Raw genomic sequence first — 57671 nt, 5'->3', positions numbered from 1 at the left:
TGGGGTATTCCTGACGACGATACACAAGTTTACCGAAGACACGGAACTCCTCAGCGGCCGCAGCAATATCATCTGCATTTCTGACGAAGCCCACCGCAGCCAGGTGAACCTTGACCAAAAACTCAAGGTAAATGAGGATGGCGTCAAGAAGACTTTTGGATTCGCCAAATACCTGCACGATTCCTTCCCCAATGCCACGTATGTAGGTTTCACCGGCACCCCCATTGACGCCACACTGGATGTCTTTGGAAAAGTCGTGGATGCCTATACAATGACCGAATCGGTGCGCGACGAAATCACCGTCAGGATTGTGTATGAGGGTCGTGCCGCCAAAGTTGCCCTGAAAAACGGGGAATTGGAAAAGATCGAGCGCTATTACAAAGAGGCCGCCGAAATGGGCAGCAACGAATACCAAATCGATAAAAGCAAAGAGCAAACGGCCAAAATGTACGTCATCCTGGGCGATCCCGAAAGGTTGAAGGCAGTGGCCGAGGACTTTATCCTGCACTACGAGCGGCGCGTTTCCGAGGGGGCTACCGTCAAGGGGAAAGCGATGTTTGTCAGCAGTTCGAGGGAGATCGCCTATGCCCTGTACAAGAACATCATTGCGCTGAGGCCGGAATGGAATGAGATCAGGGAAGCAGCAGAAGGAGCTGACCTGACCGAGAAGGACCGACGGGAACTAAAACCCATCGAGCGCATCAAGTTGGTCATGACCCGCAGCCAAGACGACCCGGAGGAGCTTTGGAAACTGTTGGGTACCAAGGATGACAGGAAGGAACTTGACCGGCAGTTTAAAAACCCCAAGTCAAATTTCAAGATCGCCATCGTGGTGGATATGTGGCTTACCGGCTTTGATGTGCCTTTCTTGGACAGCATTTACATCGACAAGCCTATCCAGCAGCACAATTTGATCCAGACCATTTCACGGGTAAACAGGAAGTTTGAAGGCAAGCACAAGGGTTTGGTGATCGACTATATCGGCATCAAAAAGCAAATGAACCTTGCCCTAGCCCAATACAACAAGGGTGACAGGGATAATTTTGAAGATATCGACAAATCCTTGGTTGTGGTAAAGGACCATTTGGATCTGTTGGGAAGGCTGATGCACAAGTTTGACACGACGAAGTACTTCAAAGGCAATACCCTGGAGCAACTTCATTGCCTCAATCTAGCGGCTGAGTTTGTACAGCAGACCAAGGAATTGGAAACAAGGTTTATGGGTTTGGTCAAGCGCTTGAAGGCAGCCTATGACATCTGCGCAGGCAGCGAAAAACTGACCCAAACAGAGCGGGATTACACCCATTTCTACTTGGCTGTCCGATCCATTGTATTCAAACTTACCAAAGGCAATGCCCCCGACACAGCACAAATGAACGAGAAGGTCAGAGAAATGATCAAGGATGCCTTGGAGAGCGACGGCGTAGAGGAAATCTTCAAGTTGGGAGAGGAAGGCACGAGTGAGCAGGATATTTTTGACGAAGATTACTTGGCGAAAATTGACAAAATCAAGCTGCCCAATACCAAGATCAAATTGTTGCAGCAGCTTTTGGCGAAGGCAATCCAAGAGATCAAGAAGGTGAACAGGATCAAAGGAATCGACTTCAGCAAAAAAATGCAATCGATCGTGGAGCGATACAATGACCGAAGCGTCAACGACATCATGCGGAGCGAAGTCTACGAGGAAATGGCCGAGGCTCTGACCAATATGATTTGGGAGGTACACCGGGAATTCAAGGCAGGCGATGCCCTCGGAATTGATTTTGAGGAGAAGGCATTTTATGACATTTTGAAGGAACTTTGTAAGAAGTACGACTTCAGCTATCCGGAGGAAAAGTTGATAGAACTGGCAAAGGCCGTAAAGGACTTGGTAGACGGCCAGTCAAAATTCCCCGATTGGAACAAGCGGGATGATATCAAGGCGGCCTTGAAAGTAGGTTTGATCCTGTTATTGGATGAATTTGGCTATCCGCCAGTAGAGCGAGACGAGGTCTATGTAGAGATTTTTGAGCAGGCTGAGAATTTTAAGAAGTACCAATCAAAATAAGCTGGAATAGGTTTACCCTCCCCCTGTTCGGTATTTGCAATTCCGAACCGAGATTCAAAAAATCCCCACAAAAAAAGAGCGACCTGAACCGCTCCTTCATTTTAGTTGGCTTATAGTTTCCCTTCTGTGCTTCAGTTTGTATAATTCATTTGATTATATACCCTCACTTGACATGGCTTCTAGACCCAAAACTCCAAGGTCAGGGCGTTTTTGCAGCCAGATAAAGGTAAGATGATTACAGGAATTTTTTGCACATTTCCACGTGAATTTTCTTTTGGCAAATGGTGGTTTTCAGGGCTTGAAATCCCGAATTCCCGGTATATAATCACGCATTTACTCATTGAAAAGACGAGAACGTACCTTATCTCCGCACCCGGAGAAATCGCCAAAACTCACTGATCCAATGCTGTATACCGCCTCGCAAAGTCAAATCTAGAAATCAAAGGATAGTTGGGTAAGTGAACAGGTTCTCGGCAGGTATCGGGTGGCGGTTTTTCGCCAAATATCCTTTTAGGGATGAAAATTGGCTTTCCTGCTTTAGAAAAGAGAGATCGAATCAATTGAAATGCTTATTTTTGATTTACCCGCTTGCCGATTTATATATTTAGGAAGTTTCGTTCACCACCACTATGTCCCTATCAAAAATCCCATTTGTAAACATACTTCCTTTTTTGCTTTTACTGTTTTTCGCATGTGCAAAGGATGATTCAGAAGCCCCAAACCTGGAGAAACCAAAGCCTCTTGGATCCAAAGAGATAAAGGTTGTAATTGACAAGTCTTTGGATTTCGGCGATTACCGCGCAAATACGATCATGGATTCGATGGCAGTCGGAAATCCTGGCGAAAAATTGTATGCCCCGGAGGGAATTCAATCCGTTGTGTTTTTTACGGACCAAGAATCCGGAGAGATCACAGCCTTGACTCCATATGACGGCACCAAATCCGAGGTGACAGTCAATGTCGAGACGGTGACGGAGGGCGTTTTGACGCTTGCCCCGATGTATAGCTCTTTGACTGCGCCGCAGAAGAAAGAATTGCTTCTGAAAATCAAAGAAGACCAATCCTACATGTCAATGAGACTGACTGTCGGGGAAATCCTCAGCAAAAGGGAACCGATTTTTTCCGAACGGCCTGAATTCATATCGAAACTTTTGGAATTCAATTCATTTATCCTGTCGGAATTTTACCCAGATTTCAGACCGGAGGGGGGAAGGTTAAATCTCGGGCAGGAAGATTTTGCAAGCTTTGTCAAAGGCGAAAACGGTTTGACGGTGTTCAACCAAGTGAGCAGCTATGTCCATCTAGAATTTAGACCGCGAGCAGGCGGGAATTCGCAAAGTCAGCTGCTTGATCCAAAACCAATTTACCAGTTGGCCGATTCAAAAATCTCGCCGGTGCTGATGGATGATTGCTACGACGTCGAAATCAACCAATCCGATCCATTGGTCTTCCAAAAAAATAGGGATGCACTGGCGGAAAAACTTGCCCAAGCATTTATTGGAATCATTTTGAGCGACTTTTCGGGCACAGGCATCAGCGGGTGTATCAATGAGCTATCAGGGGTACTTTCGCTTGAGTTGGGCATGGCGTTATCGAATCTGGGATCAATGACACCATTGGAAATTCTTTCCAGCACCACCAAAACGGCTGCTGATTTATTGATTTTGGCAGTAAAGGAGGAAAAATGTGCCACCTTGTTTTTCAACAAGACTGCGATTGCCAAAATGCTTGCATCTACTTCCAATCTATATGTTAATCTGTACAAAGCGGCAAAGTTCACATATGAAGTAAGCGAAGCATCAGCGTTTGCTTTTGCGATCGTACCATCCACAAGGATAGATTTGAAAGAGTCACTACAGCTTTATAAAGGCAAACTTGTCGAAGCTTGCGTAAGGGTTGTGAAAGATGTTGAATTAAACGCTGAATATGCTGCGGGTGAGAATCTGCTCGTTAAGGTCAAGCTTGATGCACTTTCCCAATATGGAGATTGGAAAAAATCCGGTTTTGAGATTTCATGGTCGCTGCCCCCGTCAAATGGTGAACTGGGTGAATTGTTCACTTCCACAAACAGTGATGGCTTGGCAAGTGTAAATTGGACCTTGCCCAATGAGAGCAATGCATTGGTGACCCTGTCAGCGGAACTTAAGGATAAAGAGGGAAATCATATCAGTGGAAGTCCATTGACTTTTCAGGTGAAAGTAAAGAGCGAACCTGAATTCGGTGTCTTTACCGACCCAAGGGACGGAAATGTCTACAAGACCGTCAAAATAGGTTCACAGACATGGTTCATGGAAAACCTGCGCTACGAGGGAGGCATCCCTGAGGTGATTTCACAGCAGGCATGGAATGCTATTTGGAATAGCGGCAATCCAACAGGTCAGCCTGCTTGGTCCTATTATTACAATGATTCCAACAATGACAAAGTGTATGGGAAGCTATACAATTGGTATGCGGTGGACACTGGGGGCTTGTGTCCTACTGGCTGGCATATTCCCACGGAATCAGACTGGAAGGTTCTGCAAGATTTCTTAGGTGGAGTAATGGTAGCGGGAGGCAAGATGAAATCCGTATCCGGGTGGGATGCTCCAAATGTCAATGCAACCAACGAGTCAGGTTTTACGGGTCTTCCGGGTGGGCGTCGGTCTATTGGTGGTGATGGATTTGCCTATTTCGGAACTATTGGGTCTTGGTGGACTTCTACTTCCCATCCAGGCTATAATGATTGGGAGGCTTGGAGTATATCCCTGAGGACTGCCAACGCTACTGCGGGGACCTCTAGAACCCCAAAAGTGGTGGGCAACTCCTGCCGCTGCTTGAAAGATTAGAAGCCAACCTTTTCTTTTTCCATCACCGTGGTCTGCGTCTCACAGACCACTTGACCAAATGTACCCTATATTCGGAATTTGCGATCCCAAACCGAGATGAAAAGGATTTTCAACCGTTCAGCCGTATTCAAGGGTTTTGTAACTCCTCGAAAACCAAATGCTTGACAACTCAACCTGGAATTTTTCCCATATCCATATAGAAAATTTCCCAGGTGTGACCGTCGCTATCTTCGATGGTTCTTTGCTGCATGAATCCGTAATCCTTTCGTTCACTCGGTTCTATGCCGCCCGCGGCCAGTCCCCTTTCCATTAACAAATCGATATCTTCAGGCTTCTCCATGGCAAGCGACAACAAGGCGGCGACGAACTTCTTGGTGTCCGCTATAGGTTTGGTAGCGAAGCAGGAAAACTTTTCGTGGCTGAGTAGCATGAGATAGATATGCTCACTCCAAACCATGCATTTTCCCGAGTCATCCGAAAACTGCGGATTGTTGACAAAACCAAGTGCGGTGTAGAATTCCAGTGATTTTTGAGGGTCATGGACCGCCAAGTTGATGAATATTTGTTTGGGCATGATGTATAGATGTTTAAGGTTCAATAATCTATCAGATGATTCACGGCACGATCCGCTCAATTACATGAAGAATAAGAAATCGAGAAATGCCGATTAAGTATCTGAATTCCAATGTAATGAATACTTTTCGACTATCAGCCCAAAATCCCAAGAAACTGTGTTTTCAAAGATCAGAACGGAAACCCGGTCTTTGTCCTGTTGAGACATCAAAATCGACTTTGGCTTAGCAATCGCACACCGGTTGCGTCGGGAACAAAAACTGAATCTGTTTTCTTGGCGGAGCCACTTCGCTGCACCCAGCAAGTATACAAGGATAGGGCTTGGAATTCCATTTTCTAAGCTAAATCAAACACTACCTGAGGTCGTTTTGGTACATATTCAGCTTGCTTGCTTTGGAATATCCCTAAAATGTGGGCAAACGAAACTAGATTTGAACAAATGTTTAGCCGTTCGGGAAAAATGAAAGTTTTTGAATTCAATATTGGAAAGGGTATCTACAGTTTCGAACTTGAAGGCATCGAGACGGAGTTCCATAGCCATCCGGCAATCGAAGTAATTTTGGCCGAAAATGGGGAATTTTCTATAGCAACCGAGAAAGGAGTTCACCCCAACCTGAATTTTGCTATTATAGGTGCCAACCTGAAACATAAACTGTCCGCTTTGAACTGCGCCATAAAAATCATAATGGTAGAGCACCACAACAGCTTCGTAGTTTCCTGTTTGTCCCAGGCTAGCATTGATCTTCACAAAGGATATTTCTTTGACCCGACCGATTACAAAAGGAGTAGCAATGTCATCAACAGCTTGGTTCATTCAATTCAAAATGGGCATGCGGCACCTGAATATGATGAACGTGTTCGGAATACGATCGATTTCCTAAACACCCATGACCTGGAATATGGCCAGATGTTGCAAACCTTGTGCGCTATCAGCAACCTATCCGAGAGTAGGCTTTCCCACCTGTTCAAGTCAAACACTGGAATATCCTTGAAAAGATACCTTATCTGGGCAAAATTAAAGGCAACGATAAGGCGGTTTCTAAATGACCATGATGACCTTTTCACAGCGTTGTTGACCAGTGGTTTTTATGACCAGCCGCATTTCAGTAGAAGCTTCAGAAGCATGTTGGGTGTCAAACCGTCTAAGGCTTACAACAGCAGATTCGTACAAGTATCCGGCACCCGCAATCAATAGTTTTGGGGGGATTTTCGCAAACAGATAGAAAAAATGTCGGACTTCATTCGAACAATAAATAAAGCAGATCTTCCAGACTTGAAGATAGTAATAGATACAACTGGGCTTTTTCCCGCGGACCTCCTTGATGGCATGGTAGAAGATTACTTTTCAAATCCGGATACCCAGGATATTTGGCTTACCAAACTTGAACACGGTACCCCGATTGCCGTTGCCTATTGCGCTCCCGAGCGCCTGACTGAAGGCACATACAACCTTTATCTCATTGCAGTGCATAAAGATTTCCAAGGCAAAGGCCTCGGAAAAAAGATGATGGGGCATATTGAAAATTTACTTAGATCCCAAGGGAATCGCATTCTGCTTGTCGAGACTTCCGGTTTACCGGAGTTCGAAATGACCAGAGAGTTTTACGATCAATATGGTTATACCCGTGAAGCAGTGATACGTGACTTTTACCGCGAAGGTGACGACAAGATCGTGTTTTGGAAAAGACTTCAATGAAGGGTGCCCCGATGTTCCTGATGTGCCATTCCAAACGGAGTTAAAGCGGGGTATTCAATCAACCCGCCACATTCGGATCAATCATTCATTAATTCGCAATCCTTTTTCGGAAATGAAAACGCGTGGTTTCCGACCTCTCGAAACCAGTCACCAAAACTCAGCGATCCAATTCGGTATACCCTCTCGCAAACTCGACCATTTTTTCGATCAAGGGGAGTGCCGTGAGGCCTTTTTCAGTCAGCAGGTAGCTAGACTGTGCATGATTCTCGACGCCCTGTTGCCTTGCGATCAGCCCATCCACCGCCAATTCACGGAGTACCTGGGCGAGCATTTTTTCGGAAATCTCCGGCACCGCCTGCCGCAACTCGGAATAACGGAGCGGACGGCCCGCCAGCTTGGAGATGACCAAAAGCTTCCATTTGCCCCCAAGGAGTTCCATTGTGGTGCGGATAGGGCATTTCGGGAAAAGGTTTTGGGCTTGGCTCGACATACTTACCAAAAGGTAGGTATTCATTCGGAGATTCTTTTCCCCGGATCCCCGTAAACTTGAAAAAAAAACAGATATCCATGAAAATTGCACTTTTCGGCGCTACCGGCAGGACGGGAAGCGAGTTTCTAAAAATGGCACTGCAAAACGGCCACGAAGTCAGGGCACTCGTGAGGAGCCCTGAAAAAAACACCATCCAACACCCCATGTTGACCTTGGTCAAGGGGGACGTCCTCGACCCAAAGGCTGTAGAAAAGGCCATTACGGGGACAGAAATCGTCGTGAGTCTTTTTGGTCGCGTGAAGGATTCCCCGCCCTTGCTACAGACCAATGGTACCAAAAACATCGTCTCGGCCATGCAAAGGCAGGACGTTCCACGTATCATTTCACTATCGGGAGGCGGGCTTCCCTATCCCGAACAGGACAAGCCTGGCCTGATGGACCGATTTATCCGTTTGGCGATGCGTACCTTTGCGCCAGGGCTGTTGGAGGATGCCATTGCCCATGCCGATGTCCTTCGCCAAAGCGGGCTTTCTTGGGTGATTGTCCGGGGGCCAAGACTGACTTCCGAACCTGCGCGGAACCGCTACCGTATCGGTTGGGTCGGCGTCAATGGTGGCATGAACCTCGGGCGGGCAGATCTTGCGGATTTCATCCTCAAACTCTGCAAGGACAAGTCCTATGATGGACAAATGCCCTTCATAAGCTATTAACACAATGGTATTGGAATGAATATATTGATCACAGGTGCCTCGGGCAATGTAGGCAGGGAAACGGTCAAGGCTTTGGTCGGGAAAAACGATCCCGATCTACAGGTCTTTGTGGGACTTCGTCACCCACAGGCGGATGCAGGTCTTTTTTCGGGTATGCCGGTCAAAAAGGTAGCCTTTGACTTTCTGGAACCGGACACCTTCGAGCCCGCACTCGCGGGAATCGAAGTCGTTTTTCTGCTGCGCCCACCCCGGTTATCCGACGCCAAGGGTATTTTCGGACCCTTTATCGAACAGGCACGGCACCTTGGGGTCAGACATATCGCTTTCCTGTCTGTGCAGGGTGCGGATACCAGTACGATGATCCCCCACCACAAGATCGAAAAGCTACTCGAAGCCTCGGGAATCGCCTACACCTTCCTTCGTCCGGCATACTTCATGCAAAACTTCACCACCACGCTGCTCGCGGATATCAGAACCCGACGCCGGATTTACCTTCCCGCCGGTGATGCGAAGTTTTCACTGATAGACCTTTGCGATGTCGGTAGGGTAGCTGCAGAGGTTTTGGCAAAGCCCAAAAACCATATCAACAAATCCTATGACCTCACAAACGGGGAACTCATGACCTTCGGGGAAATGGCAGGACAGCTATCGGAAACCATAGGCAAGACGATCAAATTCGAATCTCCCAACCCTGTTCGGTTTCTTTGGCATAAAATCCGAGAGGGGACACCCACAATGCTGGCATTGGTTATGATCATGCTGCATTACCTGCCGAGATTTTCCAAGCCACCAATGTTGTCGGATTGGGTAGCCCAAATCACCGGCCAGGTGCCCATCACTTTTTCCGAGTTCGCGGAGCGAGAGAAAGAAACGTTCATGTAATGTAGGCAAGGCAAAGTGCTGCACTCGATTTGCGCAATCAAGAATGCAAATGATCTTAGCGCCGCCAAAACCCAAATCCCCGTGGATTGAGGAGTGTATCCCAATCTACGGGGACTTTTATGTGCTACAGGATCCTCCCAAGAAGACAAACCCCACCTACCTCTTTGTATGGAATTGTGATCTCAGCAGCAGAATAAAGGAAGCGTAGGCTTACAGCTGCGATCCGGACAGTGTTCTCGGGTACAGCACTGCCGAAATCCAGGGTTTGGATGCCAAATACGGCCGGGGCAGTACCAAGGTCCATAGTGGGCAGTGCAAGGCTTTCCGTCCTTGAACCACCATTACCGTTGTCCAGAATCTCTATGCCATGCACCTGTACCCCGTACAAGTTTGCACCAATGGGCCTAGGGATTCGCAGTTCCCTGTGCAGGTGCCCAAACTCAAAATGGACGAACCTGCCTTCCCCTTCGGAGGAAAACAGCGGCAGGCCGCCCATTTGGTGCATCAGTGCTTGTTTCCCGAGTTCACGACCTCGATAAAGGCCATGATCCCCTTTGGAAAAATCCCGCTGACCATGTTCATTCACTCCATCGGATAAAATGACCTCCCGAAACAGCGCCGTAAGCTTGGAATGCCCAAAACCCTCTACGCCGTCCAGTACAGGCTGCAGGGCCTTTCTGACAATCCCGCTGATGCGCGACGCCTGACCGAACTCGGCAGAGGCCTTTCGCGATGCCTCAAATTCCGGTGCATGCAGAAATCTTTCCTTTTGAACACGGGGTTTTTCACGTGCATAGAAGTTACCGTTCTTGTGTTGGTAGAAGGTGATATTCCCGATACTACCTGTCAGTTTCATCATCGTTGCTTGCTTTGCCATAGGTGTCTAGTTGATGTTTCCACAGAAAGTTAACACCGATCGTATGTCCAACCCAACCACATCCCAGACCGCTGTGCGTTTTGTGCGTATCCTGCGCATTCTGCGTTTTTTGCGCCGTTCTTCAGCTAGAAACTATGAAAAACGAGAAAATCAAGCATCCCAGTAGGCATCCATCTGACCGAAAAGAGCACCACCTTGAAAGAAAAAATCCGCCTCCGACTCGATTGCTATTGCTTGTCCAGCCCACGATGTTCCCATGATGTAGGCACAGTGGTCCGACAGTGGTTTGACAGTGTTCCTACCATGTCCCAATCGCTATCCCTACTACTTCCGCCCTACCTCCGCCTTTCGGTTCGTTTGATGCGCTTTGTGCGTTTTATGCGCTTTGTGCGCATGGAAACCTGATATTCTCCCTAAAATGAAACCGAGTAAGGTATGGGTATGAGATCGATTCGCTTGGTAATTGATACCCCATACACTGAAAAACATTCTTTATCGTTTGCTTGAACCACAAAGTTGTATCGAGTTAGCAGGCAAATTTTTTTTTCCATCTTTCCTATCCCTACGGTGGGTTTTCGTCTAGCCGCTGAAATGGGGTTTATACTGCTTTTTCCACCTCTCGTTTTTTTGTAGATTTAGCAAATCATAGCCAGCTTAGCCTTGCAGCGGCATTAACAATTTTCAGACTGATTTTTCACTTTCATAACCTACAACTCGCCATGAAAAGACCACAAAATCCCATCAATTTGCCGAAATGGACATTCATCGTCCTGGTTTTGCTTTTTTCCGTAAGCCAAGGATTTGCACAGAGAAGATCTTGGACCGAGCAGGAATTCCAAAAGGCCCTGAACAACGCCTACAACAAGTTCAAAGACCTCAAGGAAGGCGCCAACGCCGACTATATCCCGGTCTTGGCAGAAGTCGATCCGGAGTTGTTTGGACTTGCTATCGTGACCGTAGATGGTAAAATCCTCACGGCGGGCGATGTCAATACCGAGGTTTCCATCCAGTCGATTTCCAAGGTATTTACCATGGCAAGGGTGATCGAGGATTTTGGGCCGCAAATCATTCAGGACAAGGTTGGTGTGGATGCCACCGGTATGGTGTTCAACTCGATCATCGCCATCGAAATGCACAAGGGCCAGAAGATCAACTCCTTCGTCAATCCAGGTGCTATCGCGACCACGAGCTTGGTCAGGGGCAATACCTATGATGAAAAATGGAGCCTTATCAAGAGAACTTATGACGATTTTGCCGCCCGGACATTGGATATCAACCAGGTGGTCTACGAGAGCGAAGCGGCAACAAATCAGCGCAACCAGGCGATTGCCATGCTTCTCAACGCTTACGGCAGGATGTATTGGGATCCGATCCAGACCACAGACCTGTACACCAAGCAATGCGCCGTCTCGGTCAACGTGAAGGATCTTGCCGTAATGGCGGCGACTTTGGCCAACGGCGGCACCAATCCCATCACGAGCAGGAAGGTTGTTTCTTACCAAACGGTCGCCCATATCACTCCCGTCATGGCCACTGCCGGTTTGTATGATGATTCGGGGCAATGGATCTACAATATTGGCCTGCCAGGCAAAAGCGGCGTGGGCGGAGGTATCATTGCCTTTTTCCCGGGACAATTTGGCATTGCAGTGATTTCCCCGCGCTTGGACGTCGCCGGCAACTCGGTACGCGCACAACAGGCCATCAAGTACATCGTGGCCGAACTCGGGGCCAATCCATTCTACACCGTTCCCAAAACAGGTAAAAAGTAGGTTTTCCGATTCGAATTCTCCGTGAATCTAGAAACCAAATTGGGCCTGAAAGCGAATCGACGATTGCGCGCCATAATTGCTCGGAACAAATCCCAATTGTCCATCCGGTGATACCGTCGTTTGATCGATCGGATTGGTCAGGTGGTTGAACTCGAGCGTGAAGCGCACCTTGTTGTTGAAGAAGAAAGGATAGTAGCTGATGCCAGCCCCGGGCGCGGCATAGTTCTTTAGCGGTGTCGCTGAGGGCTGGTTTCCCTTACCCACAAAATCAAACCGCGCATAGGTAAACAGTTGGTTGTCCAGCCAATATCCCAAGGTCGAGTAGAAGCCTTCCCGATAATACTCCTCCCCAACTCCCGGTTCGAAGCGTGTCCAAGTCCTATTGTAGGCACTGAAAAAGTGTATTCTTTGCCCTTGTGTGCTGAAGTCAATGTTTACCTGGGTTCCTCCGTTTGGTTCGGTTTGGATGACTTCCTTGTCAAACCGGGTTTGGTTTCCGACCGAGAATCCCAAGAGCATGCCGTAATCGAATTTGTTTTTGCGACCGACCATATCATCCCATCTACCCCAAGACCCACCCAGGATATTCCATTCTCCCCTTGCAATCAGGGCCACGTCAGAAGCCGCCGGTGCCGGAAATTCCTGTCTGCCACCATACGAACCATTGCCGACTGACATGTAACTTCTGAATTTTTCGCTGAAGATATGCCGCCATTGTAGGCCAAATGAACTCCAGATGGCAAACTCAAAATCCATTGCGCTGAATTCTATCGCCGCCAAATCCAGGGGATACATCCAATCCTCCAAGCTGAGTGCCATAAACTGCCGCCCAAAGCGGAACCAGTTTTTGTCGTTCAGATTGTATTGGATATAGGCCGCAATCAACTCAAATTTTCCCGATGGGTTGACATTGGTACGCAGGTGGTAGTAAAACCTATCGGTCAAGTTTCCTTCCAAAAATGTCCTGAAGCGTCCAAGATTATAGCCTGTAGCAGTACTGTTGACGTTGTCCGGCGCATTGTGAAGCAAGGCCAAATTGTACCGCAGTTGGGCGTAGGCCGAGATGTGGAGGGTATATTGTCCGTCTTTGCTTTTGATAAAAAAGGGATGGTAGAGCGATGGGTCAAAGCCCGCCGTTTTGGTTGTATCCTGAAATGCCCCCGGCGGCGTGTATCGGTACCTAAAGCGCTGCGGATAACGGTCCGCTTCGGATTGGGAGCTTACTTTTTGGATAAGAAACAGTTGAAAGATGACTGTCAAAACCAGGAGAATTTGAGGTGTCTTCATGGTCGCAAAGTTTGGTTAGTGTGGCATATGGAAAAAATGTTCGAACTCGTCTGTATACCTAAATTTAGGAGGAACGGAGGCGAAATCAAAACCGACTCGACACCTTCGGCTTCATGACCTTGGTTTTTTCTTTTCGGATGCTTTTCTCCTTAACGAGGTTACCGTCCGCGCCCTAAATGGTGAGAATTGACTTGCTGCTGCTGTTTTGTGGAGTCGGACCCTTGTTGTTGATCCGTTTCAGCAATAAATAAAAGTGAATAAATGTATAATCTTTTTTAATTAAAGATTTCTTTATAAAACCCGAACCTGTACGATTCCTTTCCGTGATTGTGCCATAAAGTGTATCAAACTTTGAACAAAGGCCTTTACCAAACTAAAGCTGGATGAAACTACGGATATTGATTTTGATCGTGCTGCTATCGACAGGCATTCTCTCCGCTCAGGAGTCACAACCACGTGAGACCCTACTCGGTCAAAATTCCTTCAAAAATGTCGGATTTGCCGTCACAGCAGGAGTTGCCGGCGCTTCCTTTGATGGTTCCAGTGTATTGGTCGGGATGAGTCGTGCCGGTGCGGTGTTCAGCGACAAGATCGGTATCGGTGGATTTTATAACTTGTCCTTGAATGATTTTGTGCCTGAATCTGAAACCGAGCCTAACACTTACATGGATTTTAGATGGGTTGGGGGGTATGTAGAGTACACTTTGCGGGCGCACAAAAAGGTCCACTTCACTTTCCCGCTCTTGATAGGAGGCGCAGAGTTGGAGTTGGACAGGGAGGGCGCATCCTCCACCCAATTTGGAGAGGCCAATTTCCTGCTGGTGGAACCATCCGCGCTGTTGGAGCTGAATCTCACGAAAAATATCCGCTTGCTCGCCGGGGCGGGTTACAGGTTTGCGGGCGATTTTGCCTATCGAAGTATTGAAAGCGCAGACATTTCGGGATTTTCCGGGCAGATTGCCCTTAAGTTGGGAATTTTCCCCTGAAAATAACCAATCACAGCACACCTATTTTGGAGAAGCTTTTTGGGAAACAGAAAAGTTTTCCCTTGCCAATTGGAGTTTATTTTGCTTGAGGGAGATACTTAAAAAAACGAAAAAACCTTTGCTCTCCTCCCTCGGCTAAGTATAGACTTTAGGTAGTGGATTGGATAATATTTGAGATTCAGCCCTTCTTTCAAAACCAACCACGTTAGCCATTGGGATACAGCTTGCGCCTACGCCAAATTTCACACAGATGGGGAGGAGGATAGGCGAAATCAATACTTAACTATCCGATTTTACTTGATACGACCGAGGTGATTTTGTTGATATTTTGGTTTTCGGTTGCGAATTTGTAATTAATTTGCCCATTAATCCGCTGTATCACTATAAATGGAAAAAAAACTCACCAAAGGCATCAAAACCCGTGAATTGATCTTGGATAAGGCGAGGGAGGTGTTCAATGAGGAAGGGATTTTTTTGACGATCAATGAGTTTTCGCGGAAAATAGGGATGACGTCCGGACGCATCACCAACCATTTCCCTACCAAAGAGCATTTGTTTGTGGGTCTCTCCGAACAATATGAGGCCGAGATGGCTGAGGTGACTGCCGCACATCAGTATGGGCCTGACCTTACCTTTGGGAAATTGGCGGCGCTGTTTTCAAAGGTAATGGACGTGCAGTATAAGCATCGCTCGGTGATCCTTTTTTTCTCCGTGATGCATCAATCCCAATCCGTGATGTTGGAGCAATTGCTCAAAACCTGGCTCAACCGTCAGGCGCGCTTGGAACGGTTAGCCAACACCTTGGTGAGTTTAGGCCTGTTAAATGAAAGTATCCTAAAACCGGAGGAGTTTGCTGTTTTTAGGTTTCAGTATGTAAATCTGTTCACTACTTGGATGATCTCCTATTCTTTGTATGACGCAAAGAAGAGCTTCAAATCGATAAAACCCATCTACCTGAAGGGCATTTTCAGAGCGTTTGAAGATTACCTGACAGAAAAGGGTAGGATGCAATTCGATTCGATCGAATACAAGTAAGCTTGCTGATCACCGTTCTATTTTTCTCAGGATCCCTTCCCCATAGTTGCGAATCATCCCCGTCACCTCAAAATTGGACATGTGCAGCATCGTGATTTTTTGAAGTGGCACGATGACGATCTCGCCTGTCGTAAAGGATGGGGCTTCCGGAATCATCAAAGTAGCCCATTCTTCGTTGCTTTCCACCAAGAAACAAACCTTTCTGATTCCTTCGTCCTTTAGCAAACAGGGCTTGAGGACCTTATCCTCGGAGTCTTCTCCCAGATTCACCAATGCCTTGTAAAACTTGAATCCAGGCACATAGAACAACAGCTTGGATTCAAAATTGACGAGGTACCTGCGGAAGGCCCGTCGCCTCAACAAAAAACCAATCAGGAAAACAAAGAGGATGATGACGGACAGTCCAGACCCTTTTGGGTATTCCTCGACGCCGATGTTTTTGCCCATTTCCTCCAGTGCGGGCAGCATGCTGGACAGTATGAATTCGATGATTTTCCAAAATATGTATCCGATGGCTGCAAATGGCAACAGGAAAGATAGGCCGGTCCAGAATGTGACAATGAAGTCTTTGATGGGTTTTTTGAAAATCATGGAAATCCAGAAGGAACGCTTTTTTTACTGCTAATCAGGTACAAACCATGGAATCATCCTCAATAATTCAAACGCAGGTTGTTGACAATCAGGGTGCTGTTGACACCACCTTCAAAGTTTGCCCCCTCTGCGCTGGATGCTAAAACAAAACTGAGGTGAGTTACCTCAACATTGGCATCTGCGAATAGCCCATTGGCCGGGAGCCAGTGGGCAGGGGAACCGGAAGGCAGTGTGCCATAAGTCAAAGGGATCGTGATTTCCTTGGGTTCGCTGACGGTATCTCCGCTTCTAAACCATGCGGTAGCGACGCGGCGGACGATGTTTCCTTCCCTGTTTTCAAGCAAAAGGTAGATGTCTGCTTGGTCTTTTTTGGGCAAAACCTGCCCCGATCCGTTTTTGTAAACCGCTCCCGGGGAATACGTATAGCTGATCGTAAAGCTTTTTGGGCGGGCGGTGAATGGGGTTCCAAACTTGGCGGAGTTCAAAGGATTGGCAATGTCCAAGACAAAATCGCCGGTAAACATCGATCCTGCTGCCATGCCTTGTTTGAGTAATTGAGCCAAAGGACCCAAATCACGGGTGGTAAGCTTTGCCCCAAAATCGCCTGTATTAATTTCCGTTTTTTCGACATTCGCGGCACCAAGGGTCACAACCCCGGCATTGCCCGATGCCCAAATGGTATTTACGTCCTTTCCGGGCTCGAGGTAGTTTTTACCTGTTGGGGTATGCCAATCGTCAAACCCTGAGTTTTCGAGTTGGGGTGTTTCCGTTTCTTTTTGGATGATGACGCGGTAGTTGGCCATCGAACCGTCTTCGGCGGTGACTTGGTAAAACACCGGTTGTCTGAAATCCACCAAATCCCCTTTGCCAGGGGCGATGCTGGCATAGGAACTGAGGCTGATCGAGTCCGCAAACAACCTCGAAACATCCACCTTAGCGCCCACAGTAATTCTGATTTGTAGGCTGTCGTTTTGGATTTGGGTATTGCCAACTTGTCCAGGTACCGTAAAGTACAGGATTTGATTCAAAGAGGACTTGCCAAAATGATGTTCGTCCAAGCAGGAAAACGTCAGCAGCATCATGCCAAGGACAAGTCCAAAGGAAAAGAGTTGTTTGGTCGTTTTCATAGATATACTGAGAATCCGAGGGACAATTCAAACAGGTTGATCTTCAAGCTGAGGTCATTGGAGACCACTTTGGAGTCGGGCAGGTTGGTGGCGGTTCCCCGTGTGGCGGAGTTGCTGAGTCCAAAGGCACCGACATTGACCTCAAAGCCGAAGTTGCGCTGCACAAATACCAGCATCCCTGGGCGCATTTCCAGTCCATAATAGACCGAACTGGAAAATGTGCGCGTGAGGATTTGGTTTGTGGTGACTTCTTTTACCTGACTGCCATATCCGATTTGGATTTCGGTAGGGACGATGATGTAGAACCTATTGCTTGTCCCCAAAGGAATAAAATTCTTAATGTAGGGACGGAAGGCCATTTGTCGCTCGGCAAGCCTGACGTCAGAGATGGTGCCATCGCTTGCTTGTTGGGTGCTGATGTCTTTGGTGCTTCCATACAGCAGGCCAAGCCCGATACCCAAGTTGTCCTTGATGGCATAGCCGGGATCTAGCCTAATTGAGAATGAGCGACGGCCATCATTGAGATAGGTAGCGAATAGCTGTCGGTCGTTTTCAGCCCGTTTTTGGGAGGCAGAGAGACTCAAGCTACTGAACCAGGTACCTTTGGTGATAGGCACCCCGGCAGACTCGGATTTTGATTGTTGGGAAAATAGGGGATGTGCTGCGCATACCAGCAGGCAGAGCCACAATGTCCTCATCAGCATGTTCATATTTTTCGGAAAGATTGAGAAGACTCCCTTTTCTGTGATGCCAATACTTGGGAGAGACTGGATTATTTCTTGTTTTCGAAAAGCGATTTCTTGGTCTCGAAGTCAACGATCGCAGCGACAATTCCGGCAATTATCCCCGCGATGATCGCAGCGAGGGGCAGACTGACTTCCACCTCACCCGCAATTCGCTGGAGCAAAATCGCAAAAATGACGACCAGTCCGAATGCATACACACTGTGCTTCAGTGCCTTTACAAAGAATGTAGGGAAGTAGGACGGCTTGTTTTCGACTTTCGTTTGGAAAAACGCGATGGATGTCAGGATGAATGCCAAGGAAATGGCCAAGGGCACAGCGCCTGAAAAAACGGTATGGGCAGTGGAAGAAATTTGATCTTGGGTCAAGAGTATCGAAGGATGGCGTTTGTCCAAGGTAAACCAGTTGATGATGCCGTTGATGACTGCATTGACGACGCCGTTGATGGCGGCTCCTTTTTTGATTTCGTTGAGTGTCATGGGATCTATTTTAGTTGAGATTAGTAAAACATGAAGAAGGATGCCTGGAAGCTCAGCCAATCGTAGACCTCGGATTCAAAACTGCTCTTGATGGCAGGGCCGGGGTTTGCCCAGGAAAACAGGCCTAGGAATAGGAAGTTTCCCTTCAGGAAGTAGCGGTAGGTCGTGGTGAATTCATGGCCGTAATTTTTTTCGGTCAGGTTCGCGATCGGAGCGAGTGAGCCAAGATTGCTGAACGAATCCGCCTTGAGAAAAAAGTAGTCGAAACTCAGGTCCATGTTCTTTTTCAGGTATCCTTTGACCTCGACCCGGTGGGTTATCAGGTTGCCGTCGCCTATGATCTTCCGGAAATTGATCCCCTGTACCCAGTTGCCGAGGCCACCGGTTTGAAGTGCGTCGAATCTTTCAAACCTTGAGGTACTTGGGTCATCTCCCTTCATGAACGCATATCTGTAATAGAAAGAAGGGCTGAACTTCCAGGCTTTTTTGAGCAAACCGCCCCCGAGATACCAGGCATTGGAGACCATTTCAGCGTTGGAATGCCATTGGTAAGCGAATTCTGATTTAATGAATATCCCTTTGCCCGCGATATTGTTGATCCACACCTTTGGATTGAGGGTTTGTAGGCCCTCCAAGGGGATTCTTCCGTTTGGTGTCGCATACGAGGACTTGGAGGACTGAATGGAAATGTGGTGCAGTCCGAGGTCGAGGTGTTTATTGTCGTTGAATAGAACACCTCCTCCGAGAAAGCGCGTGTTGGTTTGCCTATCTTTAAACAATTCCTGCGGTTCCAGAAAAAAGGCAGAGAAGTTGAACTTTTTCCAATGGACCTTTCCCCAAGCGGTCATTTGGTAGGCCGTCCGGGAATTCAAGTACAGGCTTCCCCTTTCACCCGCATTGGCAGAGCCCGAAAAGCGCGAGAAAAGAAAGCCGTCATTGAGTTGGAAAAATTGCCGACCCGCGGAGAGGTCAATTGAAAGATTCCTGTTTTTTCCGAGCTGTGGGATTAAAACGCCTGCATAAAGACGTTCAAACGCGCCGTAGATTGCCGTACCTTCAGAATAAATATCGGTGGTGTTTCTCGCCGAAATCAGGAAAGAGGCAGCTCCGTATGGATATATTTTGGATTTTCCTATTTGGGTGATGCCTCCGATACCCGGCTCCAAAAACGTTTCTCCCCAAAACCTTGGGCCCCGTACGGCGGCATTGTCAGCGACTGGATTTCCTTGGGTAAATTCAGGGCCTTTGGAAAAGAAGGCATTTTGGTCATGATAAAAACCAAAAGCGCCGTTGAGGATCAATGCAAGCTTGCTTCGGTCTGTTTCCAAAAGGACCGGAAACCGCGTTTCTTTTTTGGACGGGAGGGTTTCCTTTATCTCGCCGGGACCGAGAAACACAGCAGAAATGACAAGTACGACGGGTCCGGAGATTTCGGGTGTGTAGACTTTGTAACTGGCTGACTTGATTTGGGGCTGGCGGAGAAAGGCGCTGACCGCTAAATCGGCCGTCATTTCCCTAAAGACGCCTCCCGGTTGCAGTTTGAAATTGTCATAGAGGGCCTGCAATTCCGCCGAGTCAGCAAGGTATTGCTTGCCCTCCTTTTCCAACAAAATCACCACAGATCGTATTGGAGAGCCCTCGACCGTATTGGGGACCACTTCTACGCCAAAAATCTGACTGACTTGAGCTACGCCTTCATGGCGTTTTGAGAACAGCAGTACCAATAGGAGAAAAATCCAGTAAATGTTTCTCATAAGCGAATAGCAAAAAACTGTGGGAATGCACAAGCATTCCCACCGGTTTCGATTGTTTAGTCTTTTTTGGTTGGCATCTTACTCTTATAAGTTCCACCGCCGTCAATCCGCAGATCGATTCCCGTGATCCATTGTGCGGCATCACTCATCAAAAACATCATCCCATAGGCGATTTCAATAGGCGCTCCCCTGCGCTTCATCACAAACATATCTGAAAGTGCTTTGAGCATTTCGGGGGTATAGCCAGCGGCGAGCGTACTGTCTCCGTTATCTACAGAACCAATGAGTACCGTGTTGAAACGGACTTTTGGACCTGAGACGACGGCCATGCTCCTGACCATATTCATCAAACCAGCCTTGGCTGTGCTGTATTCAATAAACTCTGGCGAGGGAGTCACCCCAACCATAGAACCTGAGAAAACCACGGAGGCATTTGGTTCTTTTTCCAAGTGTGGCATGCAAAGCTTGGTGAGGTTATAGGCACCTACCGTGTTGAGCAGGTAGGATTTGACCATTTTGTCGGTATCGGAGCCCCAAATCGGTGTATTGGCTCCCCAGCCGACGTTGTTGATCAATCCTGAGATTTTGCCGAAGGTGTCCAAGGTTGCCTTCACGAGTTTTTCAAGGTCTGCCTCGTTTGTGGCGTCGGTTTTGATTCCAAGCGTTTTTTTGCCGGATTCCTTTTCAATGGCTGCGGCGACTTGTTTTGCTCCCTCTTCATTGAGATCGGAAATGACGACGTTTGCTCCCAAGGATGCGAAGAGATGTCCTGCGGCACTACCTATCGCTCCAGCCGCGCCTGTGATGATGATTACCTTTCCCTCAAAGGAGAACAATTTTTCGATAGCTGACATGATGGTAAGTTTTATAGATTGAGTTTAGTCCAAGGTTTGAATACCGCCGCCATTGACGAAAATGACCTGCCCGCTGACCCATTCTGAAACTGGTGCGGCGAAATACAGGACGGCACCCGCGATGTCTTCCACTTCTCCAAGTCGCTTGATGGGGGTATGGGTGAGCATTTTTGCCTCGATTTCGGGAGTCAAAACGGAGGCAAGCGCAGCTGTTTTGGTAGCGCCCGGGCCAACTGCATTGACTCTGATGCCGTCGATACCGTAATCCATGGCAAGGTTGGCGGTCATGTGGTTCATCGCAGCTTTTGAGGATGCGTACGCGCTCATATTGGGGCTTTTATTGATGCTGGCCATAGATGTGATATTGATGATGGATCCATATTTCCCATCCTTCATGTGCGGCGCACAGATTTGGGAAAGGCGCCATGCCGAATAGACGTTGAGCTTGAAGCGCCAAGCGAAGTCATCCACTGTAATGTTGCGGGGATTTTCACGGCCACCGCCGCCGCCACCGGCATTGTTGACTAGGATATGGACTCCCCCGAGCTCCTTGACTGTCCTGTCGACCAAATTCACCAAATGGCTATCTTCCGTGACGTTACATTCGACCGCAATGGCCTTAATTCCCGAAGCGGCGATTTCATCCGCTACTGCCTGTGCATCTGCGAGTTTGAGATCGCTGACAGCCACCGATGCGCCAGCTTGCGCAAGGATCAATGCACATGCTTTTCCAATGCCATTGCCGCCACCGGTGACGATGGCAACCTTGCCTTTTAATGAGAAAAATTGATTGAATTCCATGGGAACGCTTGTTGATTTTTTTTGGTAAACTTAGCAAAGGTTTTAAAAGAAAAAAAAATTTTTTTATTTTAAGAATCAAAATTTTTGCATTTATCAGCGAATCGAATGATTATGATTTTCGAATCCAGATTCCGTAGCCCTTTTTGTCAATTAGGACTTCAAAAGGAAAAGGTGACGTTTGAAATCATCCAAAGCTTGGAATCCGTGGGGTTCTGTTGGGCATCAAAAAAGACTGCGTCTTGGGATAGAAAATACCTGCCCTCAAACCTGAACATCAAATTGGTAGCCGGGCTGACATTCAGGGCGAGGCCGCTGCTGAATGTCCGGAATTTTTCGGCAGGGGTTACGGGTACAATTTGGATCCGACTGGGGTCCCAAAAGTACTCTACCCGACCCGAGACCGACAGCAATTCGGTGAAAGTATACCGGGCGATGAAGTTTCCTTGCCACCAAATGCCCTCCGATGTTGGTCTGTTTTGGACCGTTTCCTGTAGACCGATATAGGCGCTGCTCGTGAAGCTCCATTTTTTGCCGTCATTATAGATCCAATAAATATCCGTGAAATACCTTATCCTGTTGTCAGGGTTCAGCTCAGAGCGCTCGTCCCCGATGTAGGTATTCCAGTTGAAAAGGTTTTTGCCATTGGGGCGGAATTCCAGTTGGGTTCCCAGCGATTTCCCCTCATTCTGGTCTTGGATCTGCTGCCAACCGTTAAGAAGATAGAGGTAGGCTGTCAGCTTGCCGCTGAGGGGAAGGGTCACCTTTCCCCCTGCCAAATAGTAGGGGACATATTCGGGCGCAAAACTCCGGGTGTACATCAAATGGTCGCGGCTCACCGCGCTTTCGTTGGTGTAGGGCGATCCCAACACCCCGAAATCAATCCAAATGTCTTTTTTTGCAAATGGCCTAAATCCCACAGATCCCTCAAGGATATTTTTGAGGGAGCCGGGTTCTGATTGGTTGTTGGCGTTGATGAACGTTCCGAAACCCGGTACAAAACGTCCTCGGATCCGTTCGGACTGGTACCTCACATCCACGAATGCCAAGTTGATCGTAGCTTCGTTGTGCCTGTTCATCGATGCAAAATAGGGGATATTACCATCTTCCGGGCTTCCAAAATCATAGCCGTAATAGGCATCGATGTACGCCCCGATTCTCAGGTTTCCAATTTTCTCTCCTGGGGTCATATCCATCAGGCCCGTATTGGTGACTTGGGCTATGAGATGGCCGTATCCAAGAATAAGTCCAAGAAAAGCCAGGCATTTGTGCGTTATCTTTTTCATTTGAATTGACGAAGGCGCTTTTTGCCCGGCTAAAGCACCATGATTTTAAAACAAAAAGGATTTGGTTTAAAAAACCTGCTTTTGGGCGGGTATTGTGCATTGAATTTGGGAAAAAAATCATTGGGAAGATATTCATTGATCAGAAATCTTGACGAAATGTAAGGCTGGCTTAGAAAAGGGCGACGATTCAGCTGATCTCACTAAAATGCCGATCCGAGGAGATTGGATAGGAAAAATTGCCTTCCCACCTTACACTGATTTCCTTTTTGCGTAGAATTGCAAAAAAATTCAAGAATGCGTCAACGAATTTTGGCGGAGCTTTCGGCTTTCCTATTTGCGGTACTCTTCGGATTTTCCCAGTCTTGGGGGAATCAGGCGGTGATTGCTGATGCCGGCGTAGGCGATTCTGTTCAATTTGAAGCCAAGTTATCGCACCAGAGCGACTTGATGGCCCCGGCGACATTCGCGGGCTTGCAATCGGGTGAGCGGAGTAGGGTGAAGGTCCTCTCTGATTATGTCGCATGGGAGTTTGTTTCTCTACCGAGTTTTTACTTTTTATTTTCTTCGCTCGAAGCTCTCTACCGGAACCTTTGGCTCAAATACAATTCTTTTTACCCTGAGCGTATTTATCTCAAAAATCGTGTATTGATTCTATAGGATGATTTTTTGCTGTTTCAATGTCTATTTCGCTTACCTGTCGAAGTAGCATTTGTTGCTTTCCTTAGTTTCAATACAATCCCTTCCAAATGAAAAATCTGTTTTTGGCGGCGGTTGCAGGCATGCTTTCATGTCTGCCCTCGGCCTATGCGTACACATTGAATTCCAAAGACTCTACAACAAACAATCCCAAATCGCTCGATAATTTTCTTGACTTTCAGGCAGGCAAAGGTGTGCTATCCTTTGACCTGTATGGGGATTTTGGATATGTCGTCGGCCCACAACGTACACATACCTATTTCGATCCGATTTTTGGTGACACGGTAACGACATTCGGCAGGCGTGATTTCACCAGTTTTCCGCTTTATGCCAATCAATTTTCAGTCTCATACGCATTTGTCCAGGCGCAGTACGAGATTGAGAATAAGTTGAGGTTTAGACTCGCGTTTCACACGGGACACATTGTCGATGCGCTTTACTTGGAGGAAACTCCCTCCACCCGGATCATTCGGGAACTTGCACTGTACTATCACTTGAATCCAAAGTGGGCCTTGGAGATCGGTGTTTTTCCCTCATACTTTGGGGCAGAGATCGTCCTCAACAAGGAAAACCTACACGCCACAAGGGCCTACATTGCGGATTTTACGCCAGACTATGAGGCAGGTGTCAGGCTACATTACAAGCCAAACGAATTCAATACATTCACAGCCATGGTTCTGAACGGTTGGCAGGTTATCAGGGAAACAAATACAACCAAAGCCTTTGCCCTGAGTTGGAGCCTCAACAAGCCCGGGAAGATCGTCGGCAACTGGAACATGTACTTCGGCGATGAGCAGCCGCTCTCCGCACCCAAGTCGCTTTTTAGGCATTACCAGAACATTTATTATCGGGTGTGGCTTTCGGAGCGTTGGTTGATACTTCCTGTGCTTGATGTGATGGTCGAGCGCCGGCCGGATGCCGACATCAAAGGAGGTTGGCATAAGGTTGTCGCTCCGGCTTTCTCGCTCCGATATGGGATCAACGACCATTTTGGCGTTGCGGGACGGTATGAATATATCTATGATCCCAAAAGCCTAATCCCTGAGCTGCGCACCGGTACACCGAATGGCTGGCAATCGAACGCGGTTACACTTACTTGGGAATTCCTGCCGTCAGAGTTGGTTACATTCAGATTGGAAGGAAAATATGGGGTCAATAAAGATGCGGTATTCAGAAACGGCAGCAATGAATTGGTCCGTGAAGACTGGTACGGAATCGTGAGTACCTCATTTTACTTTTAGCGTTTGTCGGGAGGCAGGATGTAAACCTGTCTCCCATTTTTTTCCATTGGCCTGCCATTCCATAGGGATCTTTAAAAGCAGTATACTGAGTGGGTTTCTGTGGGAGATATAAGAATGTCGCTGGGATTGTTCCCTTAAAGGGTGCCGATGTTCCGGGATTTCTTCTGAAGGAAATCAGTCTAGGGGAGGGCTAAAAATTAGCCATCAGACTGAGTATAAAATTCCTTCCCGGAGCGGCTATACCTGAGCTGTAGGTTCGATATCGGACGTCTGTGAGATTTTCAAAACCGAGGCTGGTCGATAGCAGTTTGTTGATTTTCCAGTTCCCTTTCAAGTTAATCGTAGCCCAAGAAGGGCTGTACGGGTTGCCATTGGCATCGACGGCATAGAGTTCGGGTTTCCCGCGTTCTTCGAGGGGGAGTTGTTCAAAGCTGAATCCTCCCGAATAATCCGAGTACAGCATCAACCACCAGTTTTCTTTCTTGAATTCAAGCCTCGTTTGCCCGAAGGTGGGCGGTGCATGCCTGGATGGGCTTTTTTTCCCGTTTTCCATTTCCTCAGTGCCTTTCTGGATATTGAGGCGGCTGGTTAAGCTGAGTTCTCGGGTGAATTTAACTTCCACCGCGGCTTGCAAGCCAACGATCTGTACAAACGCCGCATTTTGCAAAGCCAATACTTTGCTCAGCTCCCCGTCATACAGGATACTATCCTGCCCGCCTAACTGAAAGTAGCGGCGTACCAAAGCATCATCCAAATAAGTATAGTATCCGGTCAAGTCGAGCATGATTCGGTCGCCTATGACCTTTCCGACATTGGCTTCCAAGTTGTAGGCATACTCTGGCAAAAGGTCAGGATTCGGGACCATGACCGTGCCCGGTTCGGAGTCGAAAAACTTTCCGATATCGTCCACATTGGGCGAGCGAAATCCCGTGGAGGCGTTGAGGTGCATCGTCCAGGAATTCCCGGGCGTCCAAACCCAACCCGCGCTGAAGGTTGTGGCTGCATTCCTGTTTTCGCTCGTCACAAAGGGCAGCGGATAGAAGCCAGCATTGTTGGAAAAGTCAGCATACAGCCTGAAGTAATTGTACCGCAAGCCTGCCTGCAGCAGCGATTGTGGCGAAATGCGATGCTGGTATGTTCCATAAGCCGCGTAGGAACTCCATTCGGAATTTGGATACCTGGCAGGTCCCTGGTCAGTGATACCTGAGTCGATATTTTCATCGCTCCCCGTGGAATGCACATCATTGCGAACCCATTCCAGACCATAGAAGAGTTTTCCCCTGCTGCCAAAACCTTTGGTTAGGTCCATATTGACCGAGTAGGCATCGACCTTTTCCGTCCGGGTTCTTCGGATCGGATCGTTGAAATTGCGGTCGATCCTGCTTTCCTCAAACTTCTGGTATGCCAGGTTGACCGAGAGCTCGTCGTACCATTTTCCGTTTCCAACGTGTCGGGCACGCAGGTGGTTCATCATCCAGATTTGGGGGCCGTATTTCCATTCTGCACTTCGGGGTTGACCATTTGGACGGAATCGAATCAGGCGGTCATACCGGCTGTAGGGGCTGGTTTCTGAGAAGTGGAAGGCATATTGCAGATCCCAGCGTTCAGACGGCTTGAACCGGAGTTTCTGCATCAGATTGATTTGGTCATAGCCTGAAGGGACCTGTAGGAGTGGATTTGTGTTTTCTACCAATACATCTTTGTTGCCGATTCTCTCGACATAGTTTGGCCTCAAAAACTCTTCCGGCCCCCGGGTTCCCATCCTTAAATCCCCAAAATCATGGCGACTAAAACTGCTTACTCCCGACCAGTTTTTTCCCCCGTAGCTCAGATGGGCATGCCCGGTTTTCTCTTTATTGGCTGTGCTGCCGCGAAGGGTAACATTTCCTGTGACAGACGCTTGCTTGCTCCGGTCAACGAACTCTGCCGCGAGCGTTTGGAAGCTCATCACCGCCCCGATCGCATCGCTACCATAAATGATGGATCCGGGACCAAAAAAGACTTCCGTGCTTTGTGTGGCGAATGGATCAAGTGAAATCACGTTTTGGAGGTTGCCGCTGCGGAATATCGCGGTATTCATCCTGACACCATCGACGGTGTACAAGAGCCGATTGGTTGAGAATCCACGGATCATGGGGCTTCCGCCACCCTGTTGGCTTTTTTGGATAAAAACTTCCCCAGAAGTCCCCAACAGGTCAGCGGCTGTTTGGGGATTGAATATCTCTCTTTCTTCTGCAGAAATCACCGTGATCTTGGAGGGGATTTCGCTTCGATTCTGGTTCCAGCGGGTCGCGGAGACAACGGATTCTTGAAGGGAAAACAATAGCGGATTCAACCTTACTTCGAATCCCATCGCCGCTAGCTCTTCATAACTTTTCACCAATTCTGTATATCCAAAGGCATGGATGTGGATTTTGTCAAATCCTTTCCATCCGCTTATGTCGGCTTTGCCGGAAGCGTTGGTTATCAATTGGGATTTGGATTTTGGGTGAAAGATAAGCGCGGATTCGACGGGAAGCTTGGTGTCCGAAGCCAGTACATTGAGTTGTTGGGCAGACGAATACTGCCATAGTCCTGCAACGAAAAGGAAAAAGAGTAAAGATAAACGCAACACCGCCCGGATTTGTAGTAGCTAATTGGGGCCGAAAAATAGCGAAGTTTGCCTGATTCCAATGATCGGATTTTTTGGAAAGGCACAATGTCCTGTTGAAAGCAGAAAAAGTCTGAAAACCAAAATACCTGCAGCATAGACCGCAGGTATTTTTAGGGATGATTGATTGCTTTCCACTTAGTTGATGGAATCCAATTCGACGTTGAGGTCGACCATCTCAGGGGCGATTTCCAGCAGGTCAGGCGCCTGTTCGGACGAAACGACGCCGCGGGCGATGAGTTCTGCGATCATATCCATTTGCCTGGCCATGTCCAATCCATTTTTGTGGCCTTCCTGAAACTGCTTCAACAAGTCCTCATCGCCTATGGCGGCATATCGCGCCTTGCGTGCTTCTTGGAGTCTGGCGTTTTTCTGCTCGATCAGGTCATCGATGCGCTTTTGGAACGCGTCCTCCATTTTCTGCAAATATTCCTCGGCCACCGTAGTCCCATAAAAAGGTGCTTTGTCGAGATCTAATACTTCTTGGCTTCCATCTTGGTGAATGACGGTCACGTGGGTACTGTCTTGGTCCATGATGAATTTGTCACCGGTATCTACGTCAGTGACCGCGTCACCTTCGAATACAAATCTTTCCTCTGGAGCTTTTTCTGTCTTGCAGGCCCAAAGCAGTCCTGCTGTAAGCATAATTGCGATCGTTTTTTTCATGTTGCTGATTGTTTAATAAAGTGTTTTGTTGTTCATATTTTTCCATTCCATGAATACATCCATTGCTGCCGGTTCGGAGATATGCTCAAATGCAATCTTCCTTTTATCGGGTGGAAGTTCGATTTCACCATAAATAAACTGGTCGTCGAAACCAATCGAAGCAGCGTCTGATTTGGAATTGGCAAAATAGACCTTTTCGGGTCTTGCCCAGTATATCGCTCCCAGACACATGGGACAAGGTTCGCAGGAAGCGTAGATTTCGCAGCCATCCAACTGGAAGGTGCCCAAATTCCTGCAGGCCTCCCGAATCGCCACCACCTCGGAATGGGCGGTGGGATCGTTGGTCAGCAACACTTCGTTGGAGCCTTTGCCCACGACCTTTCCGTCTTTGACAACCACACAACCAAATGGACCACCTTTTCCAGTTTCCATGCCATTTCTGGATATGGCAATGGCCATTTGCATAAAATATTTCGGGTCTTTTTTCATAAGAAAACAGTGTGTTTTGGACAAAACTGCTTTGTAAAGGCAACGCCACAGGTTTTGAAAAGTTCAGAACTTTAGTTTTTAAATCAAAAACATATACCGTCAGATTGGTAAATAATCTAGAAAAATTTGCAGAAAAAGATCAGCCCAGACCTGGTCGCGGCTCTCATTCTAGCTCATCCATCTCGACAAAAAATGCATGAAAGGCTCTTTGTAATTGTCGCTGACGGTGATGTGGGCGTCACCGATATTCACCACGTTGCGGGAGACCGAATCGATATGGTTGAGATTGATGATGAAAGACCGATGTACACGCATGAAATCCTGCGGGGGAAGCATGTCTTCCATGGCTTTCATACTGGTGAGGGAAAGAAGCGGATTTGGCTTGTTGGTGAGGTGGACCTTCACGTAGTCCTTGTACGCTTCCACGTAGGCAATGTCTTTCACCATCACTTTGACCAACTGGTATTCCACCTTCAGAAAAATATAATCGTGATTTTTCTCGAGATCCGGGCTCGATTCAGCAGGTTTTTGAAGTTTTTCGAAGTATTGGTATGCCTTGGTGGAGGCTTTCAAAAACTCTTCATAGCTAAACGGCTTGAGTAAATAGTCCAAGGCGTCCACTTTGTAGCCTTCGATGGCGAACTGATTGTAGGCCGTGGTGAAGATGATGCGTGGTTTTTGACCCGAGTTCTTGCCGTCAAGTATCCTGGCGAGTTCCATCCCTGAGAGGTCCGGCATTTGGATATCAAGGAAAACGAGGTCCGTCTGGTTTTGGTTGAGATAGCCCAACGCTTGGATCGCATTATCGAACTTGGCTTCCAATTGCAGAAAGGACGTTTGGGAGATGAATTTCGCCACCAAGTCGAGCGCAAGAGGCTCATCATCTACCGCAACACACCGGAGTTTCATTTCAGTCGGATGCTTAGGTTTACCTTGTATTGGTTTTGGGTATTTTCGCTATCGATACCCAAGGAATATTTGCTGGGATAGAGCAAGTCCAGCCGCCGCTTGGTATTGGTTAGCCCGATGCCGCTGGCATTTCCTTCCGGCGTATTCTCGGAAGCCTTGAATTTATGGTTTTCGGTAAATAGTTTGAGCTCGTTTCCTTTTTTGTCGATAAAGACCTTGATGAAGCTGTCTTGCTGTGAACTGATGCCATGTTTGAAGCAGTTTTCGATAAAAGGGAGCAAAAGCATAGGTGCGATTTCGACTTCATCTACCTTTTCGGGAATATTGATATCCAGGTGCACCCGACTGGAAAGACGAAGCTTCATCAATTCGACATAGTCCCGGATAAAATCCAGCTCCTTACTTAGTAACGTATGGTTTTTCTCAGTTTCGTAAAGTACGTATCGCATCATCCGGCTGAGCTTCAGAAGGGCAGTTTTGGCTTTTTCAACATCAATATTGGTCAGCGAATAGATATTGTTGAGTGTATTAAAAAAGAAATGTGGATTGATCTGCGCCTTAAGGTAGGAGAGCTCAGCATTGATCTTCTGCTGCTCAAACTCGAGGCGTACTTTTTCGTCAGCCTGCCATTTCTGAACGGTAGCAATAGAGGTGCTGATACCTACTGACATGCTGAACACGAAGAAGTTTGTCACATCCCAATACCAGTTTCTAGGCTTGTCGACGTGCGGTGTATTTGGTCTAAAAACCTCATGCATGACTGCTGACATGTTGAAATACTCGTCGAATCCCACCAAAAGAAGCACAAAGGAAATTCCCGCCAGCGTATTGACGATAAAGAACATGGGGATGCGATTTGTGAAAAGAAACCTTGGAACGAGTACAAAAAAATTGAAATAGAAGGCAATCAGAAGTAAAAAAAACGTGAGGGCCTGCTTGCTCCACCAAATTCCCGGCATCTCCATTTCCATGGAAAGCGGCCTCAGCAGGAATACGAATGACCCGAACAAAGCCCAACCCAAAATATGGATAAAGACGGGAAAATTTTTCTTAATGGGTGAACCTGACATGGTTATGCGGTTGATTCGATTTCAAAAGAATACAAAAAATTGGCCATTTGCCAAAACATTCTACCAATCTGCTCATTTTGTCGGCAGAATTACGATTTCTTCGGATAAGGGGGCTTGACACGTGCCCAAGGTTCATTCAACCTGTTTTTAGGGCATTTCGTCGAGACATTAACCCCGCTTGTCTATTTGATTTTTTTATGAAATGTGCCTGATGTTCCTTTGTTGTCGAAATCTATTCCAACGATACCACAAAGGATTATGAAAACTTTAAACCAACTATTATTTACTTTCCTGCTGCTCCTGACTACAGGATTTTGGGGAGCCCAATCCCAGACGCCTGCCCAAACAAAGGCAGTATATAAGGTGTCAGGCAGGATTTTGGACAAGTCCAACAATCAGCCCATACCCTATGCAGCAGCGGCCTTGGTAAATCCCGAGACCAACCAAAACGTAGCGGGCGCTGTCGCGGACTTCAATGGCAACTTCGTCATCACGGGTTTTGCCAATGGGAAATATGCGGTGCAGGTTTCCTTCATGGGTTTTCAGAACTTCACCACAGAACCATTTGAACTTTCCGAGCAGAACCCAAGCATTGAGTTAGGGAATGTCGCTTTGGACCAAGAAGCGGTCGCCTTGCAAGAGGTGACGGTCATGGGCCAGCGGGATTTGATTGAGGAAAAGGTCGACCGTACGATTTACAATGCCGAAAACGACAAAACCCTCATGGGTGGCGACGCGACGGACGTCATGAGAAGGGTGCCGATGCTTTCTGTAGACTTGGATGGAAACGTTTCCATGCGCGGTAGCTCGAATATCCTTGTCCTTATCAATGGCAAACAATCTGCTATTGTAGCCACAAACGTATCGGAAGCTTTGAAGCAAATTCCTGCTGAGGAAATCAAATCCATCGAGGTAATCACTTCTCCTTCAGCCAAATACGATGCCGAAGGTACGGGCGGTGTCATCAATATTGTAACGAAGAAAAACAACCTCCAAGGCGCTTCTCTGAATATCAACTCAAGCGTCGGTTACAGGGGCTCCAACCTCGGCTTGAATGCCAGCTTGAAGAAAGGCAAAATGGGCTTTACTTTGGGTGGTTTCGGCAGGGCAGGATACAATATCCTTGGTTTCTTCGACAACGCGCAGTACATCACAAATAGCGACGGAAACACGGTGAAAGTTCTCCAATCTGCCGATACGCGTAACAACATGCTTTTTGGAAGGTACAATTTTGGTTGGGATTATGAGATCAACAAGTACAACTTCCTCACAGCATCAGTTGGCTTTGGTATCAGAAACATGACCAACAGACAGGATGGTCTTTCGACCGACACCTACAATGAAGAAGCGCTTATCAGTTCAACACTGAGCGACGTAGTTGTGGACAACCTTTCAAACAACGTGGATGTCAACCTCAACTACACGAAGACCTTCGAAAAACCAATGAAGGAGTTCAGTATCTCTTCTTTGTATTCCAACAACAACTTGACGAATGATTTCATCAATAGCCTCTACAATGGCACTTTTGATGACATTGCGAGCAGGATCAAAAACAACAACTTGGGAAGAAACCAGGAATTTACCATCCAATTGGACAACGTGCAGCCGATAGGCTCGCAGAAAGGTCAAATCCTGGAGTACGGAGCGAAGAATATCCTCAGAAAAGCCAATTCTGATTTTACCTACTTCACCGCACAGGGACCTGATGGTGAGTTTATTCCAGTGGACGATGTCCAGTTTTCCAATGAATTCAGCTATGATCAAAACGTGACCGCTGCTTATTCTTCATTTACGACCACGGTTTTCAAAAACTACGGGTTGAAAGCGGGATTGCGCTACGAGTACACGACGATCAACGCTGATTTCGCAAATTCCGACCTGCCTGCCGAGATTCCAAACTATGGGCTTTGGGTACCTAGCGCCAACTTGAGTCGTAAGTTGAAAAATGGCAATATGATCAAAGCTGCCTACAACAGAAGGGTACAACGTCCATTTTTGAACTTCCTGAACCCCAATATCAACGCCGCAAACCCAAGACAGATTACGCAAGGTAACCCACTCTTGGATCCGGAATTGACAGACAACTATGAGCTTTCCTACAGCACAATGGTGAAAGGTTCTTCGATCAACTTCACAGGTTTCTTCAGGAACACTACCGGTTCTATCCAACCGGTAAGGACTGTGAGGGAAGACGACATCATATTCACTACGTATGAAAACGTGGGAACCGAAAAGGCATACGGATTGAGTTTATTTTCAAACATCAATATCTCGGGCAAATTCTCCCTCAATGGTAGCATCGATACATACTATGCTTATCTGAACAATGGCCTAGCAGACCCCATGTATGCAGCGCAAAACGAAGGCTTTGTTGTTAGCGGCAGGGTCTTCGCAAATTACTCCCTTCCCAAAGATTGGCAGATCCAGGCATTTGCCTTTGCGCGGGGAAGACAGGTACAGCTACAGGGTTTTGCAGGTGGCTTCGGGATGTACAGCTTGAACTTCAACAAGCAGTTTGCTGAGAAAAAGGGCAGCATCGGATTTGGTGCAGAGAACTTCTTCACGCCGGTATTCCGCATCAACAGCGAGCTTACCACGCCCACCATTATGCAGCAGTCAACAATGGGTATGAAAAACATGAACTTCAAAATCAACTTCAACTACCGCATTGGTAAACTGAGTACCCAAGGCCCTCCAAGAAGGAAAAGAGGTGTCAACAACGACGACATCAAAGAAGGCGGCGAAGGTGGAAACAACGCTGCCCAAGGTGGAATGGGAGGTAATAACTAGGGTTTAAATATAGATTGAGTTTATTATGAAAAAACCCGCTCTGGAATTCCAGGCGGGCTTTTTTATTTTCTAAGGAAAAAACCAAGGTCAAACATTCACTTCCAAATTCATTCTTTTTTGTCTCGCTTCACGTTTCTCGGTTCTTATTTCTTGTCTCTTGTCTCTGAATCTTCTTCTAACTTCGTACCTCTAACTTCGCACTTCTTACTTTTTACTTCCTATACATCACCTGATTTACGGCATCCAAGGTTCTTTTCACATTTGGAATAGTAGCCTCGATGTAGGTAGGCGCATAGCTCAACGGCACATCCATGGAGTTGACCCTGATGACCGGGGCGTCCAGATAGTCAAATGCATTTCTTTGAAGATGGTATGCGATTTCGGAGGAGATGGCCGCCAAAGGATTGGCTTCTTCAACCACCACGCACCTGTTTGTTTTTTTCACGGAGTCAACCACAGCCTTGTAATCGATCGGTCTAACAGTACGCAAGTCGATCACTTCTGCTTCGATCCCTTCCTTTGCAAGTTCTTCGGCAGCTTCCAAAGCCACTTTCATCATCTTGCCAAAGGAAACAATGGTCACATCCTTTCCTTTTCTCTTGATATCCGCGACACCGATTGGAAGCAGATATTCACCTTCCGGAACTTCGCCTTTGTCGCTGTACATCAATTCGGACTCCATGAAGATCACGGGATCATTATCGCGGATGGAAGCTTTCATCAAGCCTTTCGCATCATAGGGATTCGAAGGGACGACTACTTTGAGGCCGGGCGTATTTGCAAACCAGTTTTCAAAATTGGAAGAGTGTGTGGCACCCAATTGGCCAGCATTACCTGTCGGACCTCTGAAAACGATCGGCACGCTGTAGGCACCTCCCGACATGGCGAGCATTTTGGCCGCGGAATTGATGATTTGGTCGATTGCTACCAAGGAGAAGTTGAAAGTCATGAATTCGATGATCGGTCTCAGGCCATTCATCGCGGCACCGACGCCAAGACCGGCAAATCCAAGCTCCGCAATCGGCGTATCGATGACACGATCCGGGCCGAACTCGTCAAGCATTCCTTGGGAAACTTTATAGGCACCGTTGTATTCCGCCACTTCTTCGCCCATCAAAAAGATGTTTGGATCACGTCGCATTTCTTCGGACATGGCTTCTCTCAGTGCTTCTCTAAATTGAATTACTCTCATCTCAAACAGTATTTAAGGCCGTAAAAATAGAAAGGAATCCCTCAAATACAAAACAGCCTTCGGCATGCGCTGCCGATATTTGATGAAGCTACATTTCACCCATTCTTATGGATAAATGGGCTATTTTTCAGGCTTTACGACAGGCATACCGGCTTCGATCCAATTATTGATGCCGCCATCAAGCATATAGACTTTTTTGAAACCCAGTTCCTTCATCTTCTCCGTAGCTGGTATTGTCCTTCTGGCGGATCGGCAGTATACATAGTATGTTTTCTTTTTGTTCAGTTTGGAAACTTCCTCTTCGAAATTTCCGCCTGTCCAATTCACAAAAATCGCATCTTCGATATATCCTTCGGCGATTTCTTCGGGAGTTCGGATATCCAGAATCACGCTTTTCTTGCCCTTATGGCCCATTTCGTTGAACTCCTTCGGCGAAAGTTTCGGTGCACCTTCCTGGGCGATGGCTTGGGCCGACCAAGTGATTAAAATTAAACTGAAAATCAAGCCGAGGTAAATTTTCATTGTTTTCATGATACAATTGGTTTTGGGTTAATATTGTGCTGGTATTTTTGGAACAATAAATATACCTCAATCGAACCGCACGATGGTAAAAATCGCCCTTATTTCCGATTCCCACGGTTACATTGATCACAAAGCGCTGCCCTATTTGCAGGATGCGGATGAGATTTGGCATGCCGGTGATATTGGTGAATTGGGCGTACTCAATATTTTACCGCAAGGCAAACTTAGACGGATCGTAACTGGAAATATCGATGATGCGGAGGCTAGGGCTTTGTTCCCAGAAACACTGTCTTTTGAAGTTGAAGGGCTCAAAGTACTGATGCTCCATATCGGTGGCAAGCCGGGGAGGTATGCCAAGGGAGTCAAAGAGATCATCTTCCAATCTGGGGCAAAACTTTTTGTTTGTGGGCATTCGCATATATGTCAGGTCCAATACGATGAAAAGCTCAAATGCTTGTTTATGAATCCAGGTGCGGTCGGCAACCAAGGATTCCACCATGTGAAGACAATGTTGGTATTTGAGATTGATTCCGGCAAGGTCAGGAATCTCCGTGCCATTGAATTGGGAAAAAGGGGAGCGCTATTAAAAAAATAAAGGCAAGCTTTTCGGCTTGCCCTCAAGTTTCTTGCAAAAGGCTGAAATTACTTTTCAAAGCTTTGTTTCAATGCCTCAACATCAACGTTTTTGATTACCGGTCTGGCAGTCAATTGTTTGATTTTCACGACTCTGGCTTTTTGAGCCTGTCTTTTTCTTTTCAATTTCCTTTTTAAAGCAGTAACAGCCATCGTATTGTCCGTTTATGTGATTCCAAATGAAGCGCAAAAGTAAAATAAAAATTTGATTTTACTTACCTTTGGCCAAAATTAAAATCAAAGATGTCAGTACAAAAACCCAGTTTGCCCAAGGGAACGCGTGATTTTGGTCCTTTGCAGATGGCCCGTAGAAATTTCATTTTGGACACCATCAAGGACACTTTCCGTTTGTTTGGATTTCAGCAACTGGAGACTCCGGCAATGGAAAACCTCAGCACGCTGACTGGGAAATATGGCGACGAAGGGGATCAGTTGCTTTTCAAGATTTTGAATAGTGGTGATTTCCTGAAAGATGTGGCCAAAGAGGATTTGGACATGGGTGCTGGGAAGGTCTTACCGAAAGTCTCGGAGAAAGGCCTCCGCTATGACCTCACCGTACCCTTTGCGCGATACGTGGTGATGAATAGGAATGACATCTCCTTTCCTTTCAAGCGTTTCCAGATTCAGCCGGTATGGCGTGCAGATCGCCCACAGAAAGGCAGGTACCGTGAATTTTACCAGTGCGATGCCGATGTGGTCGGGACTGATAGCCTGCTTTGTGAAGTGGAAATAATTGGGATGATCAAGCGTGTCTTTGGCCAACTGGGCATCAATGATTACAGCATCAAGGTAAACAATAGAAAAATACTTACCGGGATATCAGAGGTCATCGGGGAAGCAGGGCGTGAATCCGAACTCTGTGTCGCCATTGATAAACTCGACAAAATTGGCTGGGAAAAGGTACAGGAGGAATTGGCACAAAGGCATTTCAATTCCCAAGCGATAACCCAACTCGCTCCAATCATCAATCTCAAGCCAGGGAATAGAGAAAAAATTGAATTTTTGAAGACCTTCCTCACAAAGTCCGAAATCGGACTGAAGGGGATTGCTGAGTTGGAGGAAGTCTTTTCTTTGCTGCAAAATTATGGCGAAAATGAAGCCCATGTGGATTTTGATGTGGTTTTGGCGAGAGGGCTGACTTATTACACGGGCGCTATTTTCGAAGTGAAAGTTCACGGGGTCTCGATCGGGTCCGTGAGTGGAGGAGGAAGGTACGACAACTTGACCGGTGTGTTTGGTTTGCCCGGCGTACCGGGCGTTGGTTTTTCCTTTGGCGTAGACCGTATTTATGATGTCATGGAGGAGTTGGGTTTGTTCCCCTCGGATTCATTGGATGGGACACAGGTTTTGCTTTGCCATTTTGACCAAAAAGGATTTGAATATGGTTTGTCCTTGTTGGGAGAATTGAGAAAGGCAGGAATTTCCGCAGAATTATATCCCGACACGGGGAAGGTCAAAAAGCAATTGGATTACGCAAACAAAAAGCAGATAGCTTTTGCCATGATTCTGGGAGACGACGAAATCAACCAGAAGAAGGTAAGCCTGAAGGACTTGAAATCGGGCTCACAGGAGACTTTGGAACTCGCCGAAGCAATCGCAAAAATTAAGTAAATGAAGCAGCCCGGACAAGTCGATTCCGGGCTGTTTTTTTTTTAATCAACTTCCAAGATAGAATTCACGGGAATGTAGGTATTGCACTTGAGGGCGACAAACTCAGACCCTGTCGCCCAAACGGTGGTGGATACTTGGTAGATTTTCTCGGTAGCATCTTCAAACGTGATCGTCACTTTGCTGCGCAGTAGATTGCCCAAGGCCTGTGCCCGCATCAGGTCAAAAGCCCTTTTTCTCCGCGCCATCTCATCCTGCAGCACCTCTTTTTTGGAAAACTTCAAATTGCTGATGTTTTCCTTTTCAATTTTCTCGATAGTCTTCATACCATGACCAAATTTTTGTAGCTCTAATTTACGGACTATACTTGATTATATGTCCTTGTGTTTCAAAGTATTAATTTAACTTTTGAATATCTTGTATAAGCAAAATTTAATTTGGATAGGCTGTCCGTATTGCGTCATGACGTTCTCAACCCAAAACTTCTATATTTGCGGTTGATCAAATCCGAAGTATATGTTTGATTTTATGAGTATCATGAACAAGGTCAAGGAGGCCCAGGCTAAAATCAAAGATGCCCAGGCCAAGTTGGTGCATCTCCAGGCCGAAGGCGAATCCGGTGCGGGAATGGTCAAAGTAATTGTCAACGGCAACAGAAAGGTCCTCAAAATCGAAATGGACGATGCGCTGCTGCAGTCCCCAGACAAAGGTCTCATCAGCGATCTGATCGTGGCCGCGACCAATATCGCAATGGCAGCAATCGAAGAGAAAATCAAACAAGAAATGAAATCCGCTACAGATGGCATGATACCCAATATTCCCGGTATGGATTTCGGAAATATTTTTTGATGCAGCAGGCAGCCATCGTCATATTGAATTTCAATGGGGAAAAGATGTTGCGGCAGTTTCTTCCCGGAGTCTGCGCCTATTCAAAATTTCCCGTCGTTGTTATTGACAATGGCAGTACGGATGGTTCCGTTGACTATTTGCAAGCAATTCATCCCAATGTCCGTCTTGTTTTTTTTTCACAGAATTTTGGATTTACCGGCGGGTATAATAGGGGCTTGGCCGAGTTGGAAGGAGAGTTCAACTATTACATCCTGCTAAATTCCGATGTGGAAGTCGGTCCAAACTGGGATGAGCCCATGGTACAGGTATTGGAGTCCAACCCCAAAATCGCTTCTGTCCAACCCAAGATCCTTTCTTTTCAGGATCCTAGCCATTTTGATTATGCTGGGGCAGGTGGGGGATTTGTGGACAGCTTGGGATATCCTTATTGTAGGGGCAGGATATTTCAGGATATAGAAAAGGACTTGGGCCAATATGATGATTCGGTTTTGGTCGATTGGACATCAGGCGCCTGCATGGCGGTGCGCGCCGATTTGTATCATTCGCTTGGAGGATTCGATGAGCGGTTTTTTGCCCATATGGAAGAAATAGATATTTGTTGGAGGTTTAGACGTGCCGGGTATATTTGTGTGTATATCGGTGCGGTGTCCGTTGTGCATGTAGGAGGTGCGACATTGTCGAGGACTAGCCCAAGAAAGACATTCCTGAATTTCAGAAACAATCTTTGGATGTTGGGCAAAAACCTACCCTTAGGGAAATTTATTCCAATATATATATGTAGGGTTGCCTTGGATGCGTTGGCAGCTTTGGTTTTTCTGGTTAGGGGGAGTATTGCAGATGCGTTGGCTGTTGTAAAAGCACATTTCGCATTCCTGTTCTCCAGGCCTGCCCGACAAGGTATGGAACTGGCAAAGAACCAACCGATCAGCGTAGCCGGAAAGATTTCGATTTTATTCGATTATTATATAAGGGGTAAAAAAAAGTACGGCGATATTTAATCGAAAAGAATGGGATTGTTCATTCTTCTGAAATACTTCCTGATCTTCATCATCATGGCCAAGCTTACATAGATGATAACCGGAGAGCCCAAGGTGATAAAGGAGGAATAGATAAAGAAAAGGCGGATACTATCTATTGGGAATCGCAGTTTCTCCCCTAATTTGGAACAAACTCCGAACGCATGCTCTTGGAAGAAAAGTTTTAGCTCGTTCATAAATAGTTGGTTGAGGGTGCAAAAGTAAAAGTAAATAATTATTTTAATAATCTGATTGATTTCCAAATGTTTAAAAAATCCGCAAATATTTTAACAATAGCTTTGGCAGTACTGCTCGCGGCCGCTTGCAGTCCCAAGGTCTACCAATTTGAGAAATTGATGGATGGTATTTCTGCCAAGCCGGAGATTTTGGAATTGCATCGGGATTCAATAAGATTTTCTATTCAAGGCGCTATTCCGCTCGAATACCTCTCCAAGGATACCAAGATCAGTCTTTATCCGGAATATGTATATGGTGAGGGTGCACTCCGTTTTGAAGAGATTGTGCCGTTTGATGGGGCATATGAAAAGGTCGTCACTGCCGCTAAAGTGGACCGGACATACGTAGTTCCTTTTTTTCCGGGTATGGAAAATGGAGAACTGATTATCAAAGGAGTGGTCGAAAAGAAACAGGCTTTGGTACAGGCACCGTCCAAGCTGCTCGCAATTGGTTTGGAGACAACGCCAAGATTGGTGCGCTACGGACAGGTTTTCACCGATGAACCAATCCCATTTATCGGTAAATATATGGAAAGGGACTTTTTCGAAGGCTCGGGCTCCGAAGAGCGGGTTTTTTATATCCGATTTGATCAGGGTTCGGCGCAGAAAGCAGACAATCCAATTCCGCTGCAAATGCGCGATTATATCCTTCAGGTAGAGCCCGGTAAGAGAATCGCCAAAGTCTTCGTCACCGGCCTGCAATCCCCGGAGGCGAAGGATGATATCAATGGACTCGCGAAGAAGCGGGCGGATTTTATATCTGAAAGGTTGAAGAACAACCGATCGCTGCGGAATTTACCCTTCGAAACGAGCTACCGTTATCGGGATTGGTTTGACTTGAGGCAGCTTTTGGCAGATTACGAGGGATTTGACGAGAAGGAAAGGGAAGATATTTATGGCATTTTGGTCAATCAGGATTCCTATGCAAACCAATTGAAAGCATTGCAACGAACGCCCTATTATCAAAAAATTGCTCGGGAATTGTTCCCTAACCTGCGTACTGCAAAGGTGACTTTCATTTTGGAACCGTCCTTGGGGAAAGGCGAAAAGGTAGCCGCGGGCGCTTACGCAAAGCTCAACGACCGTGCCGTTTCATGGGAAGTGACCGAGGGTTCTTTGATCGAAGCGGGACAAAAGGCGCAGAAACTGGATGAAAAAGAAGCGATATTCAAAAAATTGACGGAACTGCATCCCTCTGATTACGCCTACAACAACCTCGGCGTGGTGTATCTCAACCTTGCGCAAAGGGAATTGGATACCAAAAAACGAAATGAATACATCACGTCCGCACTCAACAGCCTCCGTCAGGCCAATAGGATTCGACCAAACTCCATCACACTTCACAATATCGGTAGGGCGTACTTATTGCGACAAGACATCTTTGAGGCTTATATCGCCATATCCGAAGCGTCGGCTTTGGAAAAGGACGAGACCAATTCCTTCTTGATGTACAATGAGGGACTCCGGGGCGCACTTGACATCCTTAACGGGGACTATCGCTTGGCCACCATTCGACTCAATCGGGCTGTAGAAAGTGAGGAAACCTACTTCAACAAAGGCATTGCACATTTCATGACCCAGGAGTACAGATTGGCGGTGGAGAATTTCGAAAATGCGGTACAGGCCAATAGGGATTCCGGCTTGGGCTTCTATGGTTTGGCCTTGGTAGCAGCAGCAAATAATGACCGAAGTGCCCTATTTGAAAACTTGGAAAAAGCCGTGCAGCGAAGTGAATCCTTGAGACAACATGCATTGCTTGACGTCAACTTCAAAAAGTATCGCGAGGATGCGGAGTTTCTTCAAGCCTTTAAATCCGGGGAATAATACATTTTATGACCGGGATCATCTGCAAATTTCATTTTTCGAAAAAAGTTTTTGTATTTATGGATATTACTCTATATTAGTTGCTGAGAAGTGAAAATACCCAACGATCACGCACTTCCTAGGTAGTTTGCCAAATTTAATTTGACAGAAAGCCAAGAATGAATAACCAATTAACATTAACCCAAAATCTCTGCCTATGACAAAATCACCCTTTTTTTAGAATTCCAACAAAAACGTTTTAGCAAGCCAAATTGGCGTCTTAAGACAAGGTTTTGAGACCACGCGAAAACAGAATGCTGTAAGGTACAAGCTGCAATAGTCAGGGAAACAATCAATTAAAACCCTATCCGCTATTGCAATTATTTGGAGAATACCTGCAATCGTTTGCATTATTGGTTCAATTGATGAATTACTTTCAAACCTTATCAATTAATAATTATTACCCAATCAATCTATGTTTATGGAAAAATTTTACAAAAGTCTAAGCGTATTCGTATTACTCTTAGTGCTTTCCAGTGCTACTGCGCTGGCGCAAAAGACGGTTACCGGAACCATCTTGGATGAGTTCGGTGAAGGTTTGCCGGGCGTTACAGTTTTGGTGAAAGGAACCACAACTGGTACCGCTACGGATATTGACGGTAAATACTCCTTGAATGTACCAAGCAACGAGAGTGTGCTTGTGTATTCATTTATAGGATATAGGACTGTAGAACAAGTAGTAGGCACTCGCTCTGTGATCGATCTATCCATGGCACCTGACGAAAGACAACTTACTGAGTTGGTCGTAACAGGTTACACCATTGACAACCGTCGTGAGACTACTGGTGCGATCGCGACTGCCAATCCAAAAGACTTGGTCGTAATCCCAACCGGTAACGTCGAGCAGGTACTTCAAGGAAGGATTGCCGGTGTTACGGTCGTAACCAACGGTCAGCCAGGTACCACTTCCCAAATCAGGGTAAGGGGCTTTGGCGGTTTGGATGGTAACGCGCCACTTTACATCGTTGACGGTGTGCCCACATTGAATACCGATTTCCTTAACCCAGACGACATCGAGTCAGTAACCGTCTTGAAAGATGCTGCAGCTGCCTCTATCTATGGTGCTCGTGCTGCTGCTGGTGTGATCGTTTACACTACCAAGCAGGGAACCAAAAAAGCCCAGAAATTGCGCTTCTCCTATGATGGTATGTACGGTGTTACCGATCCAGGACGTGGTATCGACATGACTACGCCTCAGCAATATGCTGATTTGACATGGTTGGCCGAGAAAAACCAAGCTGCCTTGGACGGCAGGGCTCCTGCTTATGGTCACCCTCAGTTGGGAACAGGACCGACCCCAGTGTTGCCATATTACTTGAGCGTGATTTCTCAAAACCCAAATACAGGTGCATTATCCAATGCGTCAGGCCAGGCAGGTCCTTTGAATGCCCAGCAATTGGAACAACAGAGAGCATGGTACAACATCGATCCTCGGAAAGGTGCTGTATTACAATTAACAAGAGCTGCTACGGGTGAAGGTACCGATTGGTATGACGCCATTACTCGCTCTGCTCCTTTGCAAAGACACTCCATGGGCTTCTCAGGCGGTAGCGAAAAATCAAGATTCTTCTTTGGCTTGGGTTACCAAGACCAGCAAGGTATCATGATCAACAACAGCTTCAAGCGTATTTCCTTGAGAGCTAACTCTGAGCACGATTTGGGTTCTAGAGTACGCATCGGACAGAACTTCCAAGCTACCTACAGACAAGTGTTGGGTCAAACAGGTGGTAACGGTGGTCAGGGTGTAGCCCAGGATGAAAACGATATCTTGCAAGCTTTCAGGATGCCTTCCTTTATTCCAGTTTTCGATGAATTTGGTGGTTATGCCGGTACTGCGGCAAGGGGTTTCAACAACCCACGTAACCCTGTGGCCAACCGAGAAGGCCTTGGTAACAACAAAAACTTCAATGCGCAGGCATTTGGTAACGTGTTTGCCGAGGTGAGCATCACCGATGATATCGTTTTCAGAACTACCCTTGGTGGTCAGTATGACAACTTCTATGGTGTTGGTTTCTCTAGGTTGCAGTATGAAAACTCCGAAAACAACTCTGCTTTCGGTTACAACGAATTCTCAGGTTACAGCTTCGCTTGGGTTAACACCAACACAGTCTCTTACAGAAAGAAAATCGGCCTTCATGGCATTGACGTGATTGTAGGTCAAGAAGCCTTGAATACAGGTGCAGGTAGAAACTTGAGCGCATCTGGTCAGAATCCATTCTCAGAAGATCCGAACTTCGTGACGATTTCCCAGTTGCCAGTCAATACAAGACAAGTTAACTCTGGTCAGTTCAAAGGTTCAAACTTCCTTTCTTTCTTTGCCAGAGCCAACTACATCTACAATGATCGCTACATGTTCAGTGCCGTTGTACGTCGTGATGGTTCTTCCAGATTCGGTCCAGAGGCAAGATGGGGTACTTTCCCAGCATTCTCTGCCGGTTGGAGGATTTCTGCTGAAAACTTCATGTCAGGTGCTACTTGGTTGGATGACTTGAAAATCCGCGGTGGTTGGGGTACCATGGGTAACTCAAACCCAGTAAACCAAGAGAACCAGTTCAACTTGTATGCTGGTAACATCGGTGCATCTTCCTATGACATTGGCGGAACCAACAGTTCAGCGCTTATCGGCTTCAGAAGGTCAAGGATTGGTAACCCTGCAACGCAGTGGGAGACAGTTATTACGACGAACGTAGGTTTTGACGGTACTGCCTTTGGCGGTAAATTGGACTTCATTGTCGACTACTGGCAGAAAGATTCAAAAGATTTGCTATTCGCTGTGCCAATCCCATCAGTATATGGATTTAATGCTGCTGTTCCTGCACAGAACGTAGGTGAAATGATGAACCGCGGCTTGGACTTCACAGTAGCAACAAGAGGTAACTTCAACCAAGATTGGAGATATGAATTGCAAGTCAACGGTGGTTGGTTGAAGAACGAGATCAAAGACTTGGGAGGATTGCCTTTCTTGACTACGTTTAACCCAAGCTACAGGGGTATCGAACCAATCAGAAACGCTCCTGGACAGCCGCTTTCATCCTTCTTTGGATATGTGGTGGAAGGTATCTTCCAAAATCAGGAAGATGTCAACAGCCACGCTACCCAAGACGGTAAGGCTATTGGACGCTTCAAGTTTCAAGACGTGAACGGAGACGGGGCCATCACTCCAGACGACAGACAATTCTTGGGTTCTCCAATCCCAACTTTCTCTGGAGGTATGAACTTCACTGTAGGTTACAAAAACTTTGATTTGTCTGCTTACTTCTATGGTACAGCAGGTAACGAAATTTGGGCACAGTGGAGATGGTTTACAGACTTCTTCCAAACATTTGAAGGTGCTGCGATTTCTACCAGGCTTTTGGATGCATGGTCTCCAACCAATACCGGTTCGACAATCCCACAAGTTGAAAGAACTTCCAACTTCTCTACATCTAACGTAGCCAACAGCTACTATGTAGTGGATGGTTCTTACTTGAGGTTGCAAAACTTGACCATTGGTTATACCATGCCAAGCAGTTTGCTCCAAAGATGGAAATTGGAAAGGTTGAGGGTATTTGGTGCCGCCAACAACTTGTTCACTCTTACCGGTTATGATGGATTGGATCCAATGGTCGGTGGTAACGTGGATTTGGGATTTGGTGTCGACGTGGGTAACTACCCTGTTACACGGCAATATACATTTGGTTTGAATCTTACATTCTGATCAAACATTCTGTATAACAATTTGTTAACGAAGCAAAATTCATAAAGCAAGTTAAATTATGAAAAGTTTTAAATTAAAAATCGCTGCTGCTGCCTCAGCCATGATGATGTTGGTGGCCACGAGTTGTGAGGATTTCCTGGATATCCCAGCTATTGGTTCGCTTTCGGAAAATCAATTGACTTCTTTGGATGGGATCAACGCAGTTCTACTTTCCGCTTATTCTCAAGTAAATGGTAGAGCCCAAAGGATGGCATCTCCATCCAACTGGGTTTGGGGAAGTATCAGGGGCGGTGAGGCCAACAAAGGTACTGACCCGGGTGACTTTACGACAATCAACCCTATCCAACGCTACGAGGCCAACTCTACGATTAACATTCTCGAAGAAAACTGGAACGGACTCTACGAAGGCGTTTCCCGTTGCAACCAGGTGTTGAGGTTGTTGGATAAGAAGGGCCCTGATGTGTCTGATGCTGCTGCGTTGAACATCGAAGCACAAACCAGGTTCTTGAAGGCACATTATTATTTCCAGCTTTACAGGAACTTCAATAAGGTGCCAATTTTGTCTAAGTCTGATGATTACGGGGGTGACCTCAATGCCATCAAGAATGACAAAGAGATGCTTCCTTACATCGAGGCTGAGTTCAAGTTTGCTGCGGACAACCTTCCTAACACCCAGCCTCAAGTAGGTAGGGTAAACAAGTGGGCTGCATTGGCATATTTGGGCAAAGTCCAGTTGTATGCTAAGAAGTGGGCAGAGGCTAGAACTACGCTTAAAGATGTCATCGACAACGGTGTGACTAGCAACGGCTTGAAATATGGCTTGGTTCCATATTATGATGACATGTTCAGAGGTGCAAACGATAACCATCAGGAGTCTATCTGGGCTTACCAGTCTGCTGCCAATACAGGTTCTGTAAACAACGCGAACCCAGAGTTTGACTTGAACTTCCCTTACAATACCGGTCCAAATGGTCCTGGTAACTGCTGCGGATTCTTCCAGCCATCTTTCACATTCGTGAACTCATTCAGAACTGATGCCAATGGTCTGCCTTTGTTGGATGGTTCATTCAACGCTCCTGCCAACAGGGTGAAGAATGACCAAGGTATCGGAACCAACGATCCTTTCACACCTGATACTGGTAACCTAGACCCACGTTTGGACCATACAGTAGGCAGAAGAGGTATTCCTTATTTGGATTGGCAAGACCACCCAGGCTTTGCTTGGATCAGGAATCAGCCTAACGCCGGACCGTATTCTCCTAAGAAATACGTGTACACAAGGACTGAAAGAGGCTCATTCCAAGATAACTCTTCTTGGACTCCAGGGTATACAGGTATCAACTTCATGATCATTCGCTTTGCAGACGTATTGCTGATGGCAGCGGAGGCCGAGATCGAACTAGGTAACCTAGAGGTAGCAAGAGGTTATGTCAACCAAATCAGGACTAGGGCTGCAAACAGCTTCTTGAAGAGAGGTGACGGTTCCAATGCTGCGAACTATGTGATAGGATTATACAATTCCGCTTGGACTGATGCGAACACTGCCCGCGCAGCGGTAAGATTCGAGCGCTTGTTGGAGTTGGGAATGGAAGGCCACAGGTTCTATGACTTGGCTAGATGGGGAATTGCTAAAGCTGAGATCGATCGTTATTTGGCTTTGGATGCTTCTATCTTGGTAGCAGCGCTCGGCGGTTCGGTATTTGACGCTGGTAAAGACGAGTGGTTGCCTATACCTCAAAACCAAATCGACTTGATGGGTGAAGACATTCTTGTTCAGAACCCTGGATTCTAAAACCTATTTGTAGATATTGTATTGCAAAGAGATGGCCGATGGCCATCTCTTTGTATTTTATAGTAATCGGAATTTTTTTTTTCATAAATCCTTTTCCCAAGCAAGCAATCCCGATTAACTTTCAATCACAAACCCATCATCTCCTAAATCATGAAGCGCTCCACCCCTTTACTGGTATTGATCATATTTTCATTGCTTTCCTGCAAGAAAGACCCCGATACGCTTTTTCGCTTGCTTGATGCGAAGAAAACGGGAATAAGCTTCAACAACAACATCGTAGAGACCGATACTTTCAATATCCTCACAGATGAGTACATCTTCAACGGTGGGGGAGTGGCGGTCGGTGACTTCAACAATGACGGTTTGCCTGATTTGTTTTTTACAGGCAACCAAGTTGCCAATAAGCTTTACCTGAATGAGGGAAACCTGAAGTTTAAGGATGTTTCCCAAGAAGCGGGAATCGAAGCGGCAGATCGTTGGAGTACAGGCGTGACTGTCGTCGATATCAATGGGGATGGACTATTGGATGTGTACGTATGTGCGGCTATGTTCCCTTCACCTGAAAAAAGAGCCAATATGCTTTTTGTGAACCAAGGTTTGGATGGTTCTGGGATTCCGATGTTCAAAGAAATGGCAGAGTCCTTTGGAGTTGCCGAAAAGGGCAACAGCATGATGGCGACTTTTTTTGACTATAACAATGACGGGCATTTGGACCTATATGTCCTCAACAACGAACAAAACAAGGCCATACCCTCCAATTACCGCGAGAAGATCACAGACGGGTCCGCCATTAACAATGACCGTCTTTATAAAAACAACGGCAACGGGACTTTTACGGACGTGACCATAGAGGCAGGGATTACCATAGAGGGCTTTGGGTTAGGTTTGGCAGTGGCTGATATCAACGGTGACGGTTGGTCGGACCTCTATATCAGTAATGACTATACTACCAACGACATCCTGTACATCAACAACCAAGACGGCACTTTTTCGAACAGGACTGCCGAGTTTGTACGGCATCAGAGCATGTTTTCCATGGGTTCTGATATCGGCGACTACAACAATGACGGCTACCCGGACATCATCACCTTGGATATGTTGGGTGAAACCAATTATCGGAAGAAGACCACCATTTCCAAAAATTCTTACCAAATCTACATCAGCAACGAACAGTGGGGCTACGAATACCAACATGTCCGCAACATGCTGCATGCGGGCAATGGTCCCGGGATTCCCTACAGTGAGATTGGATTCATGGCGGGGATGTATCAAACGGATTGGTCTTGGTCACCGCTTTTTGTGGATATGGACAACGATGGTCTGCGGGATTTGTTGATTACCAATGGCTTTCCGAGGGACATCACCGACAAGGACTTCGCCAACTACCGGGCGGATGTGGGAAATGTGGCGTCCGTGCGCCAGCTGCTGGATTCCATTCCAATCGTGAAAATCCCAAATTATTCCTTCAAGAACAAAGGGGATTGGACATTTGAGGACGTGGGGGAAGCTTGGGGACTGAACAAGCCTTCATTTTCCAACGGGGCTGTATTTGCCGATTTGGACAAGGATGGGGATTTGGATTATGTGGTCAACAATATCAATGACCCGGCTTTCGTCTTTGAAAACACACTTGACAAGAAAAACCCAACCCATACCTACCTGCGCGTCAAGCTTAAGGGAAATGCACAAAACCCATTTGGTATTGGGGCAAAACTTACCCTTAGGTTCGAGGATGGAAGGTTTCTGTACCAAGAACAGCAGCTTTCGCGGGGCTACCTTTCCGCCGTGGAAGATGTGGTGCATTTTGGCTTGGGTGCAAAAAACATTGCCACGCTTGAGGTCCTTTGGTCGGATGGAACTTTTCAATCAATCCAAAATCCTAAACCCAACCAAGTCCTTGAAATCAATCAGAGCGAAGCCAGCAAAGTGGGCCCCGAATCCCTTGCCTTTCCTTTTGTTCCCAAGGCCTTGAACCCCTATCTAACTGAGGTTTCCGGCAGTTTGGGGATTGACTATGTACACCAAGAAACTGACAAAATCGACTACAATGTACAGCGCACCTTGCCGCATAAGTTGACTCAGTTTGGGCCAAGTCTGGCAACAGGGGACATCAATGGGGATGGCCTGGAGGATTTCATTGTCGGTTCGTCGGCAGGATTCAGCCCGGTAGTCTACACCCAATCCAAAGATGGCAGGTTTGCGGGAAGAGAACTGTTTTCGGCAGACCTTGACAAGAGGTTTGAGGAAATGGGAATGGTCCTTTTTGACCTGGACAATGACGGGGATTTGGATCTGTATTTGGTATCGGGAAGTGCCGAATTTCTCCCGGAATCGGAAGAATACCTCGACCGCTTGCTGGTCAACGATGGCAAAGGAAATTTCACGGAACAGAAAGGGGCTTTGCCCGCCGTCAAATCGAGTGGGTCGGTGGTCCGTGCCGCTGACTTTGACGGGGATGGATTTACGGACTTGTTTGTAGGCGGTAGAACCGGTATCGGAAAATACCCACTCCCCGAACAATCCCTGATCCTGAAAAACAACCAAGGGGTCTTGGAGGATGTCACGGACCTACAGGCACCGGGTCTTCGCAGTGTAGGCATGGTAACTGATGCTTTGTGGTCCGACGTGGACAGCGACGGATTGCTGGACTTGGTCGTGGTCGGGGAACTGATGCCCCTGACGGTGTTCCGGAATTTTGGAGACCGATTTGAAAAGTTGCTGGATACAGGAATTGATAGCAGCCTGGGCTGGTGGAACAGCATTGCTTCCGCTGACTTTGACGGGGATGGGGACATGGATTACGTCCTTGGCAACATGGGTTCCAACAACTACTACCATCCTAGCGTGGAGAATCCAGTAAAGGTTTACGCCAAGGATTTTGACAAGAACCAAAGCGTGGATCCTGTGATTTTCACCTATTTCAAAGACAATGAGGGTAAGCGTATTTCTGTTCCGGCGCACTATTGGGATGACTTGTATGGGCAAAGCACGCTGTTCCGAAGGAAATTTGAGCGCTACAAGCAATACGCAGGCGTGACCGAAGGGACACTTTTCACCAAAGAGGAACTCGAAGGGGTGACCATGCTGATAGGCAATTACGACCGTACGAGCTATCTGGAAAACCTGGGCAACGGAAAATTCATGCTGCATGAACTGCCCCTGCTTGCCCAAATCGCTCCGGTCAATGGCATGACCTTGACGGACGTCAACGGTGATGGGCACATGGACATTCTCTTGGTGGGCAATGATTACGGCAATGAGGTCTTTTCCGGAAGGTATGATGCCTTTACGGGCCTGGTGCTGCTAGGGGATGGTGCGGGCAAGTTTGAGCCTGTGCGAAGCCTTGAGTCCGGGTTTTTGGTGCCTGGCGATGCCAAGTCGATGGCGCTGCTGCATTTAGCCGACGGGAGGACCGTCTATTTGGCCAGTCAAAACCGGGGCCGTCTTTTGGCCTTTGTGCCGACGAGGGCGATGCCGGCCAGTGTAAAAAAGGTTCCTGCGGCGTTTTCGACCGTGGTCCTGAAACAGGCTGATGGCAAGGAACGCAAGGTCGAATTGGCCAACCGTTCCGGATTTTTGTCCAACAGCGGTGGGTTTATCACCCTTCCCGAAGGGGCGAGTGTATTTGGCCTGAATGGAAAAGGAGAGCGGGTCGCCTTGGATGAATAGGCCCGTTGCTTACATACCCGAATGGTTTTGATTGGTCTCCAATCTCACATTCTAGAAACCGATACCAAGCCAGTTACCTAGCGCCTTGATACAAGGAATATAGTCGGGCGGAGGTCGGGCACTGGCGGGACATGGTAGGAACACTGGCGGGAGAGGATCCACACTACACAGAGGGGGGATCTACACAGTCACCACGGAAGGTCCATACTACATTCAGCGGGGCAGCCTAGATCAAAAGTCTCAAGCACTATAATCTAAGCAGAATCACTCAAGCCATTACCGCATAAATCTAATGGATATAAGTCTTGGCGAATTTATTGGAAACTCGGACGATCATACCGATAGACGTTTCGAGTCGGATTGCCCCAAGCATTTGGAGGCACAGCATCGCCACCACCAATATAGGGTTTACCTTCCACAACGAATGCGAAAGTTCGGTATCGGTAGGCAAAGCCAACCGCATCAACTGAATCCCAGGAATCATTCTGCAGGTTGTATTTCCATACCTGCCGTCCCTGAGTCACAAATCCGTCGCCGTTGAAAGAAAATCCCTCCGAGAAATTCATGGCGTGCGGGAAATCGTTTTTTCTTTCCCACAAATTCTTATCACTGTGATACATCCATACGCCGAAATTACCGTCACTATAGGCCCCTCCGCTGATAATTGCTTTTTCTCCGATGACGGTACAGGACATTTTCAATTTCGGTGGATAGGAGCCAAAATCAAGGTCAGCCATTCGTTCCCATTTGTCCTGATCCGGGTCGTATCTGTAAAAATCTGCATAATTGGGTTCCCAAGGGGCGTTTTGGTCATTTCCCAAACCCAAAAAAATGTATTTACCGATTGCGAACATTACCGGGTAATCCCGATTAATGCCCGGGAAATTATTTTTGGCTTCCCAAGTGTCTGTTACCGGGTCATATTCAAAAAAATTATCATTTCCTGATGGGTTGTATATGTAGCCGTTTCTGCTGTTACCTATTACAGTACTGATTGGGTGGAGGGGAACTTCCATGGGTTTACTTGTCCAACTTCGGTTTTTTGTTTCGTAGACAAGGAGCTCGTTTTCAAGGGGATCATCTTTTCGGATTGGAAAATAGGCTTTCGACCCGATTACGAAGCTACCTTGGAAATTGACGAAAAAATCCGGTGCGTCGTTGGATACCATCAACCAGCTATCCTCGATGCAAACATCTTCCTTGCCCTGGATCCTATAGTCTGCCATATGCAGTTTTATTTGGGCCTTAGCGTCGGGATATGCAATCACTGGTGTGATGACTTGTAGGCTTGAGCGATTTCCCCCGATTACTTTGGCCGGTTCACCGTTGAATGTAACTTCCATCCATGACCAATTAGGATTGAAGTTTTTCCCCACTATCGTAAGCGTATCCTCAGTAAGTGTGCATCGGTCGTAGGAAAGGATTTCCGGTGGGGTAAGTACAAAGGGTTTAAGGGATGAATACCTGAAATTGTAACCAATTATTTGGATCGTCGACGTGCCGGTTTTCAACGGTTCCGGAACAATGATGGAGATTTCATTCGGTTTGATGTCAACAATTCTCGAATCCGTTTCTCCAAACAGGACTCTGTAGAAATCGACCTGCTCTGGGACTAGCTTTGTCACACGCATTCTGATTGTGTCCCCAATCGTTCCAGTTTCTGGATAGATACTGAAGGCCTCCGGAGACAATAAATCTGCTGGTTCCTCCGGGGTACATCCCCAAGCCATCCAGAGGGCGACAATGCAGATAATTGTTGATCGGCGATTAAATTGCATACTTAAGTTTTTTTCAAATAAAACTACTTTTTTCTACTTTGAAAAATACCCTGTTAGTTATTTTTCCTCTATTATCTAGATGCTCGGTCGAATAGATTTTCGAGTGACGGTTTTTTGGGATTTCCGGATTTACTAAGCGGTAAACTTGATCCAGCTTCAAAGTTTTCATTTCGAATTTTTAAAGGGTTAGACACTTAACTTATCGGTTAATTCTATACATTTGACCAAATCCGTAATTGTCATGAATCGTCTAGCTCTAATTTGTATTTTGGCACTGTCGTATTTGTTTCTTTCCTGTGAGGAGGAGGAATCTGTCGGTGGCCTAGTTCCACGCCTGAGTATTACAAACATCGATGCCAATTCGGATAAGTACGTCGAGTTTTCTGCCAAGGTGAATGACTATGGGGCGAAGCCAATTTTGGAATATGGTTTTTTGTATGCTGATTCGGACGATTTGAACTTTGAAAGGAGCGATTTGGTGAGCAGGAAGGGCAAGCCTGCAAGTGAATTTAAGATGAGGGCGACGCATTCGATGATTAACGGGAAACAGTACTATGTAGCAGCTTTTGCAATTACGGCTGATACGGTTGTGTTTTCCCCTTTTGAAGCTTTTATTTCCAGGGGCTCTGAGGGATTTATTCTTGATAGAATTGTTGGCCCATCTGAAATTTATTTTGGTGATACGCTGACGTTTTTTGGCCGAAATCTACCAAAGAATCCAGCGAATTATTACGTGTCAGTAAATGGATCGACTGAAAGCAGGATGGGAATTGTCGATATCAAAGATGACCATTTCCGTGCGGCATTGCCTGCGATGTTCTCGACCTTTTCCGTGAGAGACGGTGGGTTCATCAGATTTAGTTTTGAAGTTGGGGGCAAGTGGTTGCAGCTGGAGTGGCCAGCAAAGTTTAAGGAACCGATATTCAATTTGATTGAAGACCAGAAAGTAAGTCTCGACGGTGAAGTGACAATTCTGGGAGATTATTTGGATTCCGACATCAAGGCGGTTCGATTTCCCGACGAGCCATATTATGATCCAGAGATAGTCACTTGGGAAAGGACCAAGATTGTCTTTAAGGCAAAGCGGCCGAAACCAAATGCATTAGAATCAATTTCGGTCAATGTGCGGGGGAAATTTTATGAGCTTGAAAACGTGTATTCCTATCTAACTCCGGAGCTTGATGCCGGTCAGGAGATTTCGGGCTACCTCCAGCGTTACTTTGATGTGAGGGGTTCCGGGTTTTTTTTGACTGATCCTGGTCAAAACAGTATGGTGTCCGATCCTCCCGGTATATTGGCAGGTGCGATCGAGAGTTCACCGACTTCGATCAAGATGTGGGTAAATGGTATTTGGGGAACGCCGACTCCTCGGGTATCTTACCTCAGGATGTCGATGGGGGAGTCGGTTTCTCAAAATGCGGTAAAGTTCACCTGCACTAACCCCGATTTGTGGCATTCCTTTCATGAAGACGTGTTTGAAAACGTAAGTATTGATGATATTGGACGAGGAGTTACGCTAAATGGGCGAACATTTTTGATTTGGAGAAACAAGATTCTGGAATACGATGCGTCGAAAAGGACAATAAAAACGATCAGCACCCAATCGATCAGTAGCCGGAACTTGGCGGGCGCATTTGCAGTCAGTTCTCCAAATGGAAAAATCTATATGGGCTCTTACAACAAAAACTCCCGTTGGGAATACCTTCGGATCTTCGAGTTTGATCCGAATTCGGGAGAAGTGAAGGAACTTGACCGGCCTTCCCATAATATTACAACCACGAAGTATGTTTATACTTTTGGGGATTACCTGTGTTTTGATGGCGGATTTACTAGGCAGGTGTATTTCGATACGGAAGTGACCGACAGGTACAGGCTCAATCTGAAAACCGGAGTATGGGAAAAACTCTCGAAATCGGTGGAACTTTCCGGTACCGAAAACCCTATGCTTACATTTAGATATAATGGCAAGCTGATGGCGTTAGGGGCTCTTAAACACCTGGGTAATGCCGTTCTCCAAGAGTATGACTTCAATTTAGATGAGTGGCGCACAATAAGGACATTGGGGTCACAAGGCCCGATGAGAGGCAACGAGCCGATTATCATCGGAAATGAAGTGTATTTATTTGGCTTCTTGACTGGGTTCAAATTTAATCTAGACACTTTTGAGGAGACTGAAATCCAAACATTCAACGCTCCACAATGGCAATTGCTGGGATCCCTTATTTCTGGGGGGAAGATTTATGTTTTTAAGGAGATGATGTTTTTGGAAGTTGATCCCGCATACCTTAAGAAAGAATGAAACGGTTTTCTTCGGCGATCCGACTATAAGTGGAATTGCATCCGCGATAAATATCCGGATCCACCCAATCACCTCCCAAGGTCTAGACTACACTTAGACAGGGGTGTAAAACCTAAATACATCGTCGAATAAAATGTTTCCCCGCATTTTCTTCAAAGAAATCATAGAGGTTGACGGCTAAAAAGGTTGATCAAAATCAGCCATTTGATTGATATATATTCCCATTATTTGATTTTTTGAAAAGTAAATTTTCTTGTGTTTGAATAGAAGTGAGATAGTAATTCCCGAGGTAAAACTCCTAGGTATATCGTTCTAAAAATTAAAACATCAAGAAAATGAAAGAGCATCAAGTTAACCGGCTTTCCATGTTGATACTGGTATTGGTTTTGGTTTTTGTAGCCTCTTGCAATTATTACAGGCCCATAACAAAGTCAAGCACTATGTCTTCAAGCGCCAAGTCAAAGGAATTGGCGGAAATAAACCAAAAGACGTTTATCATTCGAAGCAATCAGGGTGATTTTTTGCTCAAGAATGTAAATATCAATTTGGACGAAGAAAAATTGGAGGGAGTATTAGAGGCAGTACCCGAAGACAACCAAGTCTACATCAAGGATACAAAAAGAAGATATTCCTATAGTTCACAGGAAAAAACTGTACTTCAGGAAATCCACATCTATACACCACTTGACCCAGAATCAAAAATCGGATCATTTGTTTCCATTCCGATTTCCAGTATTTCAAAAATGGAATTGATTGAAAAGGACAAAGCGAGGAGTACGACCAATACCCTATTATTAGCGGCGGGAGTTACGGTAGGGGTCGTGGCGGTTGTATCTGCTATCGTGGTTAGTTCGATTCATATCGATTTGACAACACCAACCACAAATCCTACAAATCCAAATCAACCACCTGGCATGTCTTGTCCTTTTGTCAGTGTATATGATGGTGAAGATTTTGTTTTCCAGGGGGAAACTTTTGGAGGATCGCTTTTTCATTCCGTAGCCAGGCAGGACTATTTGCCTTTGCCAGCACTGAAAATAGATCCCGAAATCAAGATTATGATTAGCAATGAAAGGTTGGAGGCGCAATTTACTGATATGGCAGATTTGATTTTGGTGGAGCATGCTCCCGGCGATAAGATTTTGGCAGATCCAAGAGGTCCTTTATTTTTGGTGAATGACGTGGGTAGGCCCAAGGAGGCGAAACTGAACGGGTCAAGAGAGATGCTGGATAGGATTTCCAAAGTGGACAACATCTATTGCTCCTTCAACGATCTGAATCACATTTCGCCCAATAATGAACTGATCGTCAAGTTTGATCATCCGGGAGAAGGAAAGGATTTGGCCCTGGTTTTAAGTCTGAGAGATTCACCTTGGCTCGAACATGTTTTTGAGCACTATTTGAGTATGTACGGGGAGGAATCCAAAACCTTCATTGAAACGATGGGCGCTAAGTCTGCAGAAGAACTATATCAATGGCAGGAGATGAATTTGGTGCCTCTGACGATCTCTGTGAAAACACCAGCTGGATGGAAAGAGGTAGCACAAACCCGATTTGTTGGTCCATTGATGAACAGAGAAATAGCGATTTCACTGGACGGAATGGATTTAATCGGTCCTACAGTCGAGGTTTCCTTCAAAACAGGGTTCTTGTATTGGGAGATTGATCAGATTGCCCTCGCAAGTGTCAGCAAGATTTCTCCCGATTCCATACGGGTTTTGAAACCCTCGATTGCCTTGGATGAGGAAGGAAATGATAAACTGCCAATGATTTACAACATGGACGATCAATTTCTTGCGCAGACTAATACAGGTGATAGAGTCTATCTAACCTACAATTTCAAAGAGTTTTCTGGATCAAGATCCTACTCAGCGGTTTTGCACACAAGCGGATATTATTATGGAAAACGGGAGATCACAGGACCGATTAACCGGGAGTTCTTGAAAAAATATGACAAACCGGGTGGATTGGCGGAATTCAGTAGGGATCGATACACCCAGGTCAACCAATTTGTAACCAATGCCGCGAAATAAGGATGGGGCGAAAAGAAAAAAAAAGGCATCCTTACCCAAATGGCTACCATAAGAGGTGTAGACACAATCTACACCTTTTTATTTAGTGGAATTTGTAATTCGTCCGATATCAAACTATATTTAACTGTGATATTTGGCAGGTGATTCCAATTACATCCCGACAATTGTCGTGGATGGTTTTGATAATTGGGTGGATTGCATCCGCGATGAATATCGGGATCCACCCAGCCACCACCGAAAGTCTATACTACACATAGACGGAGCCAAAAACTTTATAAGTCACCAACAGCATGGAATTCTGAACTTTTCCAGCTAATTTAGTGTACCATAATGTGTACACACAATTTAATGTCATGTTAGTAATCAGCACGAGAGAATTCCGACAAAATCTCAAAAAATACCTGGATCTGATCGACAATAATGAACGGGTGATCATTCAGAGAGGAAAAGACAAGGTCTATGAGATTTCAAACGAAGTAAGAAATGATCGATTCTTTGATAACCCTGTCGTTCAGGAGCGATTGGCCAAGAGTATTCAGTCGTATTCCGAGGGAAAAACGGTGAAGTTGTCCAATGAGCAATTGAAGGATCTTCTCGGTATATGACTTTTGAGATAGAATTCACAATTGAGGCTTTGGAGGATATTGAAAAGTTGAAGAAAACAGGAAATAAGGCCCTTTTAAAGAAGTTTTTCTCTTTGATTCAGGAACTCAAGGAACATCCGGAAACAGGTACAGGAAAACCGGAAAGGCTCAAACATTTTCAGCAAAATACTTGGTCAAGAAGGATAGATCAAAAGCACAGGCTTGTTTACCTGATTGATGGGGCTAAAATCGTAGTGACTGTTTTAGGGGCCTATGGCCATTATGGTGATAAATAAAATTCACTTCCCAGAGTGGATGGAATTGCCTACCCCATCACCATCGAAAGTCAATACCCCCGTCTGGGTGAAATATGGCGAAGGCGCTAGGCGTAATTTGCCAGCCCTGCTTTCCGGCTCAATGCTAAAATCATCCACAGGATGATTTCTAGACGCATTGCCCTGCCTTTCTATCAACACGAATTTGTAATTCGATTTTTTGATATTAGTTTTAGTTATGGGTGAAGCATATCAGCCCCGATTGCTATCGGGGGAGACCAAGAAATGCCTTATTTTCTTACTTT

At 46.5% G+C, this 57671-nt stretch carries 46 protein-coding genes (1 of these 46 running past the window's edge); 24 read left to right on the top strand and 22 right to left on the bottom strand.

Going from position 1 to position 57671, the window contains the following annotated elements:
* Together C943_RS05690 and C943_RS22335 are read left to right on the top strand one after the other, a co-directional pair.
* Positions 1-2047 carry the 3' portion of a type I restriction endonuclease subunit R gene (locus tag C943_RS05690; RefSeq protein ID WP_008625236.1) on the top strand. Its footprint begins 1217 nt before the window's first position, so 2047 of the gene's 3264 nt are visible here — the last part of the coding sequence; its start codon lies off the left edge, out of view; its stop codon occupies positions 2045-2047.
* Positions 2048-2718: 671 nt separating this feature from the next.
* The gene (locus C943_RS22335) at positions 2719-4872 is read left to right on the top strand and encodes a fibrobacter succinogenes major paralogous domain-containing protein (RefSeq protein WP_211208865.1); all 2154 of its coding nucleotides are present in this window, start codon (positions 2719-2721) and stop codon (positions 4870-4872) included.
* Positions 4873-5041: 169 nt separating this feature from the next.
* Here the strand turns inward: C943_RS22335 and C943_RS05680 are convergent, their stop codons facing one another.
* The gene (locus C943_RS05680) at positions 5042-5446 is read right to left on the bottom strand and encodes a VOC family protein (RefSeq protein WP_008625226.1); all 405 of its coding nucleotides are present in this window, start codon (positions 5444-5446) and stop codon (positions 5042-5044) included.
* Between the two features lie 459 nt (positions 5447-5905).
* On the opposite strand from C943_RS05680, the gene C943_RS05675 reads away from it, so the two are divergent.
* Positions 5906-6640, top strand: coding sequence for a helix-turn-helix domain-containing protein (locus tag C943_RS05675; protein ID WP_157198451.1), 735 nt, complete (start codon positions 5906-5908; stop codon positions 6638-6640).
* Positions 6641-6718: 78 nt separating this feature from the next.
* Positions 6719-7141 (top strand): GNAT family N-acetyltransferase, encoded by a 423-nt coding sequence (locus tag C943_RS05670; RefSeq protein ID WP_211208864.1) that lies wholly within the window; start codon positions 6719-6721, stop codon positions 7139-7141.
* Between the two features lie 157 nt (positions 7142-7298).
* On the opposite strand, the gene C943_RS05665 is transcribed toward C943_RS05670, so the two are convergent.
* A complete protein-coding gene (locus C943_RS05665) occupies positions 7299-7655 on the bottom strand; it encodes a winged helix-turn-helix transcriptional regulator (RefSeq protein ID WP_008625222.1) in 357 nt (118 codons plus the stop codon).
* Positions 7656-7708: 53 nt separating this feature from the next.
* On the opposite strand from C943_RS05665, the gene C943_RS05660 reads away from it, so the two are divergent.
* A complete protein-coding gene (locus C943_RS05660; RefSeq protein ID WP_008625221.1) occupies positions 7709-8341 on the top strand; it encodes an NAD(P)-dependent oxidoreductase in 633 nt (210 codons plus the stop codon).
* Between the two features lie 15 nt (positions 8342-8356).
* Positions 8357-9223 carry an NmrA family NAD(P)-binding protein gene (locus tag C943_RS05655; protein ID WP_008625208.1) on the top strand — a complete coding sequence of 289 codons (867 nt, stop codon included), beginning with the start codon at positions 8357-8359 and terminating at the stop codon, positions 9221-9223.
* Between the two features lie 124 nt (positions 9224-9347).
* Here the strand turns inward: C943_RS05655 and C943_RS05650 are convergent, their stop codons facing one another.
* Positions 9348-10100, bottom strand: a complete 753-nt coding sequence (locus tag C943_RS05650) for a hypothetical protein (RefSeq protein WP_040479227.1) — start codon at positions 10098-10100, stop codon at positions 9348-9350.
* A 719-nt stretch (positions 10101-10819) separates the two neighbouring features.
* Between C943_RS05650 and glsA the strand changes: the two genes are divergently transcribed.
* Positions 10820-11869, top strand: coding sequence for a glutaminase A (glsA, locus tag C943_RS05645; protein ID WP_008625205.1), 1050 nt, complete (start codon positions 10820-10822; stop codon positions 11867-11869).
* Between the two features lie 27 nt (positions 11870-11896).
* On the opposite strand, the gene C943_RS05640 is transcribed toward glsA, so the two are convergent.
* The gene (locus C943_RS05640) at positions 11897-13156 is read right to left on the bottom strand and encodes a porin family protein (protein WP_008625204.1); all 1260 of its coding nucleotides are present in this window, start codon (positions 13154-13156) and stop codon (positions 11897-11899) included.
* A 383-nt stretch (positions 13157-13539) separates the two neighbouring features.
* Between C943_RS05640 and C943_RS05635 the strand changes: the two genes are divergently transcribed.
* The gene (locus C943_RS05635; protein WP_008625198.1) at positions 13540-14142 is read left to right on the top strand and encodes a hypothetical protein; all 603 of its coding nucleotides are present in this window, start codon (positions 13540-13542) and stop codon (positions 14140-14142) included.
* 387 nt (positions 14143-14529) lie between these two features.
* Positions 14530-15177, top strand: coding sequence for a TetR/AcrR family transcriptional regulator (locus C943_RS21290; protein WP_008625196.1), 648 nt, complete (start codon positions 14530-14532; stop codon positions 15175-15177).
* A 9-nt stretch (positions 15178-15186) separates the two neighbouring features.
* Here the strand turns inward: C943_RS21290 and C943_RS05625 are convergent, their stop codons facing one another.
* The 8 genes from C943_RS05625 to C943_RS05590 form a co-directional block, all read right to left on the bottom strand.
* Positions 15187-15768 (bottom strand): DUF502 domain-containing protein, encoded by a 582-nt coding sequence (locus tag C943_RS05625; protein WP_157198450.1) that lies wholly within the window; start codon positions 15766-15768, stop codon positions 15187-15189.
* A 59-nt stretch (positions 15769-15827) separates the two neighbouring features.
* Positions 15828-16895, bottom strand: coding sequence for a PCMD domain-containing protein (locus C943_RS05620; RefSeq protein WP_008625189.1), 1068 nt, complete (start codon positions 16893-16895; stop codon positions 15828-15830).
* Positions 16892-17593 (bottom strand): outer membrane beta-barrel protein, encoded by a 702-nt coding sequence (locus C943_RS05615; RefSeq protein ID WP_157198449.1) that lies wholly within the window; start codon positions 17591-17593, stop codon positions 16892-16894. Before C943_RS05615 ends, C943_RS05620 begins: the two co-directional genes overlap by 4 nt.
* 74 nt (positions 17594-17667) lie before the next feature.
* Positions 17668-18117, bottom strand: a complete 450-nt coding sequence (locus tag C943_RS05610; protein WP_008625184.1) for a hypothetical protein — start codon at positions 18115-18117, stop codon at positions 17668-17670.
* 20 nt (positions 18118-18137) lie between these two features.
* The gene (locus tag C943_RS05605) at positions 18138-19871 is read right to left on the bottom strand and encodes a hypothetical protein (protein WP_040479223.1); all 1734 of its coding nucleotides are present in this window, start codon (positions 19869-19871) and stop codon (positions 18138-18140) included.
* A gap of 56 nt (positions 19872-19927) precedes the next feature.
* A complete protein-coding gene (locus tag C943_RS05600) occupies positions 19928-20725 on the bottom strand; it encodes an SDR family oxidoreductase (RefSeq protein WP_008625181.1) in 798 nt (265 codons plus the stop codon).
* Between the two features lie 24 nt (positions 20726-20749).
* Complete coding sequence (locus C943_RS05595) at positions 20750-21526, bottom strand: glucose 1-dehydrogenase (RefSeq protein WP_008625180.1); 777 nt, start codon at positions 21524-21526, stop codon at positions 20750-20752.
* 158 nt (positions 21527-21684) lie between these two features.
* Positions 21685-22809 carry an outer membrane beta-barrel protein gene (locus tag C943_RS05590; RefSeq protein ID WP_040479221.1) on the bottom strand — a complete coding sequence of 375 codons (1125 nt, stop codon included), beginning with the start codon at positions 22807-22809 and terminating at the stop codon, positions 21685-21687.
* Positions 22810-23103: 294 nt separating this feature from the next.
* On the opposite strand from C943_RS05590, the gene C943_RS05585 reads away from it, so the two are divergent.
* Positions 23104-23466, top strand: coding sequence for a hypothetical protein (locus C943_RS05585; RefSeq protein WP_008625150.1), 363 nt, complete (start codon positions 23104-23106; stop codon positions 23464-23466).
* 89 nt (positions 23467-23555) lie between these two features.
* On the top strand, positions 23556-24746 hold the full coding sequence (locus C943_RS05580; protein WP_008625149.1) for a porin: 1191 nt from the start codon (positions 23556-23558) through the stop codon (positions 24744-24746).
* A 190-nt stretch (positions 24747-24936) separates the two neighbouring features.
* Here the strand turns inward: C943_RS05580 and C943_RS05575 are convergent, their stop codons facing one another.
* The 5 genes from C943_RS05575 to C943_RS05555 form a co-directional block, all read right to left on the bottom strand.
* Positions 24937-27360, bottom strand: coding sequence for a TonB-dependent receptor plug domain-containing protein (locus C943_RS05575; protein WP_008625148.1), 2424 nt, complete (start codon positions 27358-27360; stop codon positions 24937-24939).
* A gap of 174 nt (positions 27361-27534) precedes the next feature.
* The gene (locus tag C943_RS05570) at positions 27535-28062 is read right to left on the bottom strand and encodes a hypothetical protein (protein ID WP_008625146.1); all 528 of its coding nucleotides are present in this window, start codon (positions 28060-28062) and stop codon (positions 27535-27537) included.
* Between the two features lie 12 nt (positions 28063-28074).
* Positions 28075-28551 carry a nucleoside deaminase gene (locus C943_RS05565; RefSeq protein ID WP_008625145.1) on the bottom strand — a complete coding sequence of 159 codons (477 nt, stop codon included), beginning with the start codon at positions 28549-28551 and terminating at the stop codon, positions 28075-28077.
* 168 nt (positions 28552-28719) lie between these two features.
* Positions 28720-29460, bottom strand: coding sequence for a LytR/AlgR family response regulator transcription factor (locus C943_RS05560; protein ID WP_008625143.1), 741 nt, complete (start codon positions 29458-29460; stop codon positions 28720-28722).
* Complete coding sequence (locus tag C943_RS05555) at positions 29457-30530, bottom strand: sensor histidine kinase (protein WP_008625141.1); 1074 nt, start codon at positions 30528-30530, stop codon at positions 29457-29459. Before C943_RS05555 ends, C943_RS05560 begins: the two co-directional genes overlap by 4 nt.
* Positions 30531-30788: 258 nt before the next feature.
* On the opposite strand from C943_RS05555, the gene C943_RS05550 reads away from it, so the two are divergent.
* Positions 30789-33320: a TonB-dependent receptor gene (locus C943_RS05550; protein WP_008625139.1), complete on the top strand. Its 2532-nt coding sequence runs from the start codon at positions 30789-30791 to the stop codon at positions 33318-33320.
* Between the two features lie 211 nt (positions 33321-33531).
* Here C943_RS05550 and C943_RS05545 read toward each other — a convergent pair whose 3' ends face one another.
* Complete coding sequence (locus C943_RS05545; protein ID WP_008625138.1) at positions 33532-34512, bottom strand: pyruvate dehydrogenase complex E1 component subunit beta; 981 nt, start codon at positions 34510-34512, stop codon at positions 33532-33534.
* 120 nt (positions 34513-34632) lie between these two features.
* Positions 34633-35043, bottom strand: coding sequence for a rhodanese-like domain-containing protein (locus C943_RS05540; protein ID WP_008625137.1), 411 nt, complete (start codon positions 35041-35043; stop codon positions 34633-34635).
* Positions 35044-35116: 73 nt separating this feature from the next.
* On the opposite strand from C943_RS05540, the gene C943_RS05535 reads away from it, so the two are divergent.
* Together C943_RS05535 and hisS are read left to right on the top strand one after the other, a co-directional pair.
* The gene (locus C943_RS05535) at positions 35117-35629 is read left to right on the top strand and encodes a metallophosphoesterase family protein (RefSeq protein ID WP_008625136.1); all 513 of its coding nucleotides are present in this window, start codon (positions 35117-35119) and stop codon (positions 35627-35629) included.
* A 281-nt stretch (positions 35630-35910) separates the two neighbouring features.
* On the top strand, positions 35911-37278 hold the full coding sequence (hisS, locus tag C943_RS05530; protein ID WP_008625133.1) for a histidine--tRNA ligase: 1368 nt from the start codon (positions 35911-35913) through the stop codon (positions 37276-37278).
* A gap of 41 nt (positions 37279-37319) precedes the next feature.
* Here hisS and C943_RS05525 read toward each other — a convergent pair whose 3' ends face one another.
* Positions 37320-37601, bottom strand: coding sequence for a hypothetical protein (locus C943_RS05525; RefSeq protein ID WP_008625132.1), 282 nt, complete (start codon positions 37599-37601; stop codon positions 37320-37322).
* Between the two features lie 190 nt (positions 37602-37791).
* Between C943_RS05525 and C943_RS05520 the strand changes: the two genes are divergently transcribed.
* Complete coding sequence (locus tag C943_RS05520; RefSeq protein WP_008625130.1) at positions 37792-38124, top strand: YbaB/EbfC family nucleoid-associated protein; 333 nt, start codon at positions 37792-37794, stop codon at positions 38122-38124.
* The gene (locus C943_RS05515) at positions 38124-39122 is read left to right on the top strand and encodes a glycosyltransferase family 2 protein (protein WP_008625128.1); all 999 of its coding nucleotides are present in this window, start codon (positions 38124-38126) and stop codon (positions 39120-39122) included. The genes C943_RS05520 and C943_RS05515 overlap by 1 nt, the downstream gene beginning before the upstream one ends.
* On the opposite strand, the gene C943_RS05510 is transcribed toward C943_RS05515, so the two are convergent.
* A complete protein-coding gene (locus tag C943_RS05510) occupies positions 39119-39337 on the bottom strand; it encodes a hypothetical protein (protein WP_008625126.1) in 219 nt (72 codons plus the stop codon). The two genes, C943_RS05515 and C943_RS05510, sit on opposite strands and share 4 nt — an antisense overlap.
* Before the next feature lie 102 nt (positions 39338-39439).
* Between C943_RS05510 and C943_RS05505 the strand changes: the two genes are divergently transcribed.
* The 4 genes from C943_RS05505 to C943_RS05490 all read left to right on the top strand — a co-directional run bounded on the left by C943_RS05505 (position 39440) and on the right by C943_RS05490 (position 50397).
* Positions 39440-41200 (top strand): tetratricopeptide repeat protein, encoded by a 1761-nt coding sequence (locus C943_RS05505; protein ID WP_157198448.1) that lies wholly within the window; start codon positions 39440-39442, stop codon positions 41198-41200.
* Positions 41201-41654: 454 nt separating this feature from the next.
* The gene (locus C943_RS05500) at positions 41655-44936 is read left to right on the top strand and encodes a SusC/RagA family TonB-linked outer membrane protein (protein ID WP_040479214.1); all 3282 of its coding nucleotides are present in this window, start codon (positions 41655-41657) and stop codon (positions 44934-44936) included.
* 58 nt (positions 44937-44994) lie between these two features.
* The gene (locus tag C943_RS05495) at positions 44995-46728 is read left to right on the top strand and encodes a RagB/SusD family nutrient uptake outer membrane protein (RefSeq protein WP_008625120.1); all 1734 of its coding nucleotides are present in this window, start codon (positions 44995-44997) and stop codon (positions 46726-46728) included.
* A 150-nt stretch (positions 46729-46878) separates the two neighbouring features.
* Positions 46879-50397, top strand: a complete 3519-nt coding sequence (locus C943_RS05490) for a CRTAC1 family protein (protein WP_008625115.1) — start codon at positions 46879-46881, stop codon at positions 50395-50397.
* Positions 50398-50711: 314 nt separating this feature from the next.
* On the opposite strand, the gene C943_RS05485 is transcribed toward C943_RS05490, so the two are convergent.
* Positions 50712-52175: an IPT/TIG domain-containing protein gene (locus C943_RS05485; RefSeq protein ID WP_008625114.1), complete on the bottom strand. Its 1464-nt coding sequence runs from the start codon at positions 52173-52175 to the stop codon at positions 50712-50714.
* 241 nt (positions 52176-52416) lie between these two features.
* Between C943_RS05485 and C943_RS05480 the strand changes: the two genes are divergently transcribed.
* From C943_RS05480 to C943_RS05465, 4 genes are all read left to right on the top strand, one after another.
* Positions 52417-54474, top strand: a complete 2058-nt coding sequence (locus C943_RS05480; RefSeq protein ID WP_008625113.1) for a Kelch repeat-containing protein — start codon at positions 52417-52419, stop codon at positions 54472-54474.
* A 335-nt stretch (positions 54475-54809) separates the two neighbouring features.
* Positions 54810-56507 carry a hypothetical protein gene (locus C943_RS05475; protein WP_157198447.1) on the top strand — a complete coding sequence of 566 codons (1698 nt, stop codon included), beginning with the start codon at positions 54810-54812 and terminating at the stop codon, positions 56505-56507.
* A 353-nt stretch (positions 56508-56860) separates the two neighbouring features.
* On the top strand, positions 56861-57112 hold the full coding sequence (locus C943_RS05470; RefSeq protein ID WP_008625111.1) for a type II toxin-antitoxin system Phd/YefM family antitoxin: 252 nt from the start codon (positions 56861-56863) through the stop codon (positions 57110-57112).
* On the top strand, positions 57109-57387 hold the full coding sequence (locus C943_RS05465) for a Txe/YoeB family addiction module toxin (RefSeq protein ID WP_008625109.1): 279 nt from the start codon (positions 57109-57111) through the stop codon (positions 57385-57387). The genes C943_RS05470 and C943_RS05465 overlap by 4 nt, the downstream gene beginning before the upstream one ends.
* The last annotated feature ends 284 nt before the right edge of the window (positions 57388-57671 follow it).

Origin of the sequence: Mariniradius saccharolyticus AK6, from assembly GCF_000330725.2 — a bacterium.
GTDB classification, from domain to species: Bacteria; Bacteroidota; Bacteroidia; order Cytophagales; family Cyclobacteriaceae; genus Mariniradius; species Mariniradius saccharolyticus.
Note: the sequence above shows the minus strand (reverse complement) of the source record. Positions and strands in the feature narration are given on the sequence as shown.

Coding starts and splice junctions, on each gene's coding strand:
- C943_RS05550 (WP_008625139.1), top strand. CDS start 30,789: ATGAAAACTTTAAACCAACTATTATTTACTTTCCTGCTGCTCCTGACT.
- C943_RS05555 (WP_008625141.1), bottom strand. CDS start 30,530: ATGTCAGGTTCACCCATTAAGAAAAATTTTCCCGTCTTTATCCATATT.
- C943_RS05525 (WP_008625132.1), bottom strand. CDS start 37,601: ATGAAGACTATCGAGAAAATTGAAAAGGAAAACATCAGCAATTTGAAG.
- C943_RS05655 (WP_008625208.1), top strand. CDS start 8,357: ATGAATATATTGATCACAGGTGCCTCGGGCAATGTAGGCAGGGAAACG.
- C943_RS05500 (WP_040479214.1), top strand. CDS start 41,655: ATGTTTATGGAAAAATTTTACAAAAGTCTAAGCGTATTCGTATTACTC.
- C943_RS05480 (WP_008625113.1), top strand. CDS start 52,417: ATGAATCGTCTAGCTCTAATTTGTATTTTGGCACTGTCGTATTTGTTT.
- C943_RS05675 (WP_157198451.1), top strand. CDS start 5,906: ATGAAAGTTTTTGAATTCAATATTGGAAAGGGTATCTACAGTTTCGAA.
- C943_RS05490 (WP_008625115.1), top strand. CDS start 46,879: ATGAAGCGCTCCACCCCTTTACTGGTATTGATCATATTTTCATTGCTT.
- C943_RS05570 (WP_008625146.1), bottom strand. CDS start 28,062: ATGAAAAAAACGATCGCAATTATGCTTACAGCAGGACTGCTTTGGGCC.
- C943_RS05610 (WP_008625184.1), bottom strand. CDS start 18,117: ATGACACTCAACGAAATCAAAAAAGGAGCCGCCATCAACGGCGTCGTC.
- C943_RS05650 (WP_040479227.1), bottom strand. CDS start 10,100: ATGGCAAAGCAAGCAACGATGATGAAACTGACAGGTAGTATCGGGAAT.
- C943_RS05625 (WP_157198450.1), bottom strand. CDS start 15,768: ATGATTTTCAAAAAACCCATCAAAGACTTCATTGTCACATTCTGGACC.
- C943_RS05635 (WP_008625198.1), top strand. CDS start 13,540: ATGAAACTACGGATATTGATTTTGATCGTGCTGCTATCGACAGGCATT.
- C943_RS05515 (WP_008625128.1), top strand. CDS start 38,124: ATGCAGCAGGCAGCCATCGTCATATTGAATTTCAATGGGGAAAAGATG.
- C943_RS05640 (WP_008625204.1), bottom strand. CDS start 13,156: ATGAAGACACCTCAAATTCTCCTGGTTTTGACAGTCATCTTTCAACTG.
- C943_RS05485 (WP_008625114.1), bottom strand. CDS start 52,175: ATGCAATTTAATCGCCGATCAACAATTATCTGCATTGTCGCCCTCTGG.
- C943_RS05580 (WP_008625149.1), top strand. CDS start 23,556: ATGAAAAATCTGTTTTTGGCGGCGGTTGCAGGCATGCTTTCATGTCTG.
- C943_RS05540 (WP_008625137.1), bottom strand. CDS start 35,043: ATGAAAACAATGAAAATTTACCTCGGCTTGATTTTCAGTTTAATTTTA.
- C943_RS05605 (WP_040479223.1), bottom strand. CDS start 19,871: ATGAGAAACATTTACTGGATTTTTCTCCTATTGGTACTGCTGTTCTCA.
- C943_RS05680 (WP_008625226.1), bottom strand. CDS start 5,446: ATGCCCAAACAAATATTCATCAACTTGGCGGTCCATGACCCTCAAAAA.
- C943_RS05595 (WP_008625180.1), bottom strand. CDS start 21,526: ATGGAATTCAATCAATTTTTCTCATTAAAAGGCAAGGTTGCCATCGTC.
- C943_RS05660 (WP_008625221.1), top strand. CDS start 7,709: ATGAAAATTGCACTTTTCGGCGCTACCGGCAGGACGGGAAGCGAGTTT.
- C943_RS05590 (WP_040479221.1), bottom strand. CDS start 22,809: ATGAAAAAGATAACGCACAAATGCCTGGCTTTTCTTGGACTTATTCTT.
- C943_RS05600 (WP_008625181.1), bottom strand. CDS start 20,725: ATGTCAGCTATCGAAAAATTGTTCTCCTTTGAGGGAAAGGTAATCATC.
- C943_RS05465 (WP_008625109.1), top strand. CDS start 57,109: ATGACTTTTGAGATAGAATTCACAATTGAGGCTTTGGAGGATATTGAA.
- C943_RS05545 (WP_008625138.1), bottom strand. CDS start 34,512: ATGAGAGTAATTCAATTTAGAGAAGCACTGAGAGAAGCCATGTCCGAA.
- C943_RS05565 (WP_008625145.1), bottom strand. CDS start 28,551: ATGAAAAAAGACCCGAAATATTTTATGCAAATGGCCATTGCCATATCC.
- C943_RS05470 (WP_008625111.1), top strand. CDS start 56,861: ATGTTAGTAATCAGCACGAGAGAATTCCGACAAAATCTCAAAAAATAC.
- C943_RS05560 (WP_008625143.1), bottom strand. CDS start 29,460: ATGAAACTCCGGTGTGTTGCGGTAGATGATGAGCCTCTTGCGCTCGAC.
- glsA (WP_008625205.1), top strand. CDS start 10,820: ATGAAAAGACCACAAAATCCCATCAATTTGCCGAAATGGACATTCATC.
- C943_RS05620 (WP_008625189.1), bottom strand. CDS start 16,895: ATGAAAACGACCAAACAACTCTTTTCCTTTGGACTTGTCCTTGGCATG.
- C943_RS05535 (WP_008625136.1), top strand. CDS start 35,117: ATGGTAAAAATCGCCCTTATTTCCGATTCCCACGGTTACATTGATCAC.
- C943_RS05615 (WP_157198449.1), bottom strand. CDS start 17,593: ATGAGGACATTGTGGCTCTGCCTGCTGGTATGCGCAGCACATCCCCTA.
- C943_RS05495 (WP_008625120.1), top strand. CDS start 44,995: ATGAAAAGTTTTAAATTAAAAATCGCTGCTGCTGCCTCAGCCATGATG.
- C943_RS21290 (WP_008625196.1), top strand. CDS start 14,530: ATGGAAAAAAAACTCACCAAAGGCATCAAAACCCGTGAATTGATCTTG.
- C943_RS05665 (WP_008625222.1), bottom strand. CDS start 7,655: ATGAATACCTACCTTTTGGTAAGTATGTCGAGCCAAGCCCAAAACCTT.
- C943_RS05475 (WP_157198447.1), top strand. CDS start 54,810: ATGAAAGAGCATCAAGTTAACCGGCTTTCCATGTTGATACTGGTATTG.
- hisS (WP_008625133.1), top strand. CDS start 35,911: ATGTCAGTACAAAAACCCAGTTTGCCCAAGGGAACGCGTGATTTTGGT.
- C943_RS05585 (WP_008625150.1), top strand. CDS start 23,104: ATGCGTCAACGAATTTTGGCGGAGCTTTCGGCTTTCCTATTTGCGGTA.
- C943_RS05510 (WP_008625126.1), bottom strand. CDS start 39,337: ATGAACGAGCTAAAACTTTTCTTCCAAGAGCATGCGTTCGGAGTTTGT.
- C943_RS05520 (WP_008625130.1), top strand. CDS start 37,792: ATGTTTGATTTTATGAGTATCATGAACAAGGTCAAGGAGGCCCAGGCT.